Below are 56,393 nucleotides of genomic sequence, written 5' to 3'. Positions count from 1 at the left end.
TGCCTCCCCGACGCCGTTCCCGGCTCGCCCGACTGGGACATCCGGGCCGACCTCGCCGCGCGGGCGATGCGGCTCATCACCGACGGGACCGTCGAGCGCGACGGTGTCCCGGGGCTCGCACGACGGCTGGGTTATTCCGAACGTCAGCTGGGGCGCGTCCTCACCGCGGAACTCGGCGCCGGACCGCTCGCGCTGGCCAGGGCACACCGGGCGCACTCCGCGCGGCTGCTGATCGAGATGTCCGGGCTTCCGCTGACCGACGTCGCGTTCGCGGCGGGCTTCTCCAGCGTCCGCCAGTTCAACGAGACGATCCGTGAGGTCTTCGCGACGACGCCTTCGCAGCTTCGGGCCGCGAGCCTGCGTCGCGGACGCCGTAAGACCGAGGAAACGCCGACCGGGACCCGGCTCAGCCTGCGGTTGCCGTTCCGTAAGCCGTTCGACGCGGACGGCGTGCTGAACTTCCTGGCCGACCGGGCCGTCCCCGGCGTCGAGCACGTGACGCGCGACGAGTCCGGGGTGACCGGCTATGCCCGCACGCTGCGGCTCGCCCACGGCACCGGCGCGGCGCGGCTGACGACGAAGGACGATCACGTCCTCTGCGACCTGCGGCTCACCGATCTGCGGGATCTCAGTAGCGCGGTGGCCAGGATGCGGCGGCTGCTCGACCTCGACGCCGACCCCGAAGCGGTCACCCGGGTCCTCGGGGCCGACCCGGCGCTCGCGCCGCTGGTCGAGGCGATCCCGGGGATCCGGGTGCCGGGCGCGGTCGACGGGGACGAACTCGTGCTTCGCGCGATGCTGTCCCCGGCCGAGACGGCCTCGCTCGCCGAAGCCCTCGGCGAGCGCGTGCCGAGCTGCGACGAGTCACTGGAAGGACTGACCACGGTGTTCCCGACGGCGGCCCAGGTCGCCGAACACGGTCCGGACCGGATCGCCGCGGTGGCCGCGGCGCTGGCGGACGGCGTCGCGGTCCACGTCGGCCGTGACCCGGTGGAATTACGGGCGGAGCTGCTCGAACTTCCCGGGATCGGGCCCCGGACCGCGGACTACGTCCTGATGCGCGTCCTCGGCGCGCCGGACGTCCTGCTGACCGGCGATCCGGCGCTGCGCCGAGGGGCGGCCGCGCTGGGAATCGCCGACGACGAAAAGACGCTGGCCGAACGCGGGCGGGCTTGGCAGCCCTGGTCCTCGTACGCCGGCATGTACCTGTGGCGCGCTTGAAAGGGAAGATGATGAGCATCGCGTATTGGTCCACAATGGACACGAAGATCGGCCCGTTCACCGCCGTGGTGGCGGGTGACGGAGCCGTACTCGCCTCGGGCTGGACGGGCGACGTCGGCGAACTGACGCCGTTGATCTCGCCGTCACTGGCTCCCGGCGAGGTCAAGCAGCGGCGAGACCTCGGGCCGGTGAGCACCGCGATCCGCCGGTACCACGACGGTGACCTGGACGCGGTCGCCGATGTCGAGGTGCGGCAGCGGTCCGGCGCTTTCCGGGAGCACGCTTGGGAAATCCTGCGGAAGGTGCCCGCCGGTGAGCCGGTGAGCTACGCGGAATACGCGGCGCTGGCGGGGAATCCGTCAGCCGTGCGGGCGGCCGCTTCGGCGTGCGCGAAAAACGCGGCGGCGCTGTTCGTGCCCTGCCACCGGGTGGTGCGGACCGGCGGCGCGGTGGGGAACTTCCGATGGGGTGTGCCCGCGAAGCAGTGGCTGCTGACCCACGAAGCCGCCTGATTTCTGCCCGCGCGCGTGTTATGAACGGGACTTTCATTGCAAATTTTGCAATGAAAGTCCCGTTCATAACACCGGCGACCCGGGTCAGGCGGCGTGGATCTCCACGGTCGACCCGGTGCGCGCCTTCCGGACCCGCAGGCGGGTCGGGATCCGCTGCCGCAACTCCTCGACATGCGAGACCAGCCCGACCACGCGCCCACCGGCGCGAAGCTCGTCGAGGATGCTCATGACGATGTCGAGCGTTTCGGCGTCCAGGGTGCCGAAGCCCTCGTCGATGAACAGGGTGTCCAGTAGCGCTCCGCCGGTTTCGGCGGCGACGACGTCGGCGAGGCCCAGCGCCAGCGAGAGCGACGCGAGGAAGGACTCGCCGCCGGACAGGGTCTTCGCGGGCCGGACGGTGCCTGAGTAATCGTCGAGCACGTCGAGTCCGAGCCCGCCGCGAGTACCGCGGGCACCGGCCGCGTCCGAGTGCACGAAGGAGTAGCGGCCCTGGCTCATCGTCCGCAGGCGGGCGGTCGCCGCGACCGCGACCTCCTCCAGCCGGGCCGCCAGGACGTACGAGCGCAGAGACATCTTTCGCGCGTTCTGCCCGCGTCCGTTGACGACTTCAGCCAGCGCCTTCAGTTCGAGGTACCGCTCCTCGACCGGCGCCAGGTCAGCCATCATCGACGTCATCCGCGCCGCCAGCCCGGTCAAGTCCGTGTGCCGGGTCGTGGCCGTCCTCAGCGCCACGAGGGCCTGCTCGGCCTCGCCCCGGGTTTCCCGCGCGGCTTCTTCGGAGGCGGCGACGTCGATCTCGTCCTCCGGCGAGATGCCGAAGAGTTCCGGTTCGGCCAGCGCGCGCCGCTCGGTCTCCTCCATCACCTTCGCGTCGGCGAGGCTGTTTTCCAGTTTCGTGATCTGCTCGTCCGGCCGAGCCGCGGCACGCATCTGGTCGAGATCCGCGAAACCCTTGGCCCGCAATGCTTCCTCGACCAGTTTCGCCTGCTCGTCGCGGCGCTCCCTGGCACCTGCGACGGCGAGCCGTGCTTCGGCGAGCGCGTCGAGGCGGGCCGCGAAGCCCAGCAGGTGCCGACGACGAGCGGCGACGTCGGAGAACTCGCCGCGGGCGCTGTCCAGCCGTCGTTCCCGTTCGGCCAGCCGTTCCGTGAGGCCCCTGACCTCGGTCTCGACCTCGACCGCGCTCCGCTCGGCGGTGCGGCGGCGTTCGGTCAGCTGCTCGATGTTCCGTTCCAGCGTGACGAGCCGGGTTTCGAGCGCGGGCTTGCGACCGGCCTTCTCGGACAGCGACGCGACCAGCTCGCGCGCCTCGCCGAGACCGGTCCGCAGTGTTTCCGCAGTGTGCTCACCGAGCCGTTCGACCAGGGCCGTCAGCCGGTTTTCGGCTTCCAGCAACGTGGCTTTCGCCTTCTCGCGCCGCCCGTCGGCCTGTTGTTCCACGAGTTCGGCGCGACGTTCGTCTTCAGGATCGACCAGCCCGCCGGTGTGCTTCGCGGGCGCCGGATGCTCGGTCGCGCCGCAGACCGGGCAGTCCTCGCCCGCGTGCAGCCCGGCGGCGAGTTCGGCGGCCATCCCGTCGAGGCGGCGCTCGCGCAGGTCCAGGCGGTGCTGACGGGCCTGCTGGTGGAGGTCCACGGCCTCGCTGACCGTCGCACGCGCCCGCTCGACGACCTGCCGGGCCTTGGGCAGCTCGTCGGCGTCGCGGAGCAGGGTGGTCAGCTCGTCGACGCGGACGCGGGCACCGTCGAGTTTCGCTTCGGCTTCGGCGGCGGCGGTCACCTCGGCGCGCAAGGCCGCGACCTTTTCCGGGGCGGAATCGAGTTCGGCGGCGAACTCCTCCGCCTGCTTCTTCGCCTTCTCCACGGCCGCGTTCAGCTGCTCTCGGCGAACCAGATCCCGTTGCTGCTGCTCACTTTCCGCCACGAGTCCGGCGAGTGCCCCGGCCTCCTCCCGCACCCCGCCGGCGCGAGCGCGGAGCTCGGCGGCGGAACCGTCCGCGGCGTCGGGCACCTCACGGGCCCGGAGGGCTTCGGTGGCTTCGGCCTCCGCGAGCTGAGCCAGCCTGCGTTCGAGGAGATCGGCCTCCGCGACCACGCCCGCCGCACGGTGGGCCGCCTCGACCTCCTCTGCCCACTCCGCGCGCTGCTCGGCCTGCTCGGCGATGGCCGAAAGACGGGTGTACGCGGTCCGCACCCGGCGGATGCGCTCGGCGGTGGTCCGGTTCTCCTGCCAGATCGCCTCGGCGGTCTTCGCCGCCGTCCTCGCCTTGCTCTCCCGTTCCCGCGCCACGGCGACGCGCTCAGCCGATTCGGCGAGGACCTCTTCGACCCACTCGGCCTGCCCCTCTTCGGGCGCTTCCTGCTGGGCGACCTGCGCGAACCGCGCGACCCACTCCCGCAACGACTGCTGCCGCGCCTGCAGCTCACGGCCGCGTTCGGCGCGCAGGTTCGCGAACCAGTCTTCGACGCACGCGAAGCGCTCGGTGCCGAACAGCCGCTCCAGCAGTTCCTCCCGCTCGGCCGTGCTCGCACGCAGGAACCGCGCGAATTCGCCCTGCGGGAGCAGCACCACCTGGAAGAACTGCTCGTGCGTCATCCCGATGAGCCGCTCGACCGTGCGCGCGACGTCGTCGATCCGGGTGATGCCCTCGGCGACATGCCCGGCGGGCACCGTCCCGACCCAGTTCAGCACCGCCTTCGCCTGCTGAACGGTCATTCCCTCGCCGCGGCGCTTGGGCCGCTGGTATTCGGGGTTGCGCGCGATCCGCATCCGCTGGCCCTGCACGGTCAGTTCGAGGACGACCTCGGTGACCTGGTCGGGCTCGGCGAGATCGCAGCGCAGCCGCTTGACCTCACCGCGAGCGCCGGGGACCGTGCCGAACAACGCGAACGCGATGGCGTCGAGCAGCGTCGTCTTCCCCGCGCCGGTGTCGCCGTGCAGCAGGAACAGCCCGTCGGCGCCGAGCGCGTCGAAGTCCACCACCTCGCGGCCCGCGTACGGGCCGAAAGCGGCGACCTCCAGCCGGTGCAGCCTCATACTTCGCGCTCCCTGCCCGCCGCGCCGAGAGCGGCCAGCACCAGGCGTTCCTCGCTCTCCGACGGCGCCGAACCACGGCAGTCTTCGAGGAAGCTACGGGTGATCTCGACGTCGGATCGCCCGCGGACGGCGTCGGCGTACTTCAGCGCCGCGCCGTCGTGCCCGCCTTCCGGCTGCCAGTCCAGGTGGACGGCGTGGGGGAACCGCTCCCGCAGTTTGCGCATGGCGTCGATCGGGCGGACCCGGTCGGTGATGGTGAAGGAGAGGAAATGTTCGGTGAGACCGTCGTGTTCGGGGTCGGCCAGCAGATCCGCCAGTTCGCCGCGGAGCGTCGCGAGCTGCCGGGGAACCGGCAGTTCATGGCGCCGGACCTCGGCGAGGCCTTCGGCGTCGAGGTCGACGAGCCACACCGATTTCCGTTGGCGTGTCTCGGAAAACGAGTACGCCAGCGGGCTGCCCGAATAGCGCAGGTGCTCGGCGAGGGTCTGCGGGCCATGGAGGTGGCCGAGCGCGACGTAGTCGACGCCGTCGAACACCGAACCCGGCACCTGCTCGACACCGCCGACCGCGATGGTCCGCTCGGATTCGGTCGGCTCGCCACCGGTGACGAAGGCGTGCGCGAGCACCACGGACCGGGTCCCGGAAGGCCGCGTCGCGAGATCCGCCCGGATCCGCCGCATCGCCTCGGTGAGGACGCCGGTGTGGCCGCGGGCCTCGGGCACTCCGAGGGCGTGGCGCGCGGGCTCCGGTTCGAGGTACGGGATGCCGTAGAGCGCGACTTCGCCGTGTCCGTCGGGCAGGAGCACCGGTTCGGCCAAGCCGTCGATCGTGGCGCGCAGGTGCAGTCCGCCCGCCGCGGCGAATTCGGCGAAGGCGCCCAGCCGCGGCGCGGAGTCGTGGTTGCCCGGCGTCATCACCAGCTGGGCCCCGGCCTGACGGAGCCTGCCCAGCGCGGTGGTGGCCACGCGGACCGCCTCCGCCGAGGGCACCGCGCGGTCGTAGATGTCCCCGGACACGAGCACGACGTCGACCGACTCGGCGACCACGAGATCGGCGAGGTGACCGAGCACGGCTTCTTGCTCGGCGAGCAGATCGGCGCCGTGGAAGGTGCGGCCGATATGCCAGTCGGACGTGTGCAGGAGCTTCACGCAGCCCAAGGTAGGGCCGCGCACCGGCCGGAGAGCGGAGGCGCGCCCTTGGTGCGGCCGAGGTTTCCGACACGCCGGGGACGGCGCAGGTCAGATACGGAGCGCGACCGCGCCGCTCCGTTTTTGTCGGTGGGTTCCGCCATGATGTCCCCCGACTCGGATCCGAAGGGGAGGTACCGGTGGCGACGGTGATCACCACCGCGGCCGTCGTGCTCGCGTTGCTGCTGCTCGTGGCCGTCGCGCTGCTGTGGCGGCTGTACAACGACGGCATGCGGCGGGCGGACGCGGCGGCGAAACTGGTCGCCGCCGAACGGTCGAAGCTGGATCAGCAGCAGCTCGCGCTGCGCCGGTACGAAGTGGCGTTCGCCTCGATCAGCGGCCGCGGTGAACTGGGCGAACAGGTGCTCCTGGAGACCGCCCGCGCGCTCGGGCTCCGCGAGGAGCTGCACTTCACCCTGCAAACGGACCTGGCAGGCGGCGGCGCGGCGAAACCGGACATGGTGCTGCGGGTCGGCGGCGGGCGGACGGTGCCGGTCGACGCCAAGGCGAGCATGGCCTGCTGGGCCGAAGCGGTCGAGACCAACGACCCGGAAGAGCGGCTCGACGCGCTGCGCGTCCACGTCCGGCAACTGCGGTCGCGAGCGGCCGAACTGGCGGGCAAGGGCTACCAGCGCTGGGCCGACGCGATCTACGGGACGATCATGTTCGTCCCGTCCGACGCCGCCGTGGTGGCCGCGCTGGACACCGATCCGGAGCTGCTGCGCTGGATGCTGGACCGGCGGGTCTTCCTCTGCGGGCCGACCGGTTTCGCCGTGCTGGCTTCCGCCGCGCTGTTCGCGGCGACCGAGCGGGCACTGGTCGAGGACGTCGAGCAGGTCCGGGCGGGTGCCGCGGCCGCGCACCGGGCCGCGGGCAACGCGGTCGACGCGCTGAACCTGTCGAGCACCCACCTGCAGCGCTTCATCTCGGCACGACGACGCGAACTGGAGGCACTCGAGAGTTTCCGGAGCACGGTCTCCCCGCTGACGGACGCGGCGGGCAGTCCGGCGCCGGTGCCACTGATCAGGAAGGCGGACGAACTCCCCGCCTCGTGAGTGGTGATGACGGTCAGCACCAACCTGTGCCTTAGATCTCCCCTGTGCAGCTGACCCCAAGCGTGGTCCGTGAAGGCCTCCTTGAGGGACGCTGGGTCCCTCAAGGGGGCCTTCACGGACTCGATGACCGCCACAGACGGCCCACAAGCACCAGCAGTCACAACAGCTGCGCGTGAAGGACCCCTTCCCTCGGCTCAGCCGAGGAAACTCGGCCTTCACACTTTGCCGCGGACCCAAGACACCGGCATCGCGCCTCCCCGTCTCGTGAGTGGTAATGACGGTTAGAACCGTCATTACCACTCACGAGGCGACCCAGGCAGAGCCCTCACCACCTGCGGTTACGGAACCGGAGGCTCCGTTTCGGCTCACCTGACAACCTTGTCGCGGCCCCGCTCGTACTCCCTCCAGGAAGAGCCCGGGCAGTCCGTCCGGGTGGTCCGGAATGACCACTACCAGGCGATAGACATACCGCCTGTTGGCGGTATGTCCGCAGCTTGGATATACGGTGGGGCCTGTGACCGCGATTCGCGATCGCCAGAGCGATCCTGATGCCGACGACGTTCCCGTTGCCTGGGACGAGCGTCCCCTCGTCGGCGCCAGGCGTGGGCTGCCCTGGTGGGCGGCCGTCCTGGTGGGCTTCGGGCTCGCCATCCTTGGCGCCTTCGTCGACATGATGATGCAGAAGGACCTGGGCCTGCTGTTCAAGGCGTGCTACGCGCTCGGCGCGGTGGCCGCCGTGGTGGCCGTGCAGCGCCGCGGGCTGTTCGGCCCGATGGTGCAGCCGCCCCTGGTCCTCGCCGTGACCGTCCCGGGGGTCATCCTCCTGACCTCGGACGGCAGCAAGGGCACGGACCTGCTTTCGAGAGCCTTCGACGTCGGCCAGCCGCTGATCAACGGCTTCCCGACGATGGCCATCACCACCGGCGTCACCCTGGCGATCGGCATCTTCCGGATCTACCGCGAACGCGATCCCGACGCCCCGGTGAAGCTGAAGTCCGGTGCGAAGCCGGAACGCCGCGACGAGGGCAAGCCCCCCGTCAAGCCCGCTGCGGGCAGGGGCCGTCCGCCCGCCCGGAGCGGCCAGACCCCGCCCCCGCCCTCGCGCCGGGGTGCGCCCCGGGATGACGCGCCGCCGCGCCGCCGTCCCGTCGACGACGAACGCCGTCCTCGCCGCGACGCCGAACCCGGCGCCCGCAAACCGCCGCCCCCGGGACGTCAGCCCCGGCGGCCGCGGCCACCCGAAGACGGCGAACCCCGCCGGCGCGACCCCCGTGGCGAAAGCGCTCCCGGTGCCCCGCGCCGCCGCCCGCCGCGGGCGGACGATCCGCGCCGCGGTGGCCAGCCGCCCCGCCGCTCCCGCCCCTGGGACGACGAGCGGTGAGCAAGGGACCTTTGCTCTCGCCTAAGCCTCTGACCAGCGCTTAAGCCGAAGAAAGGGCCGTTCGAGGAGTTCCTCGAACGGCCCTTTTCGTCTCGGGGGGCTCAGGCCTTGGCGGCCTTCCGCAGCTCGTGCGGCAGCGCGAACGCGATCTTCTCGTTCGCCGTGGTGACCTCGTCGACGTTGTCCCAGCCCCGCTCGGCCAGCCACGCCAGCAGGTCCATGACCAGCACCTCAGGCACCGAAGCACCACTCGTGACACCGACAGTCTCGACGCCTTCGAGCCACGCTTCGTCGACTTCGTGCGCGAAGTCGACCAGGTGCGACGCGCGCGCCCCAGCCTTCAGCGCGACCTCGACCAGACGCTTCGAGTTGGACGAGTTCGTCGAGCCGACCACCAGCACCAGGTCGCATTCGGCGGCCATGGCCTTGACCGCGACCTGGCGGTTCGTGGTGGCGTAGCAGATGTCGTCGCTGGGCGGGTCGGCCAAACCGGGGAACCTGTCCCGCAGCTGGTCGACGCGCTCCATGGTCTCGTCAACCGAAAGGGTGGTCTGTGAAAGCCAGATGACCTTCGAGGGGTCGCGGACCTCGACCTTGTCGACGTCCTCGGCGGTGTCGACGAGCTGCACCTTGTCAGGAGCCTCGCCGGCGGTGCCTTCGACCTCTTCGTGGCCTTCGTGACCGATCAGCAGGATGTCGTAGTCGTCCTTCGCGAACCGGTTGACCTCCTTGTGCACCTTCGTCACGAGAGGGCAGGTCGCGTCGATGGTCCGCAGGTTGCGCTCGGCCGCCTCGGCGTGCACCGCGGGCGAGACGCCGTGCGCGGAGAACACCACCAGCGCGCCTTCCGGCACCTCGGAGGTCTCGTCGACGAAGATCACCCCGCGTTCGCGCAGGGTCTCCACGACATGCCGGTTGTGCACGATCTCCTTGCGCACGTACACCGGAGCGCCGTAGAGCTCGAGTGCCTTTTCGACGGCGATGACCGCGCGGTCGACACCGGCGCAGTAGCCGCGAGGCTTCGCGAGCAGGACACGTTTGCCACCTGCCGGCACACCGGACTCGGTGATCGTCGGACTGCCGGCTGGCGTGATTCCGGGACTCGCAGAACTCATGACCCCCAGGGTACGGGCTGCCCCGGGGGCACCTCGCACTCACGTTCAGGTGACCTGCGATCCCCTCTAAAGTATGTGCGTGGAGTCACGTCCTGTGAGCCGACCCACCCGTTCGGTTGGGCAGGATGGACCAGATACGGCAGGCTAGACGTATGAAGCCTCTCCCGCTCCCCCTCCGGGTCGCCGCGGGCCTCGCCGTCACCACCGCCGAGCGGGTTCGCGAACTTCCCAAGCAGCTCACCGGGCTCCCCGTCACGGTGGTCAGCCAGGTGCTCCAGTTCTCCATGCGTGTGCAGCAGCACGTCACCGAGCTCGCGATCAAGGGCGACGACGCGCTGTCGGGCCTCCGTCCGGTCGAGGACACGCCCAGCTGGGCCACCTTCGACGAGGACCTGCCGCCCGACCTCGGCGAACGCCGCTATGAACGCGACTCGTGCGTGATCCCGCTGCACGAGGACGCCGAGGTCCCCGAGCCGCGCGCCGAGACCAATGGCCGCCTCCACGACCTCGAAGCGCTCACCGAAGACCCCTGGGCCGAGGAGGAGCGCGCGCTCGCCGAGGACCACGCCGACGGCGAGTTCGACAGCGTGGGTGCCCCCGTAACCTCCGGCCCCGCCGGGCTGAGCGACTACGACACGCTCACCCTGCCGCAGCTGAGGGCCCGCCTGCGCCGGTTCGACCTGGCACAGCTGGAGGAACTGCTGGCCTACGAACGCGCGAACGCGGACAGGGCGTCGTTCGTCGGCATGCTCGCGCGCCGGATCGGGAACGTGAAGAAGGCCGACGGCGACGGCGCGGAAGGCCAGTGAGCGCCGAACCCACCTCCGTCGCGGCGGGTCCGTCCACCACCGCCGAGAACCCGTGGCCGGTCCGCACGGTCGCCCGCAAGGTCGGCGAATGGATCAACCGGCTCGGCGCCGTCTGGGTGGAAGGCCAGGTCACGCAGATCTCGGCCCGGCCGGGCACCAACACCGCCTTCCTGACGCTGCGCGATCCGTCGGCGGACGTCTCGATGTCGGTGACCTGCCCGATGGGCCTGCTGCGCACGATCGAACCGCCGCTGCGCGAGGGCGCGAGCGTCGTGGTGCACGCGAAACCGACGTTCTTCATGAACCGCGGTTCGCTGAGCCTGCGCGCCAACGAGATCCGCGCGGTCGGCATCGGCGAACTGCTCGCGCGGATCGAGCGGCTGCGACGGCTGCTTGCCGCCGAGGGCCTGTTCGCGCCGGAGCGCAAGCGCAAACTCCCGTTCCTGCCCAAGGGGATCGGCCTGATCACCGGCCGCGCGTCCGCCGCCGAGCGCGACGTGCTGGTGAACGCGCAGGCACGCTGGCCGCATGTCGCGTTCAAGGTGATCAACACCGCCGTGCAGGGTTCGCTCGCGGTACCGCAGATCCTGCAGGCACTGTCCAAACTGGACCGTGACCCCGACGTCGACGTCATCGTGATCGCGCGGGGCGGCGGCAGCGTGGAAGACCTCCTGCCGTTCTCCGACGAGGCGTTGTGCCGCGCGGTGTCGGCGGCGGGGACCCCGGTGGTCAGCGCCATCGGGCACGAGCCGGACACCCCGCTGCTCGACCACGTCGCCGACCTCCGCTGCTCGACGCCGACCGACGCCAGCAAGCGGATCGTGCCCGACGTCCGCGAGGAGACCCAGCGGGTCCGCCAGATGCGCGACCGCGGGCGCCGCGCCCTGCACGGCTGGGTGGACACGCAGGTCAGGCTGCTGAACCAGATGCGCAGCCGTCCCGTGCTCGCCGACCCGCTCGGCCCGGTCCAGCGGCGTTCCGACGACGTCGAGATCCACCGCGAACGCGGGCGCCGCGCGATGCTCACCCTGCTCGCCAAGGACCAGGCGGAGATCGCCAGCGCCCGCGCGCGGCTGACCGCGCTCGGCCCGGCGGCGACCCTCGAACGTGGTTACGCGGTGGTGCAGTACACCGACGCCGAAGGCAACCTCCAGGTACTCCGGTCCGTCTCCGAAATCGCGGGCGGCGCGAAACTGCGCGTCCGGGTGGTCGACGGCGCGATCGGCGCCGTCGTCTCGGACGGACCGGAGGAGGATCGTTGACGGCGAGTTTCCTGCCTTTGACCGTCGATGCCGCGAAGCGCGCGGACGCCCCCGAGGTGCTGCGCCACGCACTCCTGACCGACCGGGCGGCCGCCGAATGCTGGACGGTCTTGCTGGCGGGCTGTGAGTTCTCGACCAAACGGGATCTCGACGCCCGGTTGCGCAAACTGTCGGAGGCCACGGCCGAGCACGTCGGCACCCGTTGGTGGTTCGCGGACGGGGCCGGGCACCGCAAACGGGTGGCGCGGGCCCAGGAGAACCTCGTCACGGCGATCGCGGAGGGTGACGGTCAGGAGTTCGCTCTCGCCTTCGTGGGTTACGACAACGCCATGGCCGGCGCGGTAGTGTGCGCGGGTATCGGCAAGCACCGACGTCCGGTAGAAGGAAGCACAGCGTGAGCAAACCCGGTGGCGAGACCGCCGAACTCGGCTACGAGCAGGCCCGCGACAGGCTGGTCGAGGTCGTCCGCGAGCTGGAGGCGGGCGGGCTGTCCCTGGAGCAGTCGCTCGCCCTGTGGGAGAAGGGCGAGCAGCTGGCGAAGGTCTGTGAGCACCATCTCGAAGGCGCGCGCGAGCGGATCGAGGCCGCCCTGTCGTCGGTGGAGGAAGAGACCGGCGACGGTCAGTGACGTTCACCATGCTCTCAGGTCGCCGCCGGACCGTGGGTATCTGAGAGACTGGGACCCCGCCGAGTTCCCTGACCCGGGAGGCCTCATGCCCACCCCCACCTCGTCCGCCGGCTCTTCTCGACGCCCTGAAGCGCCCGATCGCAACCTCGCGATGGAATTGGTCCGCGTGACCGAAGCCGCCGCGATGGCCGCGGGCCGCTGGGTGGGGCGCGGGGACAAGATCGGCGGGGACGGCGCCGCCGTGGACGCGATGCGCCAGCTGGTCTCGACCGTGTCGATGCGCGGCGTGGTCGTCATCGGCGAGGGCGAGAAGGACGAAGCCCCGATGCTGTTCAACGGGGAAGAGGTCGGCAACGGCGACGGACCGGACTGCGACGTCGCGGTCGACCCGGTCGACGGCACGACCCTGATGGCGAAGGGCATGCCGAACGCGCTGGCCGTGCTCGCCGTCGCCGAACGCGGCGCGATGTTCGACCCGTCCGCGGTGTTCTACATGGAGAAGCTCGCCGTCGGCCCGGACGCCGCCGGCAAGGTCGACCTGGCCGCCCCGGTCGCGGAGAACATCCGCCGGGTCGCGAAGGCCAAGAACTCCAGCGTTTCCGACGTCACCGTGTGCATCCTCGACCGGCCGCGCCACGAGCGGCTGATCAAGGAGGTCCGCGACGCGGGCGCCCGGATCCGCTTCATCTCCGACGGCGATGTCGCCGGCGCGATCGCCGCGGCCCGGCCGACCACCGGCGTCGACATGCTGCTCGGTATCGGCGGTACCCCGGAAGGCATCATCGCGGCCTGCGCGATGAAGTGCCTCGGCGGCGAACTGCAGGGCCGCCTGTGGCCGAAGGACGACGCCGAGCGCGAGAAGGCGCTGGCCGCGGGCCACGACCTCGATCGCGTCCTCGGGAACGACGATCTCGTCCGCGGCGACAACGTCTTCTTCTGCGCCACCGGCGTCACCGACGGCGACCTGCTGCGCGGCGTGCACTACCGCGCGGGCGGCGCGACGACCCAGTCGATCGTGATGCGGTCGAAGTCCGGCACGGTCCGGATGATCGACGGCTACCACCGGCTGACCAAGCTCCGCTCGTACTCGTCCGTCAACTTCGACGGCCACCTCGACGATTCACTGGAAGACGACGTCGTTCCCCCGCTCCCCTAAGGAGAATCCGTGCTGAAGCGCGTGCTCGTGGTCCTGCTGGCGGCGATGGTCTTGACGCCGGTCGGGCAGGCCACGGGCGCGGGCGACCTCGTCGGCGGCAGAGAGGCCGACGAGCCGTATCCGTTCGTCGTTTCGCTGCATTCGGCCTCCGGTAAGGCTTTCTGCGCCGGGGCGCTGATCACGGCGGAGTGGCTGGTGACGGCCGGGCACTGTGTCGAGGGCAAGAACGCGGCGAATCTGAGCGCGCGGATCGGCAGCAACGACAACACCACCGGCGGCGAAATCGCGAAACTCGCCGAGATCGTGGTGAACCCGGCCTACAACCCGGCGCCCGAACACGCGGGCGGCGATCTCGCGCTGGTGCGGCTGGCCGCTCCGGTGAAGACCGCCCCGATCCCGATCGGGACCATCGTCGCGCCGGGGACGCCGACGCGGCTGCTCGGCTGGGGCCAGACCTGCCCGACCTCGGGCTGTGGCAAGGGCACGGCGAAACTGCAGCAACTGGACACGAAGATCGTCGAAGGCGTGCGCTGTACCGCGAAATTCGACGGCGCCGTCGAGTTGTGCACCGACAATCCGGGCGGGAAGTCGGGTTCGTGCTACGGCGATTCCGGTGGGCCGGAGATCGCGAAGGTCGACGAGAAGTGGGTCCTGCTGGGGACGATCAGCCGTCCGGGCAACGCTGACCCGGTCTGCGCCACTTCGCCTTCGATCGCTACTTCGGTGGTGGCTTACGCGCAGTGGATCGCGGAGAAGACCGCGCCTCCGGTGCCCGCTCCGCCCACTCCGCCTGCTTGAGAGATGTTATGAACGGGACTTTCATTGCAAATTTTGCAATTAAAGTTCCGTTCATAACACTCACTAGATGCGGTGAAGGGGCCCTTGCCCTCATCTCACGCGGCGAAGGGCGCTTTCCCCGCGTCGCATGCGGGGAAAGCGCCCTTCAGCCCCGCCACGGAATCTCGGCCGAACTCCGCAGCTCACGGACGAATAGGGGGACCGGAGAAGCGTCCAGGAAAGGCGCGCGATGGGCAGTGGGTCCAGGTGGTCGTGAGTGGTAAGTGCCGTTAGAACGACACTTACCACTCACGACCAGCCTGGCCCGCGCGCTACTCCGCGTTGCTCGAGTGCCCGGGGAACAGGTGCGCGTCCGGGTCCAGCAGCACCGCGATGTTGTTGACCGCCGTCGCCGCCTCGCCGAACCCGGTCGCGATCAGCTTCACCTTCCCCGGATACGCCGCGACGTCACCCGCCGCGTAGACGCGTTCCCTCGCTGTCGCCATGGTCGAGTCGACCGCGATCGCGCGGTGGTCGATCCGCAGCCCCCAGCTTTCGATCGGCCCCAGATCCGCGGTGAAGCCGAGCGCGGCGACCACCGAATCTGCGGGCAGCACCTCGGGTTCGGCGTCTTTGACCTGGACCTCCACCTCCGCCAGGGTGCCGTCGCGGTCGAGGAACCGGGTGACCTCGGCGTCGGTGATGATCCGCACGCCGAGTTCCCGCACCTGCCGCACGATCGATTCGGCGGCGCGGAACTTCGCGCGCCGGTGCACGAGGGTGACGCTCGCGGCGACCGGGTGCAGGGCGAGCACCCAGTCGAAAGCCGAGTCCCCGCCGCCGACGACGACCACGTGCTGACCGGCGTGCGCCTGCAGCGACGGCACGAAATGGACCATGCCGCGGCCGAGCCAGCCGTCCCCGGCGGGCAGCGGACGCGGAGTGAACTCGCCGATCCCGGCGGTGATCAGCACCGCGCCCGCGCGCAGGACCTGTCCGCCGTCGAGCGTGATGGTGACGCCGTCTTCGACGCTTTCGAGTTTTTCGGCCTTGCGCCCGAGCAGATACGCGGGTTTCCACGGCGCCGCCTGATCGAGCAGGCCCTGCACCAGATCCCGGCCACGGACCTCCGCGAATCCGCCGACGTCGTAGATCATCTTTTCGGGGTACATCGCGGTGACCTGCCCGCCCGCCTCCGGCAATGAATCCACGACGGCCATCGAAAGACCGCGGAATCCCGCGTAATAGGCGGCGAACAGACCAGTCGGACCTGCCCCGATGATGACGAGGTCGTACGACGTTTCCCCAGCGGACTCGCTCATTCGGCACTCTCCCGGCCGGTGGTGGGCGGCGTGATCGAGAACACAATCGATCCTAGCCCTCGCGTGCCGAAAGACACGGAGCGCGCCTGGTGTCCCTGCGCGAAACTTGAGACATGGCTGAACAGGAATTCCGGATCGAACACGACACCATGGGCGAGGTGCGCGTCCCCGTCGACGCCCTCTACCGCGCGCAGACGCAGCGCGCCGTCGAGAACTTCCCGATCTCCGGCCGGGGCCTGGAGCGCGCCCAGATCCGCGCGCTCGGCCTGCTCAAGGCGGCCGCCGCGCGGGTCAACGCGAAGCTCGGTGTGCTGGACACCGACGTCGCCGAGGCCATCGCGAAGGCCGCCGACGAGGTCGCCGAGGGCAAGCACGACGCGCATTTCCCGATCGACGTGTTCCAGACCGGTTCCGGGACCTCGTCGAACATGAACGCCAACGAGGTCATCGCGACACTCGCGTCGAGGGCGCTGGGCCGCGACGTGCATCCGAACGACCACGTCAACGCCTCGCAGTCCTCGAACGACACCTTCCCGACGACGATCCACGTCGCCGCGACGGAAGCCGTGCTGTCCGACGTCATCCCGGCGCTGGAGTACCTGGCCGCCGCGATCGAGACGCGAGCGGCCGAGTGGGCGGACATCGTGAAATCCGGCCGTACGCACCTGATGGACGCCGTCCCGATCACCTTCGGCCAGGAGGCGGGCGCGTGGGCGTCACAGGTCCGGTTCGGTGTCGAGCGGCTGCGTTCGGGCCTGCCACGGCTCGGTGAACTGCCGATCGGCGGCACCGCGGTCGGTTCCGGGCTGAACGCGCCGGAGGGGTTCGGCGCCGCTGTCTCGCAGGAGCTGGCTTCGGTGACCGGCCTTCCGCTGACCGAGGCGCGCGACCACTTCGAGGCGCAGGCGACGCAGGACAGCGTCGTCGAGACGTCCGGGCATCTGCGCACCGTCGCCGTGTCCCTGAACAAGATCGCGAACGACCTGCGCTGGCTGGGTTCCGGCCCGCGCACCGGGCTCGCCGAACTCGCGCTGCCGGATCTGCAGCCGGGCTCCTCGATCATGCCGGGCAAGGTGAACCCGGTGATCCCGGAGGCGACGCTGCAGGTGGTCGCCCAGGTGATCGGGAACGACGCCGCGGTCGCCTTCGCCGGCGCGGCGGGCAACTTCCAGCTCAACGTGAACCTGCCGGTGATCGCGCGCAACGTGCTCGAATCGGCGCGGTTGCTCGCGGCGGTTTCGCGGCTGCTGGCGGACAAGGTGTTCGCGGGCGTGACGGTGAACGCCGACCGCGCGCGCGAGTACGCCGAGGGTTCGCCGTCGATCGTGACGCCGCTCAATAAGTACATCGGCTACGAAGAGGCCGCCGCCATCGCGAAGCAGGCGCTCAAGGAGCTGAAGACGATCCGCGAGGTCGTGCTCGAACGCGGTCACGTCGCGAACGGCAAGCTCACCGAGGCCCAGCTGGACGAAGCGCTCGACGTGCTTCGGATGGCGCGCGGAGGCCGTTAAGCACCGAGAGCGACCACGGCCGCGTGGAGCGGTGAGGCGAGCGAAGCCGCCAGCCCCTCCGACGGCGGCGACTCGGTGAACAGGTGCAGCCAGGTCAGCACCGGACCGAGCAGCAGGGCGTGCACGAGCGCTGGATCGGGCCGTCGCGAGAGTTCCCCTCTCGCGACGGCCCGATCCAGCATTTGGACCAAAAAACCACGTTCACGACCGAGGAAGACCTCCGCGAACCGTTCTTCCAGCACCGGATCCGCCCTGACGTCGGCGAGCAGTGAGGGCAACGCCTTCCGCAGTTCCACACCGTCCAAAGAGGACTGGATCACGGCGAGCACCGCCGCCACGTCGCCCCGCAGCGAACCGGTGTCCTCCGGTGGTTCGAGGTCTTCCGGATGGATCACCGCGGTGAACACGAGTTCCGCCTTGGACCGCCACCGCCGGTAGACCGCGGCCTTGCCGACCCCCGCCCGCGCCGCGACGGCGTCGATCGTGCAGCGCTGGTAACCGGTTTCGGTCAGCAGCGCCCGCACGGCCTCGCGGACCGCGTCGTCGATTCCTTCTTCCCTCGGCCTGCCTCGCACCATGGAGCCAGTTTACGAGACTGACAGTTCCGTATATCGTCCGGGTATGACCTGGACCAGAACCTCCCGCGAAATCCTTCCCTGCCCGCCGTCCGCGCTCTGGGCGCCGCTGGCCGATTTCACCCGGTGGCCCGAGTGGGACCCCGACCTCGTCAGCGTCGAACTGCACGGTCCCGCCGAGGTGGGATCGACCGGTTTCCTCGTACCGACCGGATTCCGCGGCCGGTTGCACTCACGGGTCGCCGAGCCGTTCACCATCACGTCGCTGGCCCAGCACCGCGAGATCGCCTTCCGCCAGCCGATCCCCTTCGGCGCCATGGATCTCACGCTGAGGCTCACCGCGGTCGGCGGCGGGACGGAATTCGTCCAGGAGGTCACGTTCGCCGGGCCGCTGCGCGCGGTCATGGTCGGGATCATCGGCGGTGACGTCGTCAATCACTTCGACGTCAAGTGCGCCCGGCTCACCGACCTCGCGGCGGCGCAGGCCGATCACGACGCCTGAAGACACCAGCGCGACCCCGATCAGCTGGGAGAAACGGAAATCCTGCATTCCCAGCGCCAAGGAGACGGTGAGCCCCGCGACCGGCATCAGCCCGACCAAGACCCCCGCCCGGTCGGCGCCCAGCACCGAAACCGCCGAGTACCAGAGCACGAACGCCAGCGTCGTGACGACGATCGTCAGGTAGCCCAGCGCGATCAGTTCCCGCCCGTCCGGCAACGCCCACGCGCCGGACGGATCGGCGATCGTGCCCGCCACGGCGCCGCCGACGCCCGCGACGCAGCAGCTCCAGGTCGCGGTCGCCATCGGCCCGAGCCGGTCAAGCAGGCCGACGGCCAGCAGCGTGAACAGCGCCTCGCACACCATCGCCAACGCCGCCAGCACCAGTCCCTGCCACCGTGCCGCGCCGCCACCGGAGAGCACCGCGATCCCGAGTCCCGCGAGGATCGCGCCGGTCACCGTGTCGAGCGACGGCCGCCGCCCCGCCGCCAGCGGGGCGGCGATCGCGAGCACGAGCGGCGTGCCACCGAGGAACGCGGCGACCAGGCCGGGTTCGGCGTAGCGCTGCGCGAACAGCAGGCACGCCTGGAAACCGATCATCCCGGTCGCCGCGACGGCGATCAGCGACGGCACGTCGCGCAGCGCGGGCAGCGGCATCGGACGTCCGAGCAGCCGCGCCCACCCCAGCAGGAGCACCCCCGCCAGCGCGTAGCGCAGCGCCTGTCCGGTGATCACCGGGTAACCGTCGAGCATTCCCGTCACCGGCACGGACGCGCCGACGATCAGCACCCCCAGTACGCCGACCGTCACACTTCTTCGTTCGCTGTCCATGCCTTCACGATGTCGGCGTTTTGGTCCGAAGCACAGGGCCAGATCGCGGCGGAGTGACAGGACCATAAATCGGCGCAACCGGAACCGGCGCGGTTTCCGTCTCCGGGGTATGCGCCTGGGGATCGTTTTCATGCCGTTGTTCGTGCTGGTGGCCGCCTGCGGTGGTGGGCCGCCGCCACCGTCGGATCCGGGCACGCTGCTCTTGCGTGCCAAGACCCACGTCGGCATGCCGAGCCCGAAACCCGCGCTGCTGCCCGAATTCAGTCTCTACGGCGGCGGGAGGCTGCTCGTTCCCGGTGAATCCGAGGGGGCCTTGCAGGTCGTCCGCGAGAAACACCTGGACGACGAGGCGGCGAGAAGCGTCTACGACGCGGCTTACGACGCCGACCTCGACCGCGACGAATACGTGCCCAACGACGTGATCGATGGCTATCTGCTCGTCTTCACGCTGTACGGCGGACATCAGGTCCGCGCCTCCACCCCGGAGCGCGAATCCGGTGGCAGGCTTGAGGAACTCGCCGATTTCCGGGAAGACCTGGCCGAGGTCGCGAAGGGCGCCACTGAGGCCGCCGGCACCTACCGGCCGACCCGGCTGGCCGCTATCGCCTGGGCGTCCTCTCAGCATCCCGAGACTTCCGATGTGCGGCCGTGGCCCTTCGCGCCCTTCACCGGTACTCGACACGTCGACGGCGGTCTCTGCGTCGTCGTCGAAGGAGAAGCCGTGCGCGAGGCCGAGAAGCTGGCGCGGTCCGCCACCGCCGGGACGCGATGGCGGACCGCGGAAACGACCTGGCTCGTCGTCTTCCGCCCCCTCCTGCCCGACGAGAAGTCCTGCGCGGATCTGGTCGTCCCACCGCAGGGCTAGGCACAGCCTGGGTCTGTCAGGACCAGGCACGCACCCGGCGGGGTCCGGGATACTCGACGGCATGAGCGACACGGCCGAACTGGGCGAATTCCTCAAGGCACGCAGGGCCGCGCTGGACCCGGCCGACCTCGGCCTGCCGACGGGGTTCAACCAGCGGCGGGTCGCCGGGCTGCGGCGCGAGGAGCTGGCGCAGCTGGCCGGGATCAGCGTCGACTACTACACGCGGCTCGAACAGGGCCGGGCGCGCAACGTCTCCGATTCGGTCCTCGAATCGCTGAGCCGGGCGCTTCGGCTGCACCGCGACGAGGAGACCTACCTCCGCAATCTCGCCGCGCCGAAACGCAAACGCCTCGCGCGGCCGCGGGCACAGCGCGTCCGGCCGGAACTGCAGACGATGCTGAACGCCCTCCACTCACCCGCGTTCGTCTTCGGCCGCTATCTGGACGTGCTGGCCTGGAATTCGCTCGGCGGGGCGCTGTCGTTCGACTTCGCCGCCTGCGGCCCCGGCGAGCGCAACATCCCGAAGATGTTCTTCCTCGACGAGAACGCGCGGGAAATGCATCCGGAGTGGGAGACCGTGGCGAAGGAGGTCGTGGCGAACCTGCGATCCGAGAGCGGGAAGTACCCGGACGACCCGTACCTCGCGCAGCTCGTCGGCGAACTCTCCCTGGGCAGCGAGGAGTTCCGGAAACTGTGGGCGAAGCACACCGTGCGCGAGAAGGCGCACGCGTGGAAGGTGATGATCAATCCGATCGTGGGTGAACTCCGGCTGCGCTACGAGACGCTGCGGCTGCCGGACGATCCGGACCAGGCCCTGGTGATCTACACCGCCGAGCCCGGCTCCGACAGCGAACGGGCGCTCGGCCTGCTCGCGAGCTGGGTCGCCGATCCCGCGCACGCCTGATCGCCCTTTCTCAGCGGGAGGCCGGGAGGGCTCCTTGAGGGACTTGTATTTGCTGACCTACTGGTGTGGCCGGGAGTGGGGTTCGGGACGGTGAACCTCTCGGCTCCTCCATTTCTCACCTCGTTGATGAAGGAGCTGGGACGTCGAACGTCCCAAATCCTTCATCAACCGCGCCCTGTTTCGTCTCCGCGCTGGCTTTGAGAAACTCAGCACCACCGGGCGCAACAGCGGCGCATGAAGCCCCCTTCACGCGGCTCAGCTGAGGAAACTCGACCTCCACACCTTCCCGAAGTCCTTGAAGCCGGCGGCTCAAAGCCAGCGACCCGGTCACCACCCGCGCACGCCTGACCGCCCGGCACGCGCTTCACCGCGAAACTGTCGGTGCCCCGGGTCATGATGGACCCATGTTGCTCACCGCGGTGGTGACCGCTTCGGCCGAACTGGCCGCCACGAGGTCCAGGAAGGCGAAGATCGCCACCCTGGCCGCGCTGCTGCGCGCCGCCGACGAGCTGGAGCTTCCCGCCGTGGTCGCGTTCCTCACCGGGCAGCCGACGCAGGGCCGGATCGGCACCGGGTGGCGGACGCTGGCCGAGCTGAACGCGGCTCCGGCCGCCGAGCCGTCGTTGACCGTGGCGGAGGTCGACACGGCACTCGGCACGGTGGGGGCGGCGTCCGGTTCGGGCTCGGTGAAGCTGCGCGCGGAGACGTTGCGGGCGCTGTTCACCAAGCTGACCAAGGCCGAGCAGGAGTTCCTGTTCCGGCTGCTCACCGGCGAGCTGCGGCAGGGCGCGCTCGAAGGGATCATGGTCGACGCCATCGCGGCGGCGTCGGAGATCCCGGCCGAAGACGTCCGGCGGGCGTTCATGCTGTCCGGGCAGCTCCCGGTGACAGGCCTGGCGGCGATGACAGGCGGCAAGGAGCGGTTGGCGGAGTTCAAGCTGGCCTTGGGCAGGCCCATCCGGCCGATGCTGGCGTCGCCGGCGGAGTCGCTGGACGAGGCGATCACCGAACATGCCGAAGCGCTGGTCGAGTACAAGATGGACGGCGCGCGGATCCAGGTCCACCGCGACGGCGACGAGGTGCACGTCTACACCAGGACACTGCGGGAGATCACCGGCAGCGTCGCCGAACTGGTGGAACTCGTGCGCTCCCTGCCCTGCACGTCGGTGGTGCTCGACGGCGAGACGCTGGCACTGACCGACGACGGCAGGCCGAGGCCGTTCCAGGAGACGATGAGCCGGTTCGGCAGCACGCGCGAGGAGCAGGTCAAGGCGTTGCTGCTGCGGCCGTACTTCTTCGACTGCCTGCATCTCGACGGCGTCGACCTGCTGGACGCGCCACTGTCCGAACGGAACGAGGCTCTGCGCAAGGTCGCCGGGGAGCACGTCATCCCCGGCGAGATCGCGCCCGCCTCGGCCGAAGGGGTGCTGGAAGCGGCGATGGCCGCCGGGCACGAGGGCGTGATGGTCAAGGACCTCGCGTCGCCGTACGCGGCGGGCCGTCGTGGGCGGGCGTGGCTCAAGGTGAAGCCGGTGCACACGATCGACCTGGTCGTACTCGCCGCGGAATGGGGACACGGCAGGCGCACCGGCACGCTGTCGAATCTGCATCTCGGCGCGCGTGACCCCGACGGCGGGCCGCCGATCATGGTCGGCAAGACGTTCAAGGGGATGACCGACGAGCTGCTGGCCTGGCAGACGAAGACGTTCCAGGAGATCGAGACACACCGCACGGATTGGACGGTGCACGTCCGGCCGGAGATCGTCGTCGAGATCGAACTCGACGGGGCCCAGGTGAGCACGCGGTATCCGGGCGGGCTGGCGCTGCGGTTCGCGCGCGTCGTGCGGTACCGGCCCGACAAGGAGGCCGGCGACGCCGACACGATCGACACCGTCCGGGGCCTCCTCAAGCCTTAGAACCCGCGTTTCGTCCTCTGATCGCGTTCCTTGCGCGTGCAAGTACCGCGATCAGAGGACGAAACGCATCAGTAGCAGCGGTCCGAGGAGATCCGGTACGTGTAGTTGTTCGAGAGGTTGGAGGTCACCTCGAACCGGATCTTGTGATAGACCGGCGGCTCCCCGAGCACGCCGTGCTTCACCGTGCGCTCCTTGCCGGGCGCGATGGCCCCGCTCCAGATGCCCTTGTCGAAGACGTCGTCGATGATCTGGACGAGCATTCCCCGGTAGTCGTGGTTGTGCACGGTGATGTCGATGCTCTGCCCCGCGCTCACCTCGACGACCTTGGTCGACGCGCCCATCAGCGGCCCGCCCTCACAGACCTTCGACGCCGCCGAAGCGGACGGTGCCATCAGCAGGGTGCCGGCCAGGGCGACCGGGACGACGGCGAACAGCTTCTTCTTCATCGGTTCCCCACAACGGTCTTGACGACATTGGACTGGACGGCGAGGTCGAGGCCGATCTTCATGTTCCCGCCGCAGTAGGCCTTCTGGCCGTTCTTGAAGTGGACGGTCAGATCCCCGGCGCATTCGAAGACCTTGACGTCCCAGGTACGCGTGCCCGGCTTCAGGCAGATCGCGTCCTTCCCGGCCCGGCGCATCCAGCCGTGATAGCCGGATTCACAGGTAATGATCGGATCACTGCCCGAGGCGGACGACGGCGCCGCCTGCGCGGCGGTCACCGGCAGGAGCGCGACGGTGAGCGCTGTCCCGGCCAACGCGGCGACCTTGACATACGGACGCATGGATTCCCTTTCCGCAATTAATGTGAGAGTGTTTCGGAAAATCCCCATCCGGAATTCCGGACGCCGATGACGTTAAGGGCGTCCGTGATCACTCGGGAAGCGAATCGCGACCAGGAAATGGCCATGGCCATTGAAAGAACGTCCACGCAGGTCAGCGCTTTGGCCATCGGGCCGGATGGTCAAATGACGCGGACCGAGAAGTACACCGCGCGGGCGTGCGGCAGCAGGATGTGGCCCTGCTCGTCCGCCATCTTCCAATAGACCTGGCAATGCCCGGGGTTCTCGGGCGCGCGGACGTCGACCGAGACCCGCACATGCTCGCCGGGCGCCGTCTGCGGTACCGGCACGCGTTCGGGCGTGACGCATTCGCCCGGATTGCCGAACGAGCCGGCGCGGACGAGATAGCGGCCGACCCATCCGACCGTTCCCGCGTTGCGCAGTTCCCACGTCTTCACGAACGCCGACCCGGCCCGCACCTCGCTGCCATCGGGCACGGTCACGTCGGCGACGAATTCGGACGCGTCACCGACGGGAACCGAGGGCGACGCGGGCCCGAAAGGATTGACGAAAACCAGCACCAACGCCGCTGCGAGGACCAGCGCCACGGCCCCCGCGAGCACGAACGCCGTCCGCCGCGCGCGTTCGGGAGCGGGTTCGGGCACGGGACCGGCGGTCAGCGCGTCACGCGCGCGTTCCCATTCGCCGCGCCAGGTGTGGCGGACCTCGTCCTCGTCATCGCCCAGCACCCCGACGGCGAGCACGCGCACGAACTCCCAGGACGTCTCCCAACTGGGCAGATGCCGTCCGCGCGCGGCGGCGGAAAGCGCGGACTTCGAAGCGAGCGCGCCGTACTCGTCGCGCATGCGGTCGTAGGAAGGGTCGCCCGCGGCCCGTTTGAGTTCCCAGAGCCGCCGCGCGAACCCGGCGACGGGTCCGCTGTCCTCCGCCGGTCCACGGGCGACCCGCCCGCGGCGCCCCGGCTCCCGCTCGACGTCCATCGCCTCCACGATATGACCCGTCGAGCGGGATTCCCCGGCGGCGGCCCGCCCCGATCGAGTGGCGACTTGCGGTGGTGACGGGACGTTCCCGCCCGGTCACCCATAAAGTAGGCGAAATGCAGGCTTCCAAGATCGCGCGTGCCTGGTTCGGCGCGACAGCGCTGGTGGTGATCGCCGGTCTCGCCGCTCAGATCCCGGTCTCGGCGGGCACCACGGGCGGCACCTTCCAGACCCCGGCCGGACGGGTGGCCAACCTGCTGGCCTTCTTCACCATCGACTCGAACATCCTGGTCGGCGTCGGCGGGCTGCTGCTCGCGCTCGGCGTCGCGGGCCGGTCGACGCTGTCCGGCGTGCTGCGGCTCACCGGTCTCGTCGGCATCACCGTGACCGGCGTCGTCTTCCAGGTGGCGCTGGCCGACCTCTACGACCTGCACGGCTGGGCCGCCTTCGCCGACACGATGCTGCACAAGGTGTCACCCCTGATGTGCGTCGCGGGCTGGCTGCTGTTCGGGCCGCGCGGCCAGCTGTCGTGGCGGGTACTGGGGTGGTCGCTGCTGTACCCGCTGGGCTGGCTCGCGGTCACGCTGGTGCGCGGCGCGTTCATCGGGTTCTATCCGTACCCGTTCGTCGACCCCGGCATCAACGGCTACGGCGGGGTCGCCTTCAACTGCGTGCTGATCGGCGTGCTGTTCACCGGGCTCGCGGCGGCCGCGGTCGGCTTCGACCGCACCTTCACCCGCCGCGACGAGCCCGAAGACTTCGCCGAGGACGAACTAGCCGCGGACCCGGCGGAAGGCGTTGAGCGGATCCGCGACGCCGGCACGTACTAGCGTCCGCACCGCGCCGAGCCGCCGGTCCACCGGTTTCCCGGCGGCGACCCGGTGCATCTGCTGGGTGTGCCACTGGATTTCGAGCAGGCTGTCGGCCAGCCGGATCCCGGTCCGCGGGGCCTCGCGCTCGGCGCGGACGTCCTCGCCGCGCAGCAGCCGCCCTGGCAGTCCCGGGTCGACGATCAGCGGCCTGCCGAGGCCGACGACGTCGAGCGCGCCGGACCGCAGCGCGGCCGCCATGCCGTCCGGGCTGGTGAAACCGCCGGTGACCATCAGCGCGACGTCGGTGAGCTGCCGGGCTTTCGCGGCGTAGTCGAGGAAGTAGGCCTCACGGCTGGCGGTGCTCGCCCGGCCGGGGCCCATCATGGCCGCCTTCTCGTAAGTGCCGCCGGAGACCTCCAGCAGGTCGATCCCCGCTTCCCCGAGTTCGCGGACGACTTCGAGCGATTCCTCCTCGCTGAAACCACCGCGCTGGAAGTCCGCGCTGTTGAGCTTGACCGCGACCGGCACGGAGTCGCCGACCTCGGCACGCACGCGGGCGACCACTTCGAGCAGGAACCGGCGCCGCCGCAGGGCGTCGCCACCCCAGCCGTCGGTGCGCTGGTTGGTGAGCGGCGACAGGAACTGCGAGACGAGGTAGCCGTGCGCGCCGTGGATCTGGACGCCGTCGAACCCGGCGTCGACGACCGTGCGCGCGGCCACGCCGAAGCGGTCGATGATCGCTTCGATCTCGTCGCCGGTGAGCGCCCGCGGTGTCGCGAACACGGATCGGATACCGCGGTCGCCGAACGGCACCGCGGACGGCGCGACGGGCTGCCGGGAAAGGAATCGCGGGCTCTGGCGGCCGGGATGGTTGAGCTGGACCCACACCCCGGCCCCGGTCCCGTCGGCCGACCGCGCCCACGACTTGAACTCGGTCGCGTCCGGCTCCCGCGGCACCGCGACGTTGCGCGGTTCGCCGAGCGCGGTGGGGTCGACCATGACATTGCCGGTGATCAGCGTCCCGGCGCCGCCCCGCGACCACGTCCGGTACAGCTCGGCCAGTTCCGGGGTGGGCCGGTTGCGGCGATCGCCGAGTTGCTCGCTCAGCGCGGCCTTGGCCAGCCGATTCGGCAGGATCGCGCCGCACCGCAGTTCGAGCGGCTGGGCCAGCAGTTCCTTGGACTCGCTCATCGCGCTTCCTCCCGCCGTTACCTACTGAGCAGTATCCCTACTCGAAGTAACATACTCGCGGTATGTCGAGTACTCAAGGTGTGCCGACGCCGAAGGGGTTGTCGATCACCTCGACGACCAAGTCGACGATCATCAAGGCCAAGTCACCGGACACGTGCACCTGGCGAGGAGCGACCTTGACGGGCTGCCCGAGCGCGAGGATCCCGCCGTTCGCGGCCCGGCGGGCTCGGCGGTCAACGGCACACTGAGTGAATGCGTCATGCGGACAGCGAAATCGGGCCACTGGACGACGCTGGTCCTCCGTGAGCTGATGGGCGGAGCCCGGTCCTTCGGCGACCTGACCGCGCGAGGCCTCGCCGTCCGCGAGGAACTGCCGGGCTTCCCGAGCCGGACCAGCTCACCCCGGCAGGACTCGCCCTGCGGCCGCTGTTGATCGAGCTGTACCGCTCAGGCTCGGCGCTGCTGGCGGAGTAGCCGGGGCGCGACCGGCTCCACCCGTGCCCGCGTCTTCACCTCGTCGGCCATCGCCCGCGCCCACGCCTGCAGCCCGGGGACGTCGATCCCGTGCGGCCGCGCCTCGCGGAACGGCTCGATGTTGACCGCGCCGCGCTCCAGCAGCGAGGCCGCGCCGTTCCCGTTTCCCCTGGCCACGTGGGTCAAGCCGACAGCGAGCTGCGCGAGACCGCGCCAGAGCTCCCGGTCGGGTCCGCCGGTGGTCTTCCACGCGTCCTCGAACACCTCGTGCGCGTGAAACGGGCGGCCCGCGTCGAGCAGGCGCTGGGCCTCGGCGATGGTGTCCTCGGGGGTCCGTTCGATGCCCTCTGGCTGCCGCTCGACCCCGTCCGCGCCGTACGGGAGCGGCCTGCCGAGGCCGTCCCGGGGGCGCGCGTTGCGGGCTCGTCCGGCTTCGTCGCGGTCCCGGTCGGTCATGCCGCCATTGTCCCACGCGGGTATCCTGGGGCCTCGTGCGCTTTCTCGACGGGCATCGGCCCGCTCACGACCTGACCTACGACGACGTGTTCCTCCTGCCGAACCGTTCGGACGTGGAGTCCCGCTTCGACGTCGACCTGTCCACTGTGGACGGCACCGGTGCGACGATCCCGATCGTGGTGGCCAACATGACCGCCGTCGCGGGCCGCCGGATGGCCGAGACGGTCGCCCGGCGGGGCGGGCTCGTGGTCCTGCCGCAGGACGTCGACGTGGCCGCGGTCGCCGACATCGTCACCTGGGTCAAGAGCCGTCACCCGGTGTGGGACACCCCGCTCGTGCTGACCGGCGGGGACGCGGTGGCCGACGCGCTGAACCTGGTCGGCAAACGCGCCCACGGCGCCGTCGTCGTGGTGGACGAGGACGGCAAGCCCGTCGGCGTCGTCGACGAAGCGGCCTGCGCCGGTGTCGACCGCTTCGCGCGGCTGGCCGACGTCGCGGAGCCCGCCGTCGTCACGGTCCCGCTGGACACCCCGCCGCGTGAGGTTTTCGAGCGCCTGCACGACCACGGTGGCCGTCTCGCCCTCGGCATCGACGAGAACGGCAGGCTCGCGGGTGTCCTGACCGAGATCGCGGCACTGCGCGCGGAGATCTACACCCCGGCCGTCGACGACGGCGGGAACCTGCGCGTCGCCGCCGCGATCGGCGTGAACGGCGACGTCGCGGCCAAGGCCGAAGCCGTCCTCGCGGCGGGCGTCGACGTGCTGGTCGTCGACACCGCGCACGGGCACCAGGAGAAGATGATCTCCGCGCTCAAGGCCGTCCGTTCGGTGAACCCGCGGGTCCCGGTCGTCGCCGGGAACGTCGTCACCGCGGAGGGCACCCGCGACCTGATCCACGCGGGCGCGGACGTCGTCAAGGTCGGCGTCGGCCCCGGCGCCATGTGCACCACGCGGATGATGACCGGCGTCGGCCGCCCGCAGTTCTCCGCCGTCGCCGAATGCGCGGCCGCGGCCCGCGAACTCGGCAAGCACGTCTGGGCGGACGGCGGCGTGCGGCATCCGCGCGACGTCGCGCTGGCGCTCGCGGCAGGCGCGTCCGCGGCGATGGTCGGCTCCTGGTTCGCCGGTACCCACGAATCCCCCGGTGACCTTCGCTACGACGAGCAGGGCAAGCCGTACAAGGAGTCGTTCGGCATGGCGTCGAAGCGCGCCGTCGGTGCCCGCACGCGGACTGACAACGTCTTCGAGCGCGCGAAGAAGGGTCTGTTCGAAGAGGGCATCTCGGCGTCGCGGATGGCCCTGGACCCGGCTCGCCCCGGCGTCGAGGATCTGCTCGACTCCATCGGCTCCGGTGTCCGGTCGGCCTGCACGTACGCGGGCGCGCGGACGCTGGAGGAGTTCCACGAGCGCGCGGTGCTCGGCATCCAGTCGGCCGCTGGTTTCGCGGAGGGACGCCCGCTTCCCGCTGGCTGGTGATCCCGGGCCCGGATAGCACTATGGTGCACCGGGTGAGGCCCCTCAGACGGATCGTGGCGGCGGCGCTGGACCGCCGCCGCCACTCCGACAACGACGAAATCGCCGAACTCCGGTCCCTGATCGCCGCCCAGGCCGCGGAACTGGAGCGGCTGCGCGGAGTGCTGGAGCACCACACCGCCTGGCTGCAGGACCACGGCGGGGCGCTGCGGGACGCCGATGCCCGCACCACCACGGTGGAAGCCCGGCAGCGCGCCCTCGACGAGCGGCAGGAAGCGCTCGACGGCTGGCTCGACGGCCACGACACCGCGTTCCACGGTCTCCACATCCGCACCGAACAGCTCGAAGCTGCCCGTGACGTCCGCACCTTCACCCACTGGCTCGATCAGCACGAACTCGCGGCCACGCCGAAGATCTCGATCGTCCTGCCGACGCACAACCGCGCCGAGCTGCTGCCGCGCGCGATCGCTTCGGTCGAGGCACAGCGTTATCTCAACTGGGAACTGGTGATCGTCGACGACGCCAGCGCGGATTCCACGCCCAAGGTGCTCGCCGCCCTCGAAGACCCGCGTATCCGGACGATCCGCGTCGCGCACGGCGGGGTCTGCGCCGCCCGCAACGCGGGGCTGGCCGAGGTCACCGGCGACGTCGTCGCCTACCTCGACGACGACAACACCATGCATCCGTTGTGGCTCAAGGCGTTGGCCTGGGCGTTCGGTGGGCATCCGGAGATCACCGCGGCCTACGGCGGTTTCGTCATCGACGACATCGGCGGCCTGCCGACCCTGTTCCTGCGGCGATACGACCGGGAAACGCTGCTGGAGGAGAATCTCGCCGACATCGGCGCGGTCGCGCACCGCGCGGGCCTGCCCGAGGCCCGGTTCGACGAGTCCTTGGTCGAGATGGGCGACTGGGACCTGCTCCTGGCGTTGACCGCGGACCGCGATCCCCTGGTCATCCCGGCGATCTCCTGCTACTACTCGACGGCGTCCGAGGACAGGCTTTCCCACGGGCCCACCTACGACACCGACTTCGCGGCCATCCGCCGCAAACATTCCGGAACCGAGGACACCCCGTGAGCGAACCCGCCAAGATCCTCGTCGTCGCCCTCGACGCGTGCGACCCCGCCACGATCCGTGAACTCGCCGCGGCCGGCGAAGTACCGACGCTGGCACGCCTGCTCGAAAGCAGCGCGTCGGCGACGACGCACAACCCGTACGGCCTGTTCGTCGGCTCGCTGTGGAGCAGTTTCTTCACCGCCCGCACGGCCGCGCGGACCGGGTTCCACTGCTGGGAAGAGGTCGACACCAAGACCTACGAACGGCGGTTGACCAGCCCGCTGGAAATCCGGGGCACCCCGTTCTGGGAGACGCTTTCCGAAGCGGGCAAACGCGTCGCCGTCCTCGACGTCCCGCATTCCCGCGCGGACAAACCGCTCAACGGCGTCATGGTGAGCGAATACGCCTGCCACGACAGGCATTTCGGCTTCCACACCTCACCGCCGGAACTGGCGAAGGAGATCGAGGCCGAGGTCGGGCTCACGCCGATCCTCACCGCCGAACCGGATCTGGTCCGCGACTGGGCCCCGGACGACTACCTCCACCGCGAAGGTCCACATCGGACACCCGGCGAGGAACGCGCGCTGACCCACGGGCTCGTCGCGGGGATCGGCCAGAAGACCCAGGTGTCGACCAAGCTGCTCGCCGAAGGCGGCTGGGATCTTTTCCTTTCGGTGTACGGAGAATCCCACAGCATCGGCCATCAGCAGTGGCATCTGCACGATCCCGCGCACCGCGACCACGACCCGGCGCTCTCCGCCGAACTGGATCCGATCCGCTCGGTCTACCGGAGCCTCGACACCGCGATCGGCGAGCATCTCGCCCTGGCCGGACCGGACACCACGGTCTTCGTGCTACTGAGCCACGGCATGGGGCCCAGGTACGAGGGAAGTCATCTGCTGCACGAGATCCTGCGGCTGCTCGACGAGGTCGAGTCCGGCGGGCTTCGCGGCAGTGGCCCGATGACACTGGCCAAACGCGCGTACTCCGCGCTACCCGGTCCACTGAGGACGGCACTGGCGTCCGCGGCGATGCCCTTGCTGCGCAAGCGGCTGGCCGCGGCACCCCTGCCGGCGGTACCGAACTGGGCGACCGCCGAACAGCGGTCGAAGCAGCGTTTCTACCTGTCCCCCAACAACTTCGTCTTCGGCGGCGTGCGGATCAACCTCGTCGGCCGCGAACCGCATGGCGTCGTCCGGCCGGGCGCCGAGTACGAGGCCGTCTGCGCGCGGCTGACCGAGGACCTGCTCTCGCTGGTCAACGTCGCGACCGGAAAGCCTGTCGTGCGCGAGGTTTCGCGCACCAGCGACCACTACGACCGCGAGGCCGACGACACCCTGCCGGATCTGCTGATCGACTGGGCACGTACCGGTCCGATCGAAACGGTGTGGTCGCCCAAAACCGGTGTCGTCTATGGCCCGGACGAGCATTGGCGCACCGGCGACCACCGCCCGGACGGACTGCTGCTCGCCAGTGGGCCGGGTTTCGAGCCGGGCGCGAAGCTGCCGGATCTGGACGTCGTCGACCTGGGCGCGACCCTCTCCGCGATGCTCGGCGTCGAACTCACCGACGACGTGGACGGACGGCCGCTCCCCTGGGCGAAACCGGTCACCTGAGCGCCATGAAGACCGCAGGAGCGAGGTGTCCGCGGGGCCGGGATCGTCGATGAAGGAATCTGGACACTCAACGTCCCAATTCCTTCATCGTCGCGAAGTGTTCCGTCCGGAACCTTGATCAAAGGAGGATCCGGGCCACGCAACGTTCTCGATCCTCCGTTGATCAAGGTCGCGCCACTCGGCACCTACGGCCTGGCGTTGCTCTCAAAAGCCTGGTCGTGAGTGGTAAGTGCCGTTCTAACGACACTTACCACTCACGACACCCTTGGCACCTCAGGGTGAAAGCGCGCGCTAGCCGTGGTCCTCCAGCATCTCGGTGACCAGTGCCGCGATCGGCGACCGTTCGGACCGCGTCAGCGTGACGTGCGCGAACAGCGGATGCCCCTTGAGCTTCTCGATCACCGCCGAAACGCCGTCGTGCCGCCCGACCCGCAGGTTGTCACGCTGCGCGACGTCATGCGTGAGCACGACCCGCGAAGCCGTGCCGAGCCGCGAAAGCACCGTCAGGAGCACATTGCGCTCCAAGGACTGTGCCTCGTCGACGATGACGAACGTGTCGTGCAGCGACCGGCCGCGGATGTGGGTCAGCGGAAGCACCTCGAGCATGCCGCGGTCGAAGACCTCGTCGAGGACGTCCTGGCTGACCAGCCCGCCGAGGGTGTCGAACACCGCCTGCGCCCACGGCTGCATCTTCTCGCTCTCGGAGCCGGGCAGGTAGCCCAGATCCTGGCCACCGACCGCGTACACCGGCCGGAACACCACGACCTTGCGGTGCTGGCGGCGTTCCATCACCGATTCCAGCCCCGCGCAGAGCGCGAGCGCCGACTTTCCCGTACCGGCGCGTCCGCCCAACGAGACGATGCCGACATCGGAGTCCAGCAGGAGATCCAGCGCGACCCGCTGTTCGGCCGAACGGCCGTGCAGCCCGAACGCCTCCTTGTCACCCCGCACGAGCCGGATCCGCTTGTCCGCGGTGACCCGGCCCAGCGCGCTCGAACTGCCCGCCAGCAGCCTCAGGCCGGTGTGACAGGGCAGTTCACCGACCTCGGGCATCCCGAACTCCGCCGGATCCACGGAAGACCCGCTGAACAGCGCGTCGACCAGGGTCTGCGGCACGTCCACGTCCGCCATGCCCGTCCAGCCCGAGGGCGTCACCTCCTGCGCGCGGTACTCGTCGGCTTCGAGGCCGACGGCGCCCGCCTTGACGCGCAGGGGGATGTCCTTGGTCACCAGCGTGACCGACGCGCGTTCCGCCGCCAGGTTGAGCGCACAGGCGAGGATGCGGTGGTCGTTGGAGTCGGTGCGGAAACCGACCGGGAGCACCGTGGGGTCGGAGTGGTTCAACTCCACCTGCAAGGTTCCGCCGTGCTCGCCGATCGGGATCGGCGCGTCGAGCCTGCCGTGCTGACGACGCAGGTCGTCGAGCATGCGAAGCGCTTCGCGCGCGAACCAGCCCAATTCGGGGTGGTGACGTTTCGCCTCCAGTTCACTGATGACGACCAGCGGGAGCACGACCGCGTGTTCGGCGAAACGAGTCACCGACCAGGGGTCAGAGAGCAGGACCGACGTGTCGAGCACGTAAGTGGACCGCTGGGATTCGGGCGAGATCGAGGCTTTCTCCGGGCCAGGGGCACCGGTCGAAGAACGGCCAGAGGCCTTGCGGGGTGAACGCTGCGCAGTCACGACGGCATCTCCCTCGTGGGCGTGGCACCACGCCCGCACTCGCTGGGCCGGGCACCTCCCTGGCTAACCGCTCCTTCTGACGCTCTCCGCGTCAGTCGGCACGGCCGCGAGGGCCGGGTGCCGGCCCCCTCGTGCATCCACTGGGCGGCTCAGCCGCCCTGTCGACAACCGCCACGACCAGGGCCTCCCGCGAGAGTCCGCATGGGACGCGAACCCTCACTTCCGGAAGGTACCTGCGTCCGGGCGATCGCGCAGGCAGCCACCACGGTGATTCGCCAAACCGTCATCTCACTGTCGGTCGCCTGACACCGACGCCGAGTCACCGTCACGGTGGGTAATGATGATCTCCATTCAGGGACGCTCGTTGACGCGACCTGGTCGGATTAACGCGACAGAGGGCGTTCACCCTACGAGACTCAGGCTTCTACCACGCTTCGTAGCGGAGCGCATTTTGTGACCTGGACAGTGAACCGGACCGAGTGAAGACGGCCATTTCGGGCTCACACAATGGGCTTACGAGACGGTCACAAAGCCTGAATAGCGAGTAATTTTCTCACTGCGGGACACCCCCACCGGATTTCGGTGCCCCCGATCCCTGAATATCTCTACCAAGGAGTGTGCGAAGTGCTGAAGAAGGCTGGTTTCGTTTCCGCCGTCGCCGCGGGCATCATGATGGTCGGCGGAACCGCGTTCGCCGCGACTGGTGACACCACCGGCACCCCGGACCCGACGTTCGGCGACGCCTACAACACCTTCATCGAGGGCGGCGGCGCGCTGGGCTACGGTGCCGCTTCGCTGGTCGCCGGTGCCTACGCGGGCATCGCCACCACCCCGGCCCTGATCCTCCACTCGCTGGAGCACCACCACCACTGATCCTCAGTGTGGACGTCGAAGGCCCCGGAGTGCACGCCGGGGCCTTCGTCATGTCCGGTCAGGAACCGAAGCGCCGGTGCCGCCACGCGTAATCACGCATGGCGCGGAGAAAATCGACCCGGCGGAACGCGGGCCAATACGCTTCGGTGAACCAGAATTCCGAATGCGCGGATTGCCAGAGCAGAAATCCGGAAAGCCGCTGCTCACCCGAGGTGCGGATAATCAAATCCGGATCCGGCTGGCCGGAGGTGTACATGTGTTCGGAAATATGATCGACGTCCAGGATCTTCGCGAGCTCGCGGATCGAGGTGCCCTCGTCGGCGTGCTGGAGCAGAAGCTTGCGGACCGCGTCGGCGATCTCCTGCCGCCCTCCGTAACCGACCGCGACGTTGACCTCCATCCCGGAGCGCCCTTCGGTGCGCTCCGCGGCCGCGCTGAGGGCTTTCGCGACCTCCGGGGGCAGCAGGTCAAGGGCTCCCACGATGCGGAGCCGCCACGGTGTGTGCGGCGCGGCCAGCTCGTCGGTGACGTCGGTGATGATCTTCAGCAGCGGGCTCAGCTCCTCGGCCGCGCGGCCGAGGTTGTCGGTCGAGAGCAGCCACATGGTGACGACCTCGACATCGGCCTCGTTGCACCAGCTCAGGAAGTCGGCGATCTTCTTTGCGCCGGCGCGATGGCCGTCCGCTACGTCGGTGAAGCCCGCTTCGCGCGCCCAGCGACGGTTACCGTCCAGCATGATGGCGATGTGACGCGGATGGCGTCCCTTGGCCTGCTGGATCAGGCGCCTGCCGTAGGCGCTGTACACGACGTCTGACAAGAAGGACCGAAGACTCACGCCACCGGAGGGTACGCACCCCGCGCGTCCCAGTGGGACGCGCCACGGACACTGGCGAAAAACCTACGGTGCCGTAACCTGAGAGAGTGAGCGTAGAGTCCGAACAGCAGCCGTCCGGCCCCGCGCCCTTGGTGGACACCCGTCCTCGTTTGCGTGGCCACATCCACTTCTGGTCCTTCTTCGTCGCAGTCGCCGGAGCGGTGACTCTGATCAGTCTCGCGGCGTCCACTGTGTCGCCTTTGGCCGCTTTGGCCACTTCGGTCTACGGCCTCACCGTGCTCGGCCTCTTCGGCGTCAGCGCCCTTTACCACCGTCGCTTGTGGAGCCCGCGAGCATACGAATGGATGAAGCGCGCCGACCATTCGATGATCTTCCTGTTCATCGCCGGCACCTACACGCCGTTCACCCTTCTGGCGATGTCCCAGCCGACCGGGTACATCGTGCTCGCCATCGTCTGGGGCGGCGCGATCGGCGGCGTCACCCTGAAGATGCTGTGGCCGAACGCGCCCCGGTGGCTGGGCGTGCCGATCTACATCGCGCTGGGCTGGGTCGCCGTCTTCGTCCTGCCCGAACTCGGCTCCCACGCCGGCATCGCCGCGCTCGTGCTGCTCTGCGTCGGCGGGCTCTTCTACACGCTGGGCGCGGTGTTCTACGCCGTCAAGTGGCCGAATCACTTCCCGGAAACGTTCGGCTACCACGAGTACTTCCACGCGTGCACGGTTCTCGCGGCGACGTCTCACTACGTCGCGATCTGGCTGGCGATGTACTCCTAGCCGGCCCGGTACTCGTCCAGGAGCCGGAAGAACACCTCCAGCGGCTCCTCTCCCTCGGCATGCGCCTGAATGGCGAACGCCCAACCAGCGGACATCGACCACCCGAAACGGCTCTGCACCCACTGGGCGAAGGGGCCGTCAGGCCACATCACGGGCTTCTCGTCGATCCCATGGACGTCCAACGCGACGCTGTAGCCGATGAGGATGTTCTCCAGCGCCCGGAGAGAGCCGTCCCTGATCCACATGCCCGGCCGCAGCCTGATCTGGGCAAGGACGTCGTAGACGTCCTGACATCGGTCGATCGGTTTCGGGCGGCCGGCGGACGCGGCTGTCATGACCCGGATTCGACCAGCGTGACCAGGACGGACACAAGCGTGTTCCCTCTGGCACAAGAAAGTGCCTTCTTCCAGCGCCGCGGAACCTCGGCCATGATCACCGCATGACCAAGAACGCCCCGCCCCGCCCCCTCGACGAAACCGCCCTCAGCGCATTCCTCGCCGAGCACACCTTCGGTGCCCTCGCGACCCTCAAGCGCGACGGCCGTCCGCACCTCTCCACCGTCCTCTACGACTGGGATCCCGGAACCCGCGAGGTCCGGATCAGCACGACCGAGGACCGCCTCAAGGTCAAGCAGCTCCGCAACAACCCCACCGCGTCGCTCTACGTCTCCAGCGCCGACCACTGGAAATTCGCGGTCGTGGAAGGAAAGGCGGAACTCTCCGAAGTCACGCGGACACCCGAAGGTGAACGCAGGCTCTTCATTACCCTCAAAACCGACAAACTCTATGGAACGGCCCTCGACATCGCTTAGCGTGCACCTGGAAAAGGCCAGGTGAGGAGACGCCCGATGTGGGAAAAGCGGATGGAGTGGCCGCTCAACGCCGCCGCCGTGCTGTTCCTGGCCGCCTACGCGTGGCCGATCCTCCAACCCTCGATCGGGGACACCGGCCGGCTCTGGTTCGAGGTCGTCACCTGGCTCGCCTGGGCGGTCTTCGCCCTGGATTACGGCGTCCGCCTCAAGCACGCCGAGGACAAACGGGTCTTCCTGAAGAACAACATCTTCGACCTGCTGATCATCGTGCTCCCGCTGATCCGGCAGCTGCGCCTGCTCCGGCTGGTCACCGTGCTGAACGTCCTCAACCGCAACGCCGGCCTGTCGCTGCGCGGCCGGGTCGTGGTCTACACGGTGGGCGCGACGGCGCTCATCGTGTTCTGTTCGGCGCTCGCCGTGCTCGACGCCGAACGCGCCGCGCCGGACGCGCCGATCACCGACTTCCCCGACGCGGTGTGGTGGTCGATCACGACCATCACCACGGTCGGCTACGGCGACCGCTATCCCATCAGCGGCACCGGCCGTATCGTCGCGGTCGGGCTGATGGTGGCCGGGATCGCGCTGCTCGGCGTGGTCACCGCCACGCTGGCGTCGTGGCTGATCCGCCGGGTGGCCGAGGCCGACGAGAACGCGCAGGCCGTCACCCGCGAACACCTCGACGAGCTGACCCGCGAGGTGAAGGCGTTGCGGGCCGAACTCGCCGAGCAGCGGGCCGGGCTCAGTCCCGCAGCATCGGAGCCGCTAGGTACTGCTCGGGGATAGCGAAGGCGTCCACGAGTGTCCGCGCGTGCGGGCGCAGGTCGGCGCACAGCGCGTTCACCGCGGCGGTGACGGCCTTCGACCGGCCGGAGGTCAGGCGGCCGTGTTCGAGGAACCAGCCCCGGTCGGCCTCGATGTTCGCCAGCGCGTAGAGATCGCAGACCCGCTCCAGCAGCTCACGGGCGTCCGGGTCGGCGCAGCGCTCGATGGCGTCGACGAACGCTTCCAGCACCACCCGATCGACGTGTACGCGCCCGGCCCGCAGGACGTGGTCCTGGGCGTCGTTGAAGACGCCGAAGGGATCCGAAGCGGCCTTACGAAGCCTCTGCGCGACGCCGCCGAGCACGTGCTCTTCGCGGTCTTCGAACAGCTTCAGGTGCCACTCGCGCGAGTACAGCACGTCGCTGTCGTCGGCTTCGGTGAGCCGCTCGACGACCTTCCGCGCGGACGTCCGCTCGATCACGGCCTCGACGAACTGCTCGGCCACGAACCGCGCGGTCGCGAGCGGGCTCAGATCCTCGAAGTGGTCCTTGTAGCTGGTCAGCAGACCTTTCGCGACCAGCTGCAGCAGCACGGTGTTGTCACCCTCGAAGGTGGTGAAGACGTCCGTGTCGGCCTTCAGCCCGGCGAGCAGGTTCTCCGACAGATAGCCGGAACCGCCGCACGCCTCCCGCGCGGTCTGGATGGCGGCCGTCGCGTGCCAGGTCGAGACGGCCTTGATCCCGGCCGCACGCGATTCCAGTTCGCGTTGCTCCTCCTCCGGCGCGTCTTCGGCGATGTCGTGAAGCTTCGCGACGAGGGTTTCCTGCGCGAAGTGCAGCGCGTACGACGTCGCCAGCGCGGGCAGCAGTTTCCGCTGGTGGGCGCGGTAGTCGAGGATGACGACCTCCTCGCCTTCCGGTCTCGCGAACTGCCGTCGTCGTTCGCCGTATCGGATGGCCAGCGTCAACGCGCGTTTGGTCGCGCTGCCGGCGCTGCCCGCGACGCTGACCCGGCCGCGGATGAGCGTGCCGAGCATCGTGAAGAACCGGCGGCCGTCGCTTTCGATCGGGCTCGTGTAGGTGCCGTCCTCGGCGACGTCTCCGAAGCGGTTGAGCAGCGCCTCGCGCGGAACCCGCACCTGGGTGAAGGTGAGCCGTCCATTGTCGACGCCGTTGAGACCGGCCTTGCGGCCGCAGTCCTCGATCTCGACGCCCCGAGCCTTCTCGCCGCGGATCGGCACCAGGAACGCGTGCACGCCGCGCGATTCGCCACCGGTGATCAGCTGCGCGAACACCACCGCGAGTTCGCCGTCGCGGGCGGCGTTGCCGATGTACTCCTTCATCGCGCCGCGGTCCGGCGTGTGCACGACGAACTCACGCGTGGCCGGGTCGTAGGTCGCGGTGGTGCGCAGATGCTGGACGTCCGAGCCGTGCCCGTGCTCGGTCATCGCGAAGCAGCCCAGCAGCTCCAGATCCTTGATCTTGCGCAGGTAACGCTCGTGGTGGCGTTCGGTGCCGAGCAACTGCACCGCGCCGCCGAACAGACCCCATTGGACCCCGGCCTTGACCATCAGCGAGAGATCGCCGAAGCCCAGCATCTCGAACGACATCACCGAGCCGCCGACGTCGCCGCCACCGCCGTACGCCGGGTCGAAGCCGAGCCCCGGCCGGTCGGTGCGAGCGAGCAGGCGCAGCCATTCGAGGACCTGGGCGCGGTGCGCTTCGATGTCGAGGGCAGGGTCGCTGGCGGGGTCCTTGAAGTCCTCCGCCGCCATCTGTGCCCGCACCGCGCGGCGGAGTTCCGCCCACCGTCCATCGAGGACGGTGGTGAGCGCGTCCGGGTCGATCTTCGCGGGAAGTCCTGGTGTGTCCACGATTCCTCCGATGCGGTGCGGTCTTCGCCCAGCCTGCCGCACCGCATCGGGGAGCGCAGGACGAATCAGACCGGGCGGCCGTTGATCGTGGTGTTCTCGAACCGCAGGTCGTCGATGTGTTCCAGGGTGTTCTTCGTGTTCGCGACGCCATCGAAGCGGCAATCACTCACCCTCAGGCCATGGACGTGTGAGTTCGGCAACCCCCGCACGTTGAACGCCGCTTGGCCGCATTTCGTACTGGACGAGTTGCTGATGGTGAACGGCCCGAACCGCGGCACGTAGGGGCCGGTCTGGCCGTTGTAGTCCGGGAGGACGTACCCGATCGAGCGCACGAACGTGCCCGAAACCCGGTCGAGGTTGATGTTCTCGGTGAAGCCGCCGCGCAGGGTGTTCGACTTGACGTACAGCGCGTATTTCGTCTCGCCGGTGACCTTGAGCCGGTACGCGTAGACGTCGCGGATACCGCCGGTCTGCTCACTGCCGCAGGTGATCGCGCCCCAGTTGCCGTTCATCACGCAGTCCGCGACGACGATGTTCTGACACGGCACAGCGATCCTGCGCCCGTCCGCGTCGCGGCCGGATTTGAGCGCGATGTTGTCGTCGTGGGCGCCGAGCACGCTGTTCACGATCACCACGTGGTCGCAGGATTCCGGGTCGCACGCGTCGGTGTTGGAGTGGGCCGGGTTCGGATCCGTCTTGACGCCGTCGATCGTGACGTTCCGGCACAGTGTCGGATGCAGTTGCCAGAACATCGGGTTCTTCAGCGTGACCCCCTGGATGAGCACGGTGTCACACGCGTACGGCTCGACGAACGCCGACCGCATGGCGTGCCCGGAGCCGGGAACGACCCGCTTCTCCGGCGGGGTCCCCTTGGCCACCAACGATTCCAGGTACTCGCGGTCCTTGCCCCTGTTCCATGACGACGTGTCGTTCGCGTCGAGCGTGCCCGGCCCGGTCAGCGCGATGTTGGACTCCTTGTAGGCGTAGACCATCGGCGACCGGTTGACGCACTCGATGCCCTCGTAGCGGGTGAGCACGTTCGGGAACTTCGACGCGTCGGAGCCGAACTTGAGCACCGCCCCAGCGGCCAGGTGCAGGTCCACGTTGCTCTTGAGGTACACGGCACCGGTGACGAAGGTGCCCTTCGGCACGACGACGTGTCCGCCGCCCCGCGCGTTGGCCGTCTCGATCGCCTTCCTGATGGCGGCGGTGTTGTCGGTCTTGCCGTCGCCTCTGGCACCGAAGTCGAGGACGGAGTACGTCCGGTCCGGGAAGACCGGGAGCTTCGTCCGCGCGACGATGTCATTGGCCGCGGGCCAGGGAAGCACCGGGACCGGAACCCCGTACGGGGCCGCCGAGGCGGTGGGCGCGAGCATCGTGCTCGCGGCCACCACGACGCCGCCCTTGATCAGCTGCCGCCGGGTGAATCTGCCGTCCATGACGCCTTCTTTCGCGAGAGGACTTCGGTCAAGACGGCGGAATCGGTGACTGTAGGGCAGAACCCGGCCTCAGGAAAGGTCCGGTCCCTGTGAGCGGAGATCGTCGACCTTGGTCATCGCTTCCCGGAGTTCGGCGAGCCAGGCGTCCGCGTGCTCCCCGACCAGCCGGACCGCCCAGGCCAGCGCCTCCGACCGCGAACGCGCGACACCCGCGTCGACGAGGGTGTCGAGTACCAGGCGTTCGGGCTGCCGCAGCCTGGTCATCACCGGTGCCGAATGGGTGGTGAAGAGCCGCCTCGTGCCGCCGAGGCTCGCGCCCCAGGCGACCTTGCGCTGATACCGGTGCTCGGCCTGGCGCGCGATCTCGATGCGCTCGTCGCGCGTCTCCTCCCGGAACCGGCTGATCCGGCCGTCTTCGGCCGCCGCACGGGCGGCGTCGTCGGCGTATTCGCCGGTGAGGGGCTGGAGTTCGCCGACGATGACGATCTCCTCGCGATCCACGGTGACCTCGGGGTCACCGGCGAACCAGCCGTCGGGAAGCCGCCCCCCGAACCACGCCGCCGCGTCGTCCGCCGACGGGATGTCCGCCTGCTGCCAGCCGCCCCGGCCTTTCCAGCCACCGCGTCCCATCTGCCTCGCCGTCCTGAAGTAGGTGTGCATGCTCGCCTCCGCGATTACATGATTACAACGCTACCGACGCTACGCCTGCAATCGTCGAGACACACTCGTGTTCTCGCCCGGCGAAACCCGAGGCAACCTGATGGCCTGCGCGGACGTGTCCCCACCAGCAGTTGACGGAAAAGGGGAACCTCATGCTGAAGAAGGCCATGATCGGCGCGCTCATCGTCGGAGCGGCCCAGCTCGCCGTGATCGCGCCGGCGGCGGCGACCGAAACCAAGGACGTGTCCTGGTTCTTGGCTCCGACCGAAGTCGAGCCCGGTGGGGAGATCTACGCCGAGACTAAGGCCGCGATGGGCGGTTGCGGACCGGCGACCCCGGTGACGTCGCCGGGGTTCGCGGCGCCGCTTCAGTGGACGATCGGCGGCAACTGGGGGAAGACCGCCGGTTACGGCAAGGTCGGCAAGACGCCGGGCAAGTACACGGCGACGTTCACCTGCTCGGACGGGACGAAGACCTCCCGCACTTTCACCATCATCGGAACGCCGCCGACCACGAAGCCTCCGACTACGAAGCCGCCGACGTCCACGAAGCCGCAGAAGCCTGCGAAGTCCACTACGGCCAAGCCGAAGCCGAAGCCGCAGGTCGCGGTGAAGCCGGTCGGGGCCCCGCAGACCGGCGGAGGCGCCTTCGGCCCTATGGGGTGGGAGTGGTGAGCTGACCCCGCGACCGCCGGGACTCGCGCGTGTTATGAACGGGACTTTCATTGCAAATTTTGCAATGAAAGTCCCGTTCATAACACGTCAGGTGAGCTGAGACCGCAGTTCCTCGGCCGTCGTGACCGGACGCTCGCACACGTACCCACGGCACACGTACGCGGCGACCGAGGCGTCCACCAGCGGGCGCTCGGCCAGCAGCGGCACGCCGTCGGCGTCCGGGACCCCGGCGACCACGACGGCTCCGTCCGGCAACGACGCGACAGCCGCGGCCAGCAGATCCGCGCGCGAAGCGGCGTCCGGCCCGACGACGGCGACCTGCACCGGACCGGCCGCGGCGGCTTCGGCGACGGAGAGCCAGTGCCCGGCGAAGCGCGGCGCGTGGGCGGCGAGCCGGCCCGCACGCGCCAGCGCCCGCTCGGCCGCCTCGCGGTAGCGGCCCACCTGATCGTGCCCCGCCAGCACGGACGCGGTCAGCAACGCGTTCGCCAGCGCCGAAGCCCCCGACGGACTCGCGTTGTCGGTCGGGTCGGAAGGCCGCTGCACGAGGACTTCCGCGTCGTCGGCCGTGTCGTAGTAGGCCCCGGGCGAGTCCGGGATGCCGAAATGCGCCAAGGCGAGGTCCAGCAGCGTGATCGCGTCGGCGAGCCAGCGCGGCTCCCCGGTCGCCTGATGGAGTTCGAGCAATCCCTCGGCGAGGCAGGAGTAGTCCTCCAGCACCCCCGCCGTGGTCCCGACGACGCCGTCGCGCGAGGTCCGGCGCAGCCTGCCGTCCACGAAATGGGTGTCCATCAGGAAAGCGGCCGCGCGGGCCGCCGCGTCGATCCACTGTGGACGATCCAGCCGGGTGCCCGCCTTGGCCAGCGCGCCTATCGCGAGCCCGTTCCAGGCGGCGATGACCTTGTCGTCACGGGCGGGCTGAGGACGTCCGTCGCGCGCGGCCAGCAGTGTCCGGCGGACCCGCTCGTAACGCTCCGCGTCTTCGGGATGCGGCTCACGCAGCCGCAGTGTCGAAGCACCGTGCTCGAAATTGCCCCGCTCGGTCACCTGGAACAGCTCCGCCGCCCAAGCACCGTCCTCCGCACCGAGCACCTCGGTGAGCTGCGCGGGAGTCCAGACATAAGTGAGCCCCTCGACGCCGTCCGTGTCGGCGTCGAGCGACGCGGCGAAACCGCCTTCGGCCGTCCCGAGGTCCCGCAGCAGGAATTCCGCGGTCTCTTCGACCGTCCGGCGCGCGTACCCGAGCCCGGTCACGCCGTGGAACTGAGCGTAGAAGCGCAAGAGCAACCCGTTGTCGTACAACATTTTCTCGAAGTGCGGCACTTCCCAGCGCGCGTCGACCGAGTAGCGCGCGAACCCGCCCGCGAGCTGGTCGTTGAGTCCGCCGAGCGCCATCGCTTCGGCCGTGCGCTCGACCATGGAGAGATCGGAACCGGTCCGCTGGTGGTGACGGAGCAGGAAGGTCAGCGCCATCGTCGGAGGGAACTTCGGCGCTCCCCCGAAACCACCCGTCTCGGCGTCGTAGTCCTTCCGCAGCGCCGAGACCGCGGAGCCGAGGGCCTCACCGTCCACAACGGACTCGGGAAGCGGACCGCTCTTCTCCGTGAGATGCGCGATGATCTGCCGGGCACCGGAGCGCAGTTCCTCCGGGCGCTCGGCCCACGCCTCGGTGACCGCGACGAGCAACTGCGAGAACGACGGCATCCCCGGCCGCGGTGACGGCGGGTAGTAGGTCCCGCAATGGAACGGCTCGCCCTCGGGGGTCAGGAAACACGTCATCGGCCAGCCGCCCTGGCCGGTCATCGCCTGCGTGGCGGTCATGTACACCGCGTCGATGTCCGGGCGCTCTTCGCGGTCCACCTTGATGTTGACGAAGTTCGCGTTCATCAGGGTCGCGGTCGCTTCGTCCTCGAACGACTCGTGTGCCATGACATGGCACCAGTGGCAGGCCGCGTATCCGACCGAAAGCAGGATCGGCGCGTTCCGCCGTTTCGCCTCGGCCAGCGCCTCTTCCCCCCAAGGCCACCAGTCCACCGGGTTCTCGGCGTGCTGCAGCAGGTAGGGGCTGGTCGCGGCCTTCAGGCGGTTCGACATGTCTCCAGGGTCGCACGCCGAAAAGCAGGAGCGCACGACGGCCGACTGCGCGACACTCACCCGGTGCTACTGACCATGACGACCACCCGGAACCCGGCCACCGACCTCGGCTTTCTCCTGCACAAACATCCAGGGAAAGCGCAGTCGTTCCCACTCTCGGCCGGGACGGCGCACGTCTTCTACCCGGAGGCGTCGGACGAGCGCTGCACGGTCGCGCTGCTGGTCGAGATCGATCCGATCGACCTCGTGCGCGGCGGCGGGACGTCGTTGACCCAGTACGTCAACGACCGGCCGTACGCGGGTGGCTCGTATCTGGCGGTGGCGCTGCGGGCGGTCTTCACCACGGCACTGGCCGGCCGGTGCGTGAACCGGCCGGAGCTGGTCGACGAGCCCTTCTCGCTGGAGATCCGCGTGCCTTCGCTGACCGCGCGCGGTGGCGCGGAAGCCGTCCACAAGGTGTTCGAACCGCTCGGCTGGCAGGTCGAGGCGAAGCCCATCCCGCTCGACCCCGAATTCCCGCAGTGGGGTGACGCCCGCTACGTCGACCTTCGGCTGACCGGGACGCAGCGAGTCGTCGACGCGTTGCGGCATCTGTACGTCCTGCTGCCCGCGCTCGACGGGGACAAGCACTACTGGGTCGGCCAGGACGAGGCGGACAAGCTGCTGCGCGCCGGCGAGGGCTGGCTCGCCGGTCATCCGGAGCGGGACCTGATCACCAACCGGTACCTCGAACGGCGGCGCCCGATCGTCTCGTACGCGCTCGCTCAGCTGGCCGAAGCCGACGACGTCCCGGCCGAGGCCGAAGCCCGGGTCACCGAGTTGCCGGACCGGCCCGAACCGCTGGCCGTCCAGCGGCACGGGAGTGTGCTCGCAGCGCTCCGGGCGGCGGGCGCGCGGCGTGTGCTCGACCTCGGCTGCGGTGGTGGCGCGCTGCTGCGCGTGCTCCAGAAGGAGCCGTCGTTCACGGAGATCGTCGGTGTCGACGTCTCCGCGAGCGCGCTCGACATCGCGGAGAAGCGGCTGAAGGACAAATCGCGGGTGACGCTGCGGCAGTCCGCGCTGACCTACGCCGATCCGTCCTTGGCCGGATACGACGCGGCGGTGCTGATGGAGGTGATCGAACACGTCGACGAGGAGCGCCTGCCGGCGCTGGAGCACGCCGTGTTCGGTGTCGCCGCGCCTCAGACCGTGCTCGTCACCACGCCGAACGCCGAGTACAACCGGCACTTCGAATTCCTCGAAGAGGGCCGCTTCCGGCATGCCGACCACCGTTTCGAATGGACACGGGAGCAGTTCCGTTCGTGGGCCGAGGGTGTCGCGTCGCGGCGCGGCTACGACGTCCGTCACCTCCCGGTAGGACCCGTGTCCCAAGAATCAGGACCGCCGACCCAGATGGCGGTCTTCACGTCTCGAAAGGAGGCCGGGGCATGAAGCTGACCATTCCCGACATGTCCCTCGTCGTGCTCGTCGGGGCCTCCGGGTCCGGCAAGTCGACCTTCGCGCGCACGCATTTCGCGCCGACGCAGGTGCTGTCCAGTGACTACTTCCGCGGCCTGGTCGCCGACGACGAGAACGATCAGAGCGCGTCGGCCGCCGCGTTCGACGTGCTCCACTACGTCGCGGCGAAGCGGCTCGAAGCCGGCCGGGTCACCGTGATCGACGCGACGAACGTCCAGCGCGGTTCACGGGCGAGCCTGCTGAAGCTGGCGAAGGAGTACGACGTCCTTCCGACGGCGATCGTGCTGGACCTGCCGGCGAAGGTCTGCCAGGAACGCAACGAGTCCCGTCCGGACCGCGACTTCGGCGAGCACGTCATCCGCCGTCAGCGCGGCGAACTGCACCGATCGCTGAGGTCGTTGGAGCGTGAGGGTTTCCGCCGCGTGCACGTGTTGCGGAGCGAAGCCGAAATCGCCGAGGCGGAGATCGTCGTCGAGCCGCTGCGCAACGACCGCCGCGAGCTGACCGGGCCGTTCGACGTCATCGGCGACGTCCACGGTTGCCGCGAGGAACTGGAGGAACTGCTCACCGAGCTGGGTTACGTCGACGGTGTACATCCCGAAGGCCGCACCGCGGTGTTCGTCGGCGACCTCGTCGACCGCGGCCCCGACACCCCCGGTGTGCTGCGCCGCGTGATGGCGATGGCCGAGGCGGGCAGCGCGCTGGTCGTCTGCGGGAACCACGAACAGAAGCTGGTCCGCGCGCTGAACGGGCGCAAAGTCCAGGTGACGCATGGGCTCGCGGAGTCACTGGAGCAGCTTTCCGCGCAGGACGAGGACTTCCGCGCGAAGGCGCACGCCTTCTGCGAAGGGCTCATCGCGCACTACGTCCTCGACGGCGGCAAGCTCGTCGTCGCGCACGCCGGCCTGCCCGAGAAGTACCACGGACGGGCGTCGGGCCGGGTGCGGAGCACCGCCCTCTACGGCGACACCACCGGCGAGACCGACGAGTACGGCCTGCCGGTACGGCTGCCATGGGCACGCGACTACCGCGGCACCGCCATGGTCCTTTATGGACACACACCGACACTGGAACCGGAGTGGATCAACGGGACCATGTGTCTCGACACGGGCTGCGTCTTCGGCGGGAAGCTGACCGCTTTGCGGTACCCGGAACGGGAAGTCGTCTCGGTCAAGGCGAAGAAGGTCTGGTACGAACCGGCCCGCCCGCTCGAACCGGCGCGGCCGCTGGGCGGACGCGAGCCCGCGGTGCTGGAACTGGGCGACGTCACCGGTAAGCGGATCATCCAGACGCATCACCACGGCCGCGTCGGGGTTTCCGCCGAGCAGTCGGCGGCGGCCCTCGAAGTGATGAGCCGGTTCGCCGTCGACCCGCGCTGGCTGCCGTACCTGCCACCGACCATGGCGCCGTGTTCGACGTCCACTTCGGACGGTTACCTCGAACACCCTGAGGAGGCTTTCGCGGAGTTCCGCGCGGCGGGTGTCCAATCCGTCGTCTGCGAAGAAAAGCACATGGGCTCGCGCGCGGTCCTGCTCGTGTGCCGTGACGACGACGTCGCGCCCGCCCGGTTCGGGATCCAGGGTTCCGGCGCGGTGTACACCCGCACCGGGCGCCCGTTCTTCACGCCCGAACAGAACGCGCAGCTGCTCAGTGGTGTGCGCGAAGCGGCCTCAGAGCTGTTCGAGGAGCTGAACACCGGCTGGCTGCTGCTCGACGCGGAGTTGCTGCCGTGGAGCGCGAAGGCGGGTTCACTGATTTCGAGCCAGTACGCGGCTGTGGGCGCGGCGGCTCAGGCCGTGCTGCCCGCCGCCGTCGCTTCGCTGGACGCTGCCGCCACTCGCGGGATCGACGTGTCGGAGCTGCTGACGCGGACACGGCTTCGTGAGTCCACTGTGGACGCGTACCGGCAGGCCTACCGGCGTTACTGCTGGCCGACCGACGGCCTCGACGGCGTCCGGCTCGCGCCGTTCCAGGTGCTGGCGTCGGAGGGCCGGTCGTACCACGACCGGCCGCACGAGTGGCACCTCTCGCTGCTGGACCGGCTCACCGGCGACCTGTTCACGCGCACCCGGACGCTGGCCGTCGACACCACGGACCCGGCGTCGGTGGCACGCGGCGTCGAATGGTGGCTGGAGCTGACCGGCGCGGGCGGCGAGGGCATGGTCGTCAAACCGGCGGCGAACCTGACCCGCGGCGCGCGCGGGCTGGTGCAGCCGGGGGTGAAGGTGCGCGGGCGGGAGTACCTGCGGATCATCTACGGGCCCGACTACACGCTGCCGGAGAACCTCGAACGGCTTCGCAAGCGGGGGCTGGCCCGGAAGCGGGCGCTGGCGCTGCGCGAGTACGCGCTGGGGCTGGAGGCGCTGGAGCGGCTGGCGCGCGGGGAACCACTGTGGCGGGTGCACGAGTGCGTGTTCGCCGTACTGGCCCTGGAGTCGGATCCGGTCGACCCGCGGCTCTGACGCGCTTCAAGAATGTTATGAACGGGACTTTCATTGCAAAATTCGCAATGAAAGTCCCGTTCATAACACGCTCAGTCGGACTTGGCGGCCGGTTTCTCCGCCTTCGCGGCGGACTCCTCGGTAACGACCTTCTCCTCGCGCGCCCCCTCGGCAGGCGCATCCGAAGCCCCCGAAGCATCCGAAGTCTCCGAACCGGCCGAAGCCGCCGCCGGTTCGTCGAAGCTCTCCGGAAGCCGCTTCAGGTGCTTGGTCATCGACCTCACCAGCAGCGCGACGGCGATCAGGAAAAGGATCAGGATCAGAAAACCCACCGGCGACGACTTGCCGAAGTCCTCACCTTGGCCGCCGTTGTCGCCGTTGCCGGGCTGCTGCGCCAGGAACTGCGACGACACCGTCACCGGAACGACGGCGAACGCCGGCACCACGAAACTCATTCAGCCCACCTTCTCCTTCAAACCGGCGAACAGATCGTCCTCCGGCAGCGTGCTGTCCACCAATGAGCGGACCAGCTCGTACTCCTCGGTCGGCCAGACCTCGCGCTGCAGGTCGCGCGGGACGGCGAACCAGCGGCTGTTCGGGTCGATCTGGGTGGCGTGCGCCTTGAGGGCCTCGTCACGCTGCTCGAAGTAGTCGCCGCATTCGACGCGGGTGGTCACCCGCTCCATGACGTCGGCCTTCTCCGGGTCCCACGACTTCAGCCACTCCTCGTACGGCGACTCCAGGCCGCGCGCGAGCAGCGCTTCGTGGAAGATCGTCATCCTGGCGCGCGAGAAGCCGTGCACGTAGTACAGCTTCAGCGGCTGCCACGGCTCGCCCGCGTCCGGGTAGCACTCCGGCTCACCCGCGGCGTCGAAGGCGGCGACCGAGATCTCGTGCGTGCGGATGTGGTCGGGGTGCGGGTAGCCGCCGTTCTCGTCGTAGGTGACGATCACGTGCGGGCGGAACTCGCGGATGACCTTCACCAGCGCGCCGGTGGACTCCTCCAGCGGGACGACCGCGAACGAGCCCTCCGGGACCGGGGGCAGCGGGGCGCCTTCGGGCAGGCCCGAGTCGATGAAACCGAGCCAGACGTGGTTCACGCCGAGGATCTTGGCCGCGCGGGCCATCTCCTCCCGGCGGATCTCGGTCATGTTGGCCTGTACTTCGGGACGGTCCATGGCGGGGTTCAGCACGCTGCCCGCTTCGCCGCCGGTACAGGTCACGACCATGACCTCGTGTCCTTCGGCGGCGTACCTGGCCAGCGTGGCGGCGCCCTTGCTCGACTCGTCGTCAGGGTGCGCGTGCACCGCCATCAGGCGGAGGCGTGACTTCGGCGGTTCATCGGCTAACACCATGCTCCGAACGTCCCCTTCTCGTTCCGTATTCCCCTGCGACCCTGCCTGACGGCCCGCGCGGCCGGGCGCGGATACTCGAGGGGAACCACTCGCATACGGCTCCATTGTCCCTGCGAGCACGACGACACCAACCGGGAGGCCCGGGTTGAGCACGGGACAGGATGCTCCCACCGCGGAAAGCACCCGGACGGACCTGCCCGAGGGCCGCTACGGCAAGCCCCGAGCCGCGCGGCCGTCACGCTGGCGGCGCCTGGTGTTCGGCCTGGTCGCGCTGCTGGTCAGCGGCGGCATCGCCTACGTCGCGTACCTGAACTTCGGCAGCGCGCCCATCGAGGGCGAGCGCGTCTCGTTCGATGAGAAGCCGGGCGACGCGATGGAGATCACGATCAACGTGACCAGGGACGATGTGAACCGTCCCGGGGTGTGCGTCGTCCGGGTCCGGGACAAGACCGGAGCGGAAAGCGGCCGCAAAGAGGTCCTGATTCAGCCTGGTTCGAAGCACAGCAGGGTGACGACCACCATCAAGAGCATCGGAAGGCCGGTCACGGCTGATATCTTCGGGTGCTCATACGACGTACCACGGTACCTGTCAAGGCCATAGCGGCCAACGGGGTGAAACGGGCGCCCAACGCCGAGGCGCGACCGAATTCGACCGGCGGCGATACCTCGCGCCGTGTTACTCTGATCTACCGGCACGGCCCAAGACGGGCCGTGTTTTTCCTTTATCTCAGCCAGGCCGACGCGCCATGCCGGCCTGGTGGCCGGCTTGTACACCCAAGCCTGGCAGGCCCTACTAGGAGATGGTGACCGTGAGCGACACAAAGGTGACCTGGCTGACCCAGGATGCCTACGACAGGCTCAAGCAGGAACTCGACCACTACATCGAGCTCCGCCCGGTCATCGCTGCGAAGATCAACGATAGCCGGGAAGAGGGCGACCTCAAGGAGAACGGCGGCTACCACGCCGCCCGCGAAGAGCAGGGCCAGCACGAAGCCCGCATCCGCCACCTCCAGGAGCTCCTCCGTTCGGCCAAGGTGGGCGAGCCGCCCGCCAACGACGGCAGCGCGGGACCGGGCAAGGTCCTCACCGTGCGCTACGACGGTGACGACGAGGACGAGAACTTCCTCTTGGCGACCCGCGAAGAGGGCACCGAGGGTGACCTGGACGTCTACTCGCCGGAGTCGCCCCTCGGCAAGGCGCTGCTCGGCGCCAAAGAGGGCGAGACCCGTGAGTACGAGCTGCCCAACGGCAGCATCCAGAAGGTGACGCTCGTCAAGGCCGTGCCCTACACCGGCAAGTGAGCCTCCGCGCGCCCGGCCCTATATGGCCGGGCGCGCATATGAGCCATTAGCGTGACCCCCGGAGAAATCTGGAGGGAAACGATGAGTGAGCTACCGATCTGCGTCGCCTGTGGCATGCAGTACGCGGAACCCCGGTCCGACTGCCCCATCTGCGAGGACGAGCGTCAGTACGTCCCGCAGGCGGGACAACGGTGGACCGATTTGAAGACCGTACGCGAGAGCGGGACGTACACCGCGCGCGTCGAGGAGCAGGGACCCGGCCTGATCGGCGTCGGCTCCACCCCCAACTTCGCCATCGGCGAGCGGGCGCTGCTGATCAAGGCCGAATCCGGCAACTTCCTGTGGGACTGCGCGGGCTACCTCGACGACGACCTCGTCGCCAAGGTCCGTGACCTCGGCGGGATCACCGGCATCGCGATCAGCCACCCGCACTACTACACGACGATGGTCGAATGGGCCCACGCCTTCGACGTGCCCGTCTACCTGCACGAGAACGACCGGCAGTGGATCGGCAGGCAGGACCCGGCGATCAAACTGTGGAGCGGCGCGACCCTCGACGTGGCCCCCGACCTGCGGCTGCTCAACCTCGGCGTGCACTTCGACGGCGGGACCGTGCTGCACTGGCCGGGCGGGGAGAACGGCCGCGGCGCGGTGCTCGCGGGCGACATCCTGCAGGTCATCCCGGACCGCCGCTTCGTCGGCATGATGTACAGCTACCCGAACCTGATCCCGGAGCGCCCGGAGGTCGTCCGGCGCGCGGCGGAGATGCTCGAACCGTACGCGTTCGAGGCGATCTACGGCGCCTGGTGGGACGCCATCATCCGCACCGACGGGCACGCGGCCGTCCAGCGGTCGGCGAAGCGCTACCTCGCCCAGGTGCTCTGACGTGCTCGTGAGTGGTAATGACGGTTCTAACCGTCATTACCACTCACGACCGGGCCAGGCGTTCCAGCAGCGGCCGCACCCGCGGCGGAACCGGCGTCGACAACGCGATCGACGTCGACGTCCGCCGCACGTACGGCGCGCCGACCACCTCGTCGACCACCCGTTGCAGATCGTCGTTGTTGCGCGCCACCATCCGCACGAAAAGGTCGCCCTGACCGGTGGTCGCGTAGACCTCGCACACCTCGTCGATCGCCGAGAGCGCCTCCACGACCTCGGCCCGGCGGCCCTGCGCGATCTCGAGGACGGCGAACGCGGTGAGGCCGTACCCCATCGCCGCGAGGTCCAGTTCGGGCGGGAAACCGCCGAGGATCCCGCGTTCGGTCAGCCGGTCGAGGCGGGCCTGCACGGTGCCCCGCGCGACGCCGAGACGGCGCGCGCATTCGAGCACGCCGAGCCGTGGCGAGTCGGTGAGCAACAGCAGCAGCCGCGCGTCCAGCGCGTCGAGCGTTTCCGGCATCGCCCCTACCTCCTACACAGTTTGTCCACTATGACAGCACCGGCCCCGCCATCACTGGACATAGTGTGCAGCAAAATCTTTGACCATTGCACATTTTGTCCCGTGCTCGGATGCTTCTGGGCATGACGCACACAGTGGAACCCCAGGGTGCTCTTGACGACGTGAGCTACGACCAGCTGCGTCAGCTCGTCGGCCTCGTCGACCACGACTCTTCGACCGACCCCTTCCCGGTGAAGTCGATGGACGCGGTGGTGTTCATCGCGGGCAACGCCACGCAGACCGCGTGGTTCTACCAGGTCGCGTTCGGCATGCAGCTCGTCGCGTACTCGGGCCCGGAGACCGGGAACTTCGACCGCAAGTCGTTCGTGCTGAAGTCCGGCTCGGCCCGCTTCGTGATCACCGGCGGCGTCAAGCCCGACTCCCCGCTGCTGGACCACCACCGCCGTCACGGTGACGGCGTCATCGACCTCGCGCTCGAGGTCGCCGACGTCGACCGGTGCATCGACCACGCCCGCGCGCAGGGCGCCACCGTCCTCGAGGAGCCGCACGACGTCTCCGACGAGCACGGCACCGTGCGCGTCGCCGCGATCGCGACCTACGGCGAGCCCCGCCACACGCTGATCGACCGGTCGAAGTACACGGGCGTCTACCTGCCCGGCTACGAGCCGCGCGAGAGCAAGATCGTCCGCCCCGAGGGCGCGCCGAAGCGGCTGTTCCAGGCCGTCGACCACTGCGTCGGGAACGTCGAACTCGGCAAGATGGACTACTGGGTCGACTGGTACCACCGCGTCATGGGCTTCGTGAACATGGCGGAGTTCGTCGGCGACGACATCGCGACCGAGTACTCGGCGCTGATGAGCAAGGTGGTCTCCAACGGCAACCACCGCGTCAAGTTCCCGCTCAACGAGCCGGCGATCGCGAAGAAGAAGTCGCAGATCGACGAGTACCTCGAGTTCTACGGCGGCGCGGGCTGCCAGCACATCGCGCTGGCCACGAACGACATCGTCGCCACGGTGAAGGCGATGCGCGCGGCGGGCGTCGAGTTCCTCGACACCCCGGACTCCTACTACGACGACCCGGAGCTGCGCGCGCGGATCGGCGAGGTCCGGGTGCCGATCGAGAAGCTCAAGGAGCACCGCATCCTGGTCGACCGCGACGAGGACGGCTACCTGCTGCAGATCTTCACCAAGCCGATCGGCGACCGCCCGACGGTGTTCTACGAGCTCATCGAGCGGCACGGTTCGCTCGGCTTCGGCAAGGGCAACTTCAAAGCCCTGTTCGAGGCCATCGAGCGTGAGCAGGAGCGTCGCGGCAACCTCTGACCCCGGCAGTTCGCAGGCGCGAAAGGGCTCTTCATCGCACTTGGTGCGGTGAAGGGCCCTTTCGCTACGTGAGCGGCCCGACTTTGTCGGCGCGGGGTGGTACACCGGACACGGCCTAAAATGGCCGACGAAAATCTCAACGCTCACCGGAACCGGTGGCGTCTTCGGACCGTCAGTGTGAAGACGTCAGCATGCAGCTTGTGGAAGGGTCCCGATGCCGGACAACGTCGACGCCAGCGAACAGATGGTGGACAACTGGACGAAGCAGATCCAGGAGACCGCCGCGCGCTATCAGGCGATGGCGGCGCGCATGCAGGGGCAGACCGTGACGGAGCGGTCGAAGGACAACACCATCGAAGTGACGATCGACTCGAAGGGTCTGCTCACGAACCTGGTCATCTCCGAAGCCGCGAGCGGCAAGCGGATGGCCGAGGTCTCGTCGCAGGTCATGCGGCTCGTCCAGCTCGCGCAGTCGAAGATCCCCGAACTGCTGCAGCAGGCGATGGCCGAAACGGTCGGCACCGGCGACGAGACGGCGAGCCGGGTGATCGCGGAAGCCCAGAGCACCTTCCCCGAAGCGCCGCCGGAGGAGGACATCGCCCCGCCGGAGCCCGAGCGGCACCACCGCTTCGGCCCGGAGGAGGAAGAGCCCCCGCCGCCCGCGTCGGCCACACCGCCGCAGCCGAAGCCGATCCCGCGGCGCCGCCGCACGCAGGACGACGACGAGGACGATTTCGGCGGCAGCATTCTTTCTTAGCCGTACATCCGGCCGGGTAGAGGGGAGACACCATGGCAGGCAAGGGTTACGAGCTCGGCTCCGACCTCGACGCGCACGCCAAGCAGATCGACGGCATCGCCGACGGCCTGCGGACGGCGGTCGACGCCGCACAGCAGGTGAGCATGCCGACCGACGCGTACGGCATCATCTGCCAGCCGTTCCGGATGATGCTCGACCCGGTCGAGCAGTTCGGCATCGACGCGCTGAACAAGGCGGTCGAGGCCGCGACGGCGGTGGCGAACAACGTGCGGTCGGCGTCCAACGCCTATCACGCGCAGGACGAGAACTTCGCCGCGGAACTCAAGAACGTGCAGGTGCCTGACTGATGCCCGAGGGGAATCCGCTCGTCGCGAAGGCGCCGACGGACGGCGACGGCCCGGGGCCGCTGACGGCCGGGAACAGCGAATACGGCTACGCGGCGGGAATCGGCGTCGCCGAGTCGGCCATGGACGCCTTCAACGGCATCTCGAACGGCGACTGGGTGGGCGGCGGGCTCGGCGTGCTGAGCCTCGCCGGCGAGATCGCCAGTGCCGCGATCGACCCGTTCGGCTACCTCATGTCCTCGGTCGCGTCGTTCCTGATGGAGCACATGCAGCCACTGAAGGACATGCTGGACGCGGTGGCAGGCGATCCGCCGGTGATCCAGTCGTACTCCGAGACCTGGGGCAACGTCGCCAAGAAGCTGGAAGACACCCAGGTCGAGTTCTCGAACACGGTCAAGAACGGCACCTCCGGCTGGACCGGCGAGGCCGGCGACCAGTACCGCAAGCAGGCCGCGGAACAGGCCGAGGCGATCAGCGCGGCGGCGACGGTCGCGGGCGGGATCAGCACCGTCGTGATGATCTTCGGCGAGATCGTCGCGTTCGTCCGCGAGTTCATCCGCCAGCTGATCGCGGACGCGGTCGGCAAGCTCATCGCGTGGGTCATGGAGACGGTGTTCTCCCTCGGCTTCGGCACGCCCGTCGTGGTCGCGCAGGCCGTCACCGCGATCGCCAAGTGGGCCGCGAAGATCGCCGACAAACTCAAGGAACTGTGCGACGCGATGCGGCGGGTCTCGCCGCTGCTCGGCAAGCTGGTCGACGTCTTCGAGAAGATCATCAAGATCTTCGGCAAGATCGCGGGCAAGGTGACCGGCCTCGACGCGCTCAACCCCAAGAACATCAAGGCGGGCGGGTTCGTCCAGCGTGGCGGCCGCGGCGGCGGCTCCGGCGGGCCCGACGGCGGCGGCACGGGTTCGGGGAACGGCCCGGACGGCGACGGCTCCCACGGTTCTGGCGACGGTTCCGACGGCTCCAACGGCTCCGATGGCGACTCCGGCCGCTCGGGCGATTCCGGCTCCGGCGATTCGGGGTCGAACGGCTCGAACGGTTCCGGCGGCTCTCGCCCGGGTGATTCCGGCAGCGATTCCCCGTCGAGCACCGCCCGCGGTGGCGACGGGGGCGGCTCACCGTCCACAAGGGACAGTGGCGGTTCCCCGTCCCGCTCGGACGGCGGATCTCCCGGTCGCACAGGCGATGGCGACACACCGTCCACTTCGGACGGCAACCTCGGCAGGGCGCCGGACGGCGGCGGTTCGTCACCGCGGTCCGACGGCGGATCCCCTACCCACACCGGCGATGGCGGCTCCCCCAGTGCCGCCCGCGCCGACGCGCCCGCCCCGCACACCCGCACCGACGGCGGCTCGCCGAGCCCGGCCCGTGCCGACAGCGGCCCGGCGCCGCAGACCCGGACCGACACCGGCGGGTCGCCGAGCCACACCCCGGACGGTGGTTCCCCGGCACCGCATACGCGCACGGACACCGGCGGGTCGCCGGGCCACACCCCCGATGGCGGCTCCCCAGCCCCGCACACACGCACCGACACCAGCGGTTCGCCCACCCACACCCCGGACAGCGGCTCCCCAGCCCCGCACACACGCTCGGACACCGGCGGTTCCCCCAGCCACACCCCCGATGGCGGCTCACCGGCACCGCACACGCGCACGGACACCGGTGGGTCGCCCAGCCACACCGGCGACGGCGGTGTTCCGCCCCGGACACACGGCGGTGACGGCGGCGGGACGCCCACCCCGCGGTCCGACCCGTCGCCCGGCCACCACGCCGGCAACGACGGCGGCAGCCCCACCCGCCCGACCGACAGCGGCACCACGACCAGCGGTACCGCGCCCACGGCGCCGCGCCTCGGCGACGCCGGTCCGTCACACGTGCCTTCGCAGCGCGGTGGCCCCGGGGGCGACAGTTCGCCCGGTGTCCCGTCGCAGGGTCAGCCGGTGGCCGGCGGCATGCCGCCCCAGGGCGCTCCTGGCGGCGGTACTCCCGGCGGCACCCCGGGTTCGCCCGGCAGCAGGCCGCCGGGCGGTGGCTGGACGGGTACGCCCGGTTCGCCGCGCACCCCGGACACGCACGCCCCGCGCACTCCCGACACCAACACCGGCCC

General features: G+C 69.4%; 54 protein-coding genes and 1 pseudogene (2 of these 55 running past the window's edge). 34 read left to right on the top strand and 21 right to left on the bottom strand.

Features of this window, described 5'->3' with window-relative positions; genetic code table 11:
* Both SD37_RS06345 and SD37_RS06340 read left to right on the top strand, forming a co-directional pair.
* Window positions 1-1,221, top strand: the 3' portion of a protein-coding gene (locus SD37_RS06345; protein ID WP_044852260.1) for a DNA-3-methyladenine glycosylase 2 family protein. Its footprint begins 231 nt before the window's first position; 1,221 of the gene's 1,452 nt are visible here — the last part of the coding sequence; the start codon falls outside the window, past its left edge; it ends in the stop codon at window positions 1,219-1,221.
* Window positions 1,222-1,232: 11 nt separating this feature from the next.
* The gene (locus tag SD37_RS06340; RefSeq protein WP_044852259.1) at window positions 1,233-1,733 is read left to right on the top strand and encodes a methylated-DNA--[protein]-cysteine S-methyltransferase; all 501 of its coding nucleotides are present in this window, start codon (window positions 1,233-1,235) and stop codon (window positions 1,731-1,733) included.
* Window positions 1,734-1,817: 84 nt separating this feature from the next.
* Here the strand turns inward: SD37_RS06340 and SD37_RS06335 are convergent, their stop codons facing one another.
* Both SD37_RS06335 and SD37_RS06330 read right to left on the bottom strand, forming a co-directional pair.
* Window positions 1,818-4,769 carry an AAA family ATPase gene (locus tag SD37_RS06335; RefSeq protein ID WP_044852258.1) on the bottom strand — a complete coding sequence of 984 codons (2,952 nt, stop codon included), beginning with the start codon at window positions 4,767-4,769 and terminating at the stop codon, window positions 1,818-1,820.
* On the bottom strand, window positions 4,766-5,917 hold the full coding sequence (locus tag SD37_RS06330) for an exonuclease SbcCD subunit D (RefSeq protein ID WP_044852257.1): 1,152 nt from the start codon (window positions 5,915-5,917) through the stop codon (window positions 4,766-4,768). Before SD37_RS06330 ends, SD37_RS06335 begins: the two co-directional genes overlap by 4 nt.
* A 179-nt stretch (window positions 5,918-6,096) precedes the next feature.
* Between SD37_RS06330 and rmuC the strand changes: the two genes are divergently transcribed.
* Window positions 6,097-7,011, top strand: a complete 915-nt coding sequence (rmuC, locus tag SD37_RS06325; protein WP_037306517.1) for a DNA recombination protein RmuC — start codon at window positions 6,097-6,099, stop codon at window positions 7,009-7,011.
* 514 nt (window positions 7,012-7,525) lie between these two features.
* On the top strand, window positions 7,526-8,392 hold the full coding sequence (locus tag SD37_RS06320; RefSeq protein WP_044852256.1) for a DUF6542 domain-containing protein: 867 nt from the start codon (window positions 7,526-7,528) through the stop codon (window positions 8,390-8,392).
* A 101-nt stretch (window positions 8,393-8,493) separates the two neighbouring features.
* Here SD37_RS06320 and SD37_RS06315 read toward each other — a convergent pair whose 3' ends face one another.
* Complete coding sequence (locus SD37_RS06315; protein ID WP_037306513.1) at window positions 8,494-9,507, bottom strand: 4-hydroxy-3-methylbut-2-enyl diphosphate reductase; 1,014 nt, start codon at window positions 9,505-9,507, stop codon at window positions 8,494-8,496.
* A gap of 152 nt (window positions 9,508-9,659) precedes the next feature.
* Here SD37_RS06315 and SD37_RS06310 point away from each other — a divergent pair, with 152 nt between their 5' ends.
* The 6 genes from SD37_RS06310 to SD37_RS06285 all read left to right on the top strand — a co-directional run bounded on the left by SD37_RS06310 (window position 9,660) and on the right by SD37_RS06285 (window position 14,160).
* Complete coding sequence (locus tag SD37_RS06310; protein ID WP_044852255.1) at window positions 9,660-10,316, top strand: lipid droplet-associated protein; 657 nt, start codon at window positions 9,660-9,662, stop codon at window positions 10,314-10,316.
* Entirely contained in the window at window positions 10,313-11,578 is a 1,266-nt protein-coding gene (gene xseA, locus SD37_RS06305; RefSeq protein WP_044852254.1) for an exodeoxyribonuclease VII large subunit, read from the top strand. Before SD37_RS06310 ends, xseA begins: the two co-directional genes overlap by 4 nt.
* Window positions 11,575-11,976 carry a hypothetical protein gene (locus tag SD37_RS06300; protein ID WP_044852253.1) on the top strand — a complete coding sequence of 134 codons (402 nt, stop codon included), beginning with the start codon at window positions 11,575-11,577 and terminating at the stop codon, window positions 11,974-11,976. Before xseA ends, SD37_RS06300 begins: the two co-directional genes overlap by 4 nt.
* On the top strand, window positions 11,973-12,206 hold the full coding sequence (locus tag SD37_RS06295) for an exodeoxyribonuclease VII small subunit (protein ID WP_037306508.1): 234 nt from the start codon (window positions 11,973-11,975) through the stop codon (window positions 12,204-12,206). The genes SD37_RS06300 and SD37_RS06295 overlap by 4 nt, the downstream gene beginning before the upstream one ends.
* A gap of 85 nt (window positions 12,207-12,291) precedes the next feature.
* Window positions 12,292-13,362 (top strand): class II fructose-bisphosphatase, encoded by a 1,071-nt coding sequence (gene glpX, locus SD37_RS06290; protein ID WP_037306507.1) that lies wholly within the window; start codon window positions 12,292-12,294, stop codon window positions 13,360-13,362.
* Between the two features lie 9 nt (window positions 13,363-13,371).
* Entirely contained in the window at window positions 13,372-14,160 is a 789-nt protein-coding gene (locus tag SD37_RS06285; protein ID WP_044852252.1) for a S1 family peptidase, read from the top strand.
* 311 nt (window positions 14,161-14,471) lie between these two features.
* On the opposite strand, the gene SD37_RS06280 is transcribed toward SD37_RS06285, so the two are convergent.
* Window positions 14,472-15,461 carry an NAD(P)/FAD-dependent oxidoreductase gene (locus SD37_RS06280; RefSeq protein ID WP_044852251.1) on the bottom strand — a complete coding sequence of 330 codons (990 nt, stop codon included), beginning with the start codon at window positions 15,459-15,461 and terminating at the stop codon, window positions 14,472-14,474.
* Window positions 15,462-15,574: 113 nt separating this feature from the next.
* On the opposite strand from SD37_RS06280, the gene SD37_RS06275 reads away from it, so the two are divergent.
* Window positions 15,575-16,972, top strand: a complete 1,398-nt coding sequence (locus SD37_RS06275) for a class II fumarate hydratase (protein WP_037306504.1) — start codon at window positions 15,575-15,577, stop codon at window positions 16,970-16,972.
* Here the strand turns inward: SD37_RS06275 and SD37_RS06270 are convergent.
* The gene (locus SD37_RS06270) at window positions 16,969-17,550 is read right to left on the bottom strand and encodes a TetR/AcrR family transcriptional regulator (RefSeq protein WP_044852250.1); all 582 of its coding nucleotides are present in this window, start codon (window positions 17,548-17,550) and stop codon (window positions 16,969-16,971) included. The two genes, SD37_RS06275 and SD37_RS06270, sit on opposite strands and share 4 nt — an antisense overlap.
* On the opposite strand from SD37_RS06270, the pseudogene SD37_RS44260 reads away from it, so the two are divergent.
* Window positions 17,549-17,896: pseudogene (locus SD37_RS44260) on the top strand (SRPBCC family protein); the annotation flags it as partial. The gene SD37_RS06270 and the pseudogene SD37_RS44260 overlap by 2 nt on opposite strands.
* Here the strand turns inward: SD37_RS44260 and SD37_RS06265 are convergent.
* Complete coding sequence (locus tag SD37_RS06265) at window positions 17,780-18,877, bottom strand: DMT family transporter (RefSeq protein WP_044852249.1); 1,098 nt, start codon at window positions 18,875-18,877, stop codon at window positions 17,780-17,782. The pseudogene SD37_RS44260 and the gene SD37_RS06265 sit on opposite strands and share 117 nt — an antisense overlap.
* 130 nt (window positions 18,878-19,007) lie before the next feature.
* Here SD37_RS06265 and SD37_RS06260 point away from each other — a divergent pair, with 130 nt between their 5' ends.
* From SD37_RS06260 to SD37_RS06250, 3 genes are all read left to right on the top strand, one after another.
* Window positions 19,008-19,742 (top strand): hypothetical protein, encoded by a 735-nt coding sequence (locus SD37_RS06260; protein WP_044852248.1) that lies wholly within the window; start codon window positions 19,008-19,010, stop codon window positions 19,740-19,742.
* A 61-nt stretch (window positions 19,743-19,803) separates the two neighbouring features.
* The gene (locus SD37_RS06255) at window positions 19,804-20,646 is read left to right on the top strand and encodes a helix-turn-helix transcriptional regulator (RefSeq protein ID WP_044852247.1); all 843 of its coding nucleotides are present in this window, start codon (window positions 19,804-19,806) and stop codon (window positions 20,644-20,646) included.
* A gap of 404 nt (window positions 20,647-21,050) precedes the next feature.
* Window positions 21,051-22,562, top strand: coding sequence for an ATP-dependent DNA ligase (locus SD37_RS06250; RefSeq protein WP_044852246.1), 1,512 nt, complete (start codon window positions 21,051-21,053; stop codon window positions 22,560-22,562).
* 68 nt (window positions 22,563-22,630) lie between these two features.
* Here the strand turns inward: SD37_RS06250 and SD37_RS06245 are convergent, their stop codons facing one another.
* The 3 genes from SD37_RS06245 to SD37_RS06235 all read right to left on the bottom strand — a co-directional run bounded on the left by SD37_RS06245 (window position 22,631) and on the right by SD37_RS06235 (window position 24,344).
* A complete protein-coding gene (locus SD37_RS06245) occupies window positions 22,631-23,008 on the bottom strand; it encodes a hypothetical protein (protein ID WP_044852245.1) in 378 nt (125 codons plus the stop codon).
* Window positions 23,005-23,346: a hypothetical protein gene (locus SD37_RS06240; protein WP_044852244.1), complete on the bottom strand. Its 342-nt coding sequence runs from the start codon at window positions 23,344-23,346 to the stop codon at window positions 23,005-23,007. Before SD37_RS06240 ends, SD37_RS06245 begins: the two co-directional genes overlap by 4 nt.
* 179 nt (window positions 23,347-23,525) lie before the next feature.
* On the bottom strand, window positions 23,526-24,344 hold the full coding sequence (locus SD37_RS06235; RefSeq protein WP_044852243.1) for an NBR1-Ig-like domain-containing protein: 819 nt from the start codon (window positions 24,342-24,344) through the stop codon (window positions 23,526-23,528).
* A gap of 116 nt (window positions 24,345-24,460) precedes the next feature.
* Here SD37_RS06235 and SD37_RS06230 point away from each other — a divergent pair, with 116 nt between their 5' ends.
* A complete protein-coding gene (locus tag SD37_RS06230) occupies window positions 24,461-25,174 on the top strand; it encodes a Pr6Pr family membrane protein (RefSeq protein WP_044852242.1) in 714 nt (237 codons plus the stop codon).
* Here SD37_RS06230 and SD37_RS06225 read toward each other — a convergent pair.
* Window positions 25,118-26,347: an NADH:flavin oxidoreductase/NADH oxidase family protein gene (locus tag SD37_RS06225; RefSeq protein WP_044852241.1), complete on the bottom strand. Its 1,230-nt coding sequence runs from the start codon at window positions 26,345-26,347 to the stop codon at window positions 25,118-25,120. The two genes, SD37_RS06230 and SD37_RS06225, sit on opposite strands and share 57 nt — an antisense overlap.
* A gap of 154 nt (window positions 26,348-26,501) precedes the next feature.
* On the opposite strand from SD37_RS06225, the gene SD37_RS43595 reads away from it, so the two are divergent.
* Complete coding sequence (locus SD37_RS43595; RefSeq protein WP_052674995.1) at window positions 26,502-26,780, top strand: hypothetical protein; 279 nt, start codon at window positions 26,502-26,504, stop codon at window positions 26,778-26,780.
* A gap of 14 nt (window positions 26,781-26,794) precedes the next feature.
* Here SD37_RS43595 and SD37_RS06215 read toward each other — a convergent pair whose 3' ends face one another.
* A complete protein-coding gene (locus SD37_RS06215) occupies window positions 26,795-27,277 on the bottom strand; it encodes a DUF309 domain-containing protein (protein ID WP_044852240.1) in 483 nt (160 codons plus the stop codon).
* 35 nt (window positions 27,278-27,312) lie between these two features.
* On the opposite strand from SD37_RS06215, the gene guaB1 reads away from it, so the two are divergent.
* From guaB1 to SD37_RS06200, 3 genes are read left to right on the top strand one after another with little or no spacing between them, the layout of a single operon-like run.
* Window positions 27,313-28,752, top strand: a complete 1,440-nt coding sequence (gene guaB1, locus SD37_RS06210) for a GMP reductase (RefSeq protein ID WP_044852239.1) — start codon at window positions 27,313-27,315, stop codon at window positions 28,750-28,752.
* Window positions 28,753-28,784: 32 nt separating this feature from the next.
* On the top strand, window positions 28,785-29,828 hold the full coding sequence (locus tag SD37_RS06205) for a glycosyltransferase family 2 protein (protein ID WP_236725280.1): 1,044 nt from the start codon (window positions 28,785-28,787) through the stop codon (window positions 29,826-29,828).
* A complete protein-coding gene (locus SD37_RS06200; RefSeq protein WP_044852238.1) occupies window positions 29,825-31,423 on the top strand; it encodes an alkaline phosphatase family protein in 1,599 nt (532 codons plus the stop codon). Before SD37_RS06205 ends, SD37_RS06200 begins: the two co-directional genes overlap by 4 nt.
* A 291-nt stretch (window positions 31,424-31,714) precedes the next feature.
* Here SD37_RS06200 and SD37_RS06195 read toward each other — a convergent pair whose 3' ends face one another.
* Window positions 31,715-33,001, bottom strand: coding sequence for a PhoH family protein (locus SD37_RS06195; protein WP_126737523.1), 1,287 nt, complete (start codon window positions 32,999-33,001; stop codon window positions 31,715-31,717).
* A gap of 729 nt (window positions 33,002-33,730) precedes the next feature.
* On the opposite strand from SD37_RS06195, the gene SD37_RS06190 reads away from it, so the two are divergent.
* A complete protein-coding gene (locus SD37_RS06190) occupies window positions 33,731-33,979 on the top strand; it encodes a hypothetical protein (protein WP_044852237.1) in 249 nt (82 codons plus the stop codon).
* A gap of 58 nt (window positions 33,980-34,037) precedes the next feature.
* Here the strand turns inward: SD37_RS06190 and SD37_RS06185 are convergent, their stop codons facing one another.
* Window positions 34,038-34,814, bottom strand: a complete 777-nt coding sequence (locus tag SD37_RS06185) for an isoprenyl transferase (RefSeq protein ID WP_037306485.1) — start codon at window positions 34,812-34,814, stop codon at window positions 34,038-34,040.
* A gap of 131 nt (window positions 34,815-34,945) precedes the next feature.
* Between SD37_RS06185 and trhA the strand changes: the two genes are divergently transcribed.
* Window positions 34,946-35,587, top strand: coding sequence for a PAQR family membrane homeostasis protein TrhA (gene trhA / locus SD37_RS06180; protein WP_044852775.1), 642 nt, complete (start codon window positions 34,946-34,948; stop codon window positions 35,585-35,587).
* On the opposite strand, the gene SD37_RS06175 is transcribed toward trhA, so the two are convergent.
* On the bottom strand, window positions 35,584-35,922 hold the full coding sequence (locus SD37_RS06175) for a hypothetical protein (protein WP_044852236.1): 339 nt from the start codon (window positions 35,920-35,922) through the stop codon (window positions 35,584-35,586). The two genes, trhA and SD37_RS06175, sit on opposite strands and share 4 nt — an antisense overlap.
* Window positions 35,923-36,026: 104 nt before the next feature.
* Here SD37_RS06175 and SD37_RS06170 point away from each other — a divergent pair, with 104 nt between their 5' ends.
* On the top strand, window positions 36,027-36,398 hold the full coding sequence (locus tag SD37_RS06170; RefSeq protein WP_044852235.1) for a pyridoxamine 5'-phosphate oxidase family protein: 372 nt from the start codon (window positions 36,027-36,029) through the stop codon (window positions 36,396-36,398).
* 36 nt (window positions 36,399-36,434) lie between these two features.
* Window positions 36,435-37,181: a potassium channel family protein gene (locus SD37_RS06165; protein ID WP_044852234.1), complete on the top strand. Its 747-nt coding sequence runs from the start codon at window positions 36,435-36,437 to the stop codon at window positions 37,179-37,181.
* Here SD37_RS06165 and SD37_RS06160 read toward each other — a convergent pair.
* The 3 genes from SD37_RS06160 to SD37_RS06150 all read right to left on the bottom strand — a co-directional run bounded on the left by SD37_RS06160 (window position 37,138) and on the right by SD37_RS06150 (window position 41,102).
* Window positions 37,138-39,033 (bottom strand): acyl-CoA dehydrogenase family protein, encoded by a 1,896-nt coding sequence (locus SD37_RS06160; protein WP_044852233.1) that lies wholly within the window; start codon window positions 39,031-39,033, stop codon window positions 37,138-37,140. The genes SD37_RS06165 and SD37_RS06160 overlap by 44 nt on opposite strands.
* Window positions 39,034-39,098: 65 nt before the next feature.
* Window positions 39,099-40,472: a glycoside hydrolase family 28 protein gene (locus tag SD37_RS06155; RefSeq protein WP_044852232.1), complete on the bottom strand. Its 1,374-nt coding sequence runs from the start codon at window positions 40,470-40,472 to the stop codon at window positions 39,099-39,101.
* A 69-nt stretch (window positions 40,473-40,541) separates the two neighbouring features.
* Complete coding sequence (locus tag SD37_RS06150; protein ID WP_044852774.1) at window positions 40,542-41,102, bottom strand: hypothetical protein; 561 nt, start codon at window positions 41,100-41,102, stop codon at window positions 40,542-40,544.
* Between the two features lie 182 nt (window positions 41,103-41,284).
* Between SD37_RS06150 and SD37_RS06145 the strand changes: the two genes are divergently transcribed.
* Window positions 41,285-41,806, top strand: a complete 522-nt coding sequence (locus SD37_RS06145; RefSeq protein ID WP_044852231.1) for a hypothetical protein — start codon at window positions 41,285-41,287, stop codon at window positions 41,804-41,806.
* 87 nt (window positions 41,807-41,893) lie between these two features.
* On the opposite strand, the gene SD37_RS06140 is transcribed toward SD37_RS06145, so the two are convergent.
* The gene (locus tag SD37_RS06140; protein WP_044852230.1) at window positions 41,894-43,900 is read right to left on the bottom strand and encodes a thioredoxin domain-containing protein; all 2,007 of its coding nucleotides are present in this window, start codon (window positions 43,898-43,900) and stop codon (window positions 41,894-41,896) included.
* 63 nt (window positions 43,901-43,963) lie between these two features.
* Here SD37_RS06140 and SD37_RS06135 point away from each other — a divergent pair, with 63 nt between their 5' ends.
* Together SD37_RS06135 and SD37_RS06130 are read left to right on the top strand one after the other, a co-directional pair.
* Window positions 43,964-45,331, top strand: coding sequence for a 3' terminal RNA ribose 2'-O-methyltransferase Hen1 (locus tag SD37_RS06135; protein WP_044852229.1), 1,368 nt, complete (start codon window positions 43,964-43,966; stop codon window positions 45,329-45,331).
* The gene (locus tag SD37_RS06130) at window positions 45,328-47,820 is read left to right on the top strand and encodes a polynucleotide kinase-phosphatase (protein WP_044852228.1); all 2,493 of its coding nucleotides are present in this window, start codon (window positions 45,328-45,330) and stop codon (window positions 47,818-47,820) included. The genes SD37_RS06135 and SD37_RS06130 overlap by 4 nt, the downstream gene beginning before the upstream one ends.
* Before the next feature lie 71 nt (window positions 47,821-47,891).
* Here the strand turns inward: SD37_RS06130 and SD37_RS06125 are convergent, their stop codons facing one another.
* Complete coding sequence (locus tag SD37_RS06125; protein ID WP_044852227.1) at window positions 47,892-48,254, bottom strand: hypothetical protein; 363 nt, start codon at window positions 48,252-48,254, stop codon at window positions 47,892-47,894.
* Window positions 48,255-49,154: a mycothiol conjugate amidase Mca gene (gene mca / locus SD37_RS06120; protein ID WP_065912753.1), complete on the bottom strand. Its 900-nt coding sequence runs from the start codon at window positions 49,152-49,154 to the stop codon at window positions 48,255-48,257.
* A 145-nt stretch (window positions 49,155-49,299) separates the two neighbouring features.
* On the opposite strand from mca, the gene SD37_RS06115 reads away from it, so the two are divergent.
* From SD37_RS06115 to SD37_RS06105, 3 genes are all read left to right on the top strand, one after another.
* A complete protein-coding gene (locus SD37_RS06115; protein WP_044852225.1) occupies window positions 49,300-49,755 on the top strand; it encodes a DUF4307 domain-containing protein in 456 nt (151 codons plus the stop codon).
* Between the two features lie 199 nt (window positions 49,756-49,954).
* Window positions 49,955-50,455 (top strand): transcription elongation factor GreA, encoded by a 501-nt coding sequence (gene greA, locus SD37_RS06110; RefSeq protein WP_016337198.1) that lies wholly within the window; start codon window positions 49,955-49,957, stop codon window positions 50,453-50,455.
* Between the two features lie 81 nt (window positions 50,456-50,536).
* Complete coding sequence (locus SD37_RS06105) at window positions 50,537-51,340, top strand: MBL fold metallo-hydrolase (RefSeq protein WP_044852224.1); 804 nt, start codon at window positions 50,537-50,539, stop codon at window positions 51,338-51,340.
* 43 nt (window positions 51,341-51,383) lie between these two features.
* Here the strand turns inward: SD37_RS06105 and SD37_RS06100 are convergent, their stop codons facing one another.
* Complete coding sequence (locus SD37_RS06100) at window positions 51,384-51,857, bottom strand: Lrp/AsnC family transcriptional regulator (RefSeq protein ID WP_044852223.1); 474 nt, start codon at window positions 51,855-51,857, stop codon at window positions 51,384-51,386.
* Between the two features lie 122 nt (window positions 51,858-51,979).
* Between SD37_RS06100 and hppD the strand changes: the two genes are divergently transcribed.
* The 4 genes from hppD to SD37_RS43030 form a co-directional block, all read left to right on the top strand.
* Entirely contained in the window at window positions 51,980-53,179 is a 1,200-nt protein-coding gene (gene hppD / locus SD37_RS06095; protein WP_065912752.1) for a 4-hydroxyphenylpyruvate dioxygenase, read from the top strand.
* Window positions 53,180-53,393: 214 nt separating this feature from the next.
* Window positions 53,394-53,936, top strand: a complete 543-nt coding sequence (locus SD37_RS06090) for a YbaB/EbfC family nucleoid-associated protein (RefSeq protein ID WP_044852222.1) — start codon at window positions 53,394-53,396, stop codon at window positions 53,934-53,936.
* Window positions 53,937-53,968: 32 nt separating this feature from the next.
* Complete coding sequence (locus tag SD37_RS06085; protein ID WP_037306465.1) at window positions 53,969-54,283, top strand: type VII secretion target; 315 nt, start codon at window positions 53,969-53,971, stop codon at window positions 54,281-54,283.
* Window positions 54,283-56,393, top strand: partial view of a hypothetical protein gene (locus tag SD37_RS43030; RefSeq protein WP_044852221.1) — the 5' end (the start) only. The gene runs 2,593 nt beyond the window's last position; the window shows 2,111 of its 4,704 coding nt (coding positions 1-2,111); the start codon lies at window positions 54,283-54,285; its stop codon lies off the right edge, out of view. The genes SD37_RS06085 and SD37_RS43030 overlap by 1 nt, the downstream gene beginning before the upstream one ends.

Origin of the sequence: Amycolatopsis orientalis (genome assembly GCF_000943515.2) — a bacterium.
In the GTDB taxonomy this organism is placed as follows: Bacteria; Actinomycetota; Actinomycetes; order Mycobacteriales; family Pseudonocardiaceae; genus Amycolatopsis; species Amycolatopsis orientalis.
This window is presented reverse-complemented; position numbering and strand designations above follow the sequence as displayed.

Bases quoted from the DNA above. Each gene is read 5' to 3' on its own strand.
- SD37_RS06340 (WP_044852259.1), top strand. From the start codon at position 1,233: ATGAGCATCGCGTATTGGTCCACAATGGACACGAAGATCGGCCCGTTC.
- SD37_RS06335 (WP_044852258.1), bottom strand. From the start codon at position 4,769: ATGAGGCTGCACCGGCTGGAGGTCGCCGCTTTCGGCCCGTACGCGGGC.
- SD37_RS06315 (WP_037306513.1), bottom strand. From the start codon at position 9,507: ATGAGTTCTGCGAGTCCCGGAATCACGCCAGCCGGCAGTCCGACGATC.
- SD37_RS06310 (WP_044852255.1), top strand. From the start codon at position 9,660: ATGAAGCCTCTCCCGCTCCCCCTCCGGGTCGCCGCGGGCCTCGCCGTC.
- glpX (WP_037306507.1), top strand. From the start codon at position 12,292: ATGCCCACCCCCACCTCGTCCGCCGGCTCTTCTCGACGCCCTGAAGCG.
- SD37_RS06280 (WP_044852251.1), bottom strand. From the start codon at position 15,461: ATGAGCGAGTCCGCTGGGGAAACGTCGTACGACCTCGTCATCATCGGG.
- SD37_RS06275 (WP_037306504.1), top strand. From the start codon at position 15,575: ATGGCTGAACAGGAATTCCGGATCGAACACGACACCATGGGCGAGGTG.
- SD37_RS06270 (WP_044852250.1), bottom strand. From the start codon at position 17,550: ATGGTGCGAGGCAGGCCGAGGGAAGAAGGAATCGACGACGCGGTCCGC.
- SD37_RS06265 (WP_044852249.1), bottom strand. From the start codon at position 18,877: ATGGACAGCGAACGAAGAAGTGTGACGGTCGGCGTACTGGGGGTGCTG.
- SD37_RS06260 (WP_044852248.1), top strand. From the start codon at position 19,008: ATGCCGTTGTTCGTGCTGGTGGCCGCCTGCGGTGGTGGGCCGCCGCCA.
- SD37_RS06255 (WP_044852247.1), top strand. From the start codon at position 19,804: ATGAGCGACACGGCCGAACTGGGCGAATTCCTCAAGGCACGCAGGGCC.
- SD37_RS06250 (WP_044852246.1), top strand. From the start codon at position 21,051: ATGTTGCTCACCGCGGTGGTGACCGCTTCGGCCGAACTGGCCGCCACG.
- SD37_RS06245 (WP_044852245.1), bottom strand. From the start codon at position 23,008: ATGAAGAAGAAGCTGTTCGCCGTCGTCCCGGTCGCCCTGGCCGGCACC.
- SD37_RS06240 (WP_044852244.1), bottom strand. From the start codon at position 23,346: ATGCGTCCGTATGTCAAGGTCGCCGCGTTGGCCGGGACAGCGCTCACC.
- SD37_RS06235 (WP_044852243.1), bottom strand. From the start codon at position 24,344: ATGGACGTCGAGCGGGAGCCGGGGCGCCGCGGGCGGGTCGCCCGTGGA.
- SD37_RS06230 (WP_044852242.1), top strand. From the start codon at position 24,461: ATGCAGGCTTCCAAGATCGCGCGTGCCTGGTTCGGCGCGACAGCGCTG.
- SD37_RS06225 (WP_044852241.1), bottom strand. From the start codon at position 26,347: ATGAGCGAGTCCAAGGAACTGCTGGCCCAGCCGCTCGAACTGCGGTGC.
- SD37_RS06215 (WP_044852240.1), bottom strand. From the start codon at position 27,277: ATGACCGACCGGGACCGCGACGAAGCCGGACGAGCCCGCAACGCGCGC.
- SD37_RS06175 (WP_044852236.1), bottom strand. From the start codon at position 35,922: ATGACAGCCGCGTCCGCCGGCCGCCCGAAACCGATCGACCGATGTCAG.
- SD37_RS06170 (WP_044852235.1), top strand. From the start codon at position 36,027: ATGACCAAGAACGCCCCGCCCCGCCCCCTCGACGAAACCGCCCTCAGC.
- SD37_RS06165 (WP_044852234.1), top strand. From the start codon at position 36,435: ATGTGGGAAAAGCGGATGGAGTGGCCGCTCAACGCCGCCGCCGTGCTG.
- SD37_RS06155 (WP_044852232.1), bottom strand. From the start codon at position 40,472: ATGGACGGCAGATTCACCCGGCGGCAGCTGATCAAGGGCGGCGTCGTG.
- SD37_RS06150 (WP_044852774.1), bottom strand. From the start codon at position 41,102: ATGGGACGCGGTGGCTGGAAAGGCCGGGGCGGCTGGCAGCAGGCGGAC.
- SD37_RS06145 (WP_044852231.1), top strand. From the start codon at position 41,285: ATGCTGAAGAAGGCCATGATCGGCGCGCTCATCGTCGGAGCGGCCCAG.
- SD37_RS06140 (WP_044852230.1), bottom strand. From the start codon at position 43,900: ATGTCGAACCGCCTGAAGGCCGCGACCAGCCCCTACCTGCTGCAGCAC.
- SD37_RS06130 (WP_044852228.1), top strand. From the start codon at position 45,328: ATGAAGCTGACCATTCCCGACATGTCCCTCGTCGTGCTCGTCGGGGCC.
- SD37_RS06125 (WP_044852227.1), bottom strand. From the start codon at position 48,254: ATGAGTTTCGTGGTGCCGGCGTTCGCCGTCGTTCCGGTGACGGTGTCG.
- mca (WP_065912753.1), bottom strand. From the start codon at position 49,154: ATGGTGTTAGCCGATGAACCGCCGAAGTCACGCCTCCGCCTGATGGCG.
- greA (WP_016337198.1), top strand. From the start codon at position 49,955: ATGGTGACCGTGAGCGACACAAAGGTGACCTGGCTGACCCAGGATGCC.
- SD37_RS06105 (WP_044852224.1), top strand. From the start codon at position 50,537: ATGAGTGAGCTACCGATCTGCGTCGCCTGTGGCATGCAGTACGCGGAA.
- SD37_RS06100 (WP_044852223.1), bottom strand. From the start codon at position 51,857: ATGCCGGAAACGCTCGACGCGCTGGACGCGCGGCTGCTGCTGTTGCTC.
- hppD (WP_065912752.1), top strand. From the start codon at position 51,980: ATGACGCACACAGTGGAACCCCAGGGTGCTCTTGACGACGTGAGCTAC.
- SD37_RS06090 (WP_044852222.1), top strand. From the start codon at position 53,394: ATGCCGGACAACGTCGACGCCAGCGAACAGATGGTGGACAACTGGACG.
- SD37_RS06085 (WP_037306465.1), top strand. From the start codon at position 53,969: ATGGCAGGCAAGGGTTACGAGCTCGGCTCCGACCTCGACGCGCACGCC.